We start from the raw sequence: 55671 nt of genomic DNA, 5'->3' as shown, positions 1-55671 counted from the left end.
CGACGTCACCAGCCCGGAGGAGGTCGAGGCCCTCTTCAGGACCGCCTTCGACACCTACGGCTCCGTCGACATCGCCTTCAACAACGCCGGCATCTCGCCCCCGGACGACGACTCGATCCTCACCACCGGCCTGGAGGCCTGGAAGCGGGTGCAGGACGTCAACCTCACCTCCGTCTACCTCTGCTGCAAGGCCGCGCTGCCCTACATGCAGCGCCAGGGCCGCGGCTCGATCATCAACACCGCGTCCTTCGTCGCCATCATGGGCGCCGCCACCTCCCAGATCTCCTACACCGCCTCCAAGGGCGGCGTCCTCGCCATGTCCCGCGAACTCGGCGTCCAGTTCGCCCGCGAGGGCATCCGCGTCAACGCGCTCTGCCCGGGGCCCGTCAACACCCCGCTGCTCCAGGAGCTGTTCGCCAAGGATCCGGAGCGCGCCGCCCGCCGGCTCGTGCACATCCCGCTGGGCCGCTTCGCCGAGCCCACCGAGATCGCCGCCGCCGTCGCCTTCCTCGCCAGCGACGACTCCTCCTTCATCAACGCCACCGACTTCCTCGTCGACGGCGGCATCTCCGGGGCGTACGTGACCCCGCTGTAGCCGGCGGCGCCCACGGGCACGGCCACGCTCACCCACGCTCCCCCCACCCGACAGCCGGGCGTCGCACGACGCCCGGCTGTCGTGCTCCACCGTCCGCGACGATCTACATCAGCAAGGAGCGTCCACCCCAGTGACCCCACGATCCGCCACGCGGCGCCTCCGGGCCCTCGCCGCCGCCGCGATGACCGCCGGCGTCCTCCTCGCCACCGCGCCCGCCGCCGAAGCGGCCCGCCCGGGCGCACCCTGCACGACCCCGCAGCTCAAGGCCGGCTGGTACGGGGACAACCAGGCCCGGCTCCAGGAGCTCATCGACCGGTACGGCAGCTGCGGCCCGTACCGGCCGAGCCGCACCATGCCCGTCGCCGTCTTCGACTGGGACAACACCGTTGTCAAGAACGACGTCGGCGACGCCACCATGTACTGGCTGCTGCGCAACGGCAGGATCCGCATGCCGCAGGGTGGCGACTGGTCCACCACCAGCCGCCACCTCACCCCGGCCGCCGCCCGGGCCCTGACCGACGCCTGCGGCACCCTCGCCCGCCCGGGCGCCCCGCTGCCCACCGGCACCCCCGAGGGCGCTGCCTGCGCCGACGAACTGGCCGCCGTCTACGGCACCGGCGCCACCCGGGCCGGCGCCGCGGCCTGGGCCGGCTGGGACCGCCGGACGACCGAGCCCGCGTACGCCTGGCTGCCCCAGCTGATGCAGGGCTGGACCGCCCGCGAGATACGCGGCTTCGCCGCCGCCGCCCGCACCGAGAACCTGGCCGCGCCCATCGGCGCCCGGCAGCAGGTGGGCACCGGCACCGCCACCGGCTGGGTGCGCTACTACGACCAGCAGAAGGACCTCATCGGCGCCCTGCGGAAGGCCGGCTTCGACGTGTGGATCAGCTCGGCCTCCCCGCAGCCGGTCGTCGAGGTCTGGGCGCAGGACGTGGGCATCCCGGCCGACCACGTGATCGGCATCCGCAACACCACGACCCGGGGCGGGACGTTCACCCCTCACCTCCAGGGCTGCGGATCCGTCGCGGACGGCGCCGACACGATGATCACGTACATCGACGGCAAGCGCTGCTGGATCAACAAGGAGGTCTTCGGCGTGCGCGGCGCGGCCGCCGAAAAGGTCCAGCCGGCCGGCCGCCGCCAGGTGTTCGCCGCCGGCGACTCCGACACCGACATCTCGTTCCTGCGCGACGCCACCGCCCTGCGGCTGGTGGTCAACCGCAACAAGAACGAGCTGATGTGCCGCGCCTACGACAACAGCGACGGCAAGTGGCTCGTGAACCCGATGTTCATCGAGCCGAAGAAGCAGAAGAGCGCCCCCTACCCGTGCTCCACGACGGGCTACGTCGACCACGACGGCACGACCGGTCCCGTCCGCCGGGGCGACACGAGCGTCATCCCGGACCAGACGGACACGGTCTTCTAGCCCCCGGACCTCCTAGAGGAAGGTGCGGCCCTCGCCCCGGTACGTCGGGGCGGAGGCTGTGACCCGGTCCCCCTCGACGAGGTGCAACGTGTCGAAACGCTCGCACAGTTCACCCGCCTTGGCGTGGCGGAACCAGACGCGGTCGCCGATCAGCAGATCGTCGGCCGGGCTGCCCAGCAGCGGGGTCTGCACCTCGCCGGCGCCCTCCTGGGGGTCGTAGCGCAGACCCTGCGGCAGGTACGGCACCGGAAGCCGGTCGGCGCCCGGGGCGCCCGAGGCCGGGTAGCCGCCACCGAGCACCGTGACCACGCCCACGCCGGGCCGCCGGACCACGGGCTGGGCGAAGAGCGCGGCCGGACGCCCGCGAAACGAGGTGTAGTTGTCGAACAGCCGGGGTACATAGAGCCCGGACCCGGCGGCGATCTCCGTGACCGCGTCCTCGGCGGCCGTCTCCCCCACGCTCCCGGTGCCGCCGCCGTTGACGAACTCCAGGTCCGGCACCACCGCCCGCACCGCCCGCACCACTTCGGCGCGGCGCACCGCCAGCTCCTTGCGGGCCGCGCCCTGCATGAGCCGGATCATCCGCGCCCGCACCGGCCGCCCGGCCGGCGCGTCCCCGACCCCGGCGACGTGGCCCTCGTACCCCATCAGCCCCACCACCCGGAATCCCGGCCGGGACGCCACCGTCCGGGCCAGCGCGGCCAGCTGGCCGGGCTCCCGCAGCGGCGAGCGCAGCGCCCCGACGCGTACCCGCCCGCCGAACAGGTGCAGGGCGGTGTCCAGTTCCAGGCAGACGCGGATCTCCTGGGTGCCACCTTCCCGGGAGCGGTCGATGAGTTCCAGCTGGGCCGGGTCGTCCACCATGACGGTGACGGCGGCGGCCAGCTTGGGATCGCCGGCGAGTTCGGCGAAGCCGGCACGGTCGGCGGACGGGTAGGCCAGCAGCACGTCGTCGAACCCGGAGCGGGCCAGCCACAGCGACTCGGCGAGGGTGTACGACATGATCCCGGCGAACCCGGGCCGGGCCAGGACCCGTTCGAGGAGCGCGCGGCACCGTACGGACTTGCTGGCCACCCGGATCGGCTTGCCGCCGGCGCGGCGCACGAGGTCGTCGGCGTTCGCGTCGAACGCGTCGAGGTCCACGATGGCCAGCGGCGCGTCCAGGTGCGCGGTCGCCCGGTCGTAGCGGGCGCGGTCGGCGGCGGGGGAGTTCATGGCGGGAGCTTGCCATGCCGGTCTACCGATGGGTAGGGGTCCGGTCCGAGCGCCGCCCCGGCAGCCCGCGGCCAAACCCGGGGCCCGGCCCCGGCAGCCCCGCGCCTCAAACGCCGGCGGGGCTCAAAGATCCGGGGCTCCGCCCCGTACCCCGCTCCTCAAACGCCGGAGGGGCTGGATTTGCCCGGCGTGGCCGGATGGGTGCGGCCCAGAGAGGGGAGGGCCCTCTCAGCCTCGCCGGCGTTTGAGGCGCGGGGTTCCGGGGCGGAGCGCCGGGGCGGCCGCCGGGCGCTGGATGGAGGCGAGCCCCCCGCAGGGACCCCGTAGAGTACGGACAGGCAGCCGTACGGAACGGGGGGCGGAGCCGCCGGATGACCACGACGACACCGCGGACCGCGGTCCCGGGTGAGCCAGGGACCCCGCCCCCGCCCCCGCCCGTCGGGACGAGGCGGCACCCCGGACGGGTCGTGGCCGCCGTGCTCAGCGGGCTCCTCGGGGCCGGTCTCCTCGGCGGAGCCGCCTTCGACACGTGGGTCGAACAGCGCGCCGCGCACCGGCCGTTGCCCGCCGACGCCGCCTACCGCAAGGCCGGTTCGCTGTGGCACTCCGCCCCGGTGGACAGCCTGTTCCCGCCCGTCCTCGCCGGCCAGGCGACCGGCCCCGGCGGATCGAACCGCGTCTGGACCCGGATCGCACTCGCCCCCGACGCCGACTGCCCGGCCGCGCTCGCCGCCGACTGGCAGGACCTGCTGGCCGCCACCGGCACCGGCTGTACCCGCGTGCTCCGCGCCACCTACACCGACGCCACCCGCAGCTCCCTGATCGCCGTGGGCATGGTCTTCACCCCCGTGGACGCCCCCGCGACGGCCGCCCTCACCGGCAGGCTCACCGCCCCGCCCGCCTACGGGTTCGCCGACGCCCAGCGCGCCGCCTGGACCGCCTCCGTACGCGCCGAGGCCCCCGTCGTCGTCTACACGGTCTCCGCCTTCGCCGACGGCCGACCCCTCGACGCGCCCCGCCCCGCCGAGGACGTGATGAAGAAGGAAGCCACCGGAGCCGTGGCCCAGGCGGGCCTCGGACACGAGGCCAAGGCGGTCGCCGACCGCATCGGCAACGGCCTGGCGCTCCTCGCCGCACCGCCCGTCACGCCCGCCCCGGAGACCACCCGATGACGCACCCGCCCCGCCTGCGGCGCGCGTTCGCGCGGGGCGCCGCCGCCCTGGCCGCCGGCGCCCTCCTCACGGTCGCCGCCGCACCCCCCGCGGCCGCCGACGCCATCCGCGACCGCCAGTGGGGCCTGCTGGCCCTGCGCGCGGAAGAGGCCTGGGGCACCACCCGCGGCGACGGAGTCACCGTCGCCGTCCTCGACACCGGCGTGGACGACGCCCACCCCGACCTCGCCGGACAGGTCCTCGACGGCACCGACCTCGTCGGCTTGGGCGCCGGCCGGGGCGACCGCGCCTGGGCCCGCCACGGCACCGCCATGGCCGGCATCATCGCCGGACACGGCCACGGCTCCAGCCGCGGCCAGGGCGTACTGGGAGTCGCCCCGCAGGCCCGGATCCTGCCGGTCCGCGTGATCCTCGAGGAAGGCGACCCGGGCCGCGCCCAGGCCCGCGACAGCAAGGGCGGCGCCCTCGCCGAGGGCATCCGCTGGGCCGCCGACCACGGGGCCGACGTCATCAACCTGTCCCTCGGCGACGACAGCGACTCCGCCCACCACGAGGCGGGAGAGGACGAGGCCGTCCAGTACGCCCTCGGCAAGGGCGTGGTCGTCGTCGCCTCCGCGGGCAACGGCGGCGAGAGCGGCGACCGCGTCTCCTACCCGGCGGCCTACCCCGGCGTCATCGCCGTGACCGCTGTCGACCGCAAGGGCAGGAAGGCGCGGTTCTCCACCCGCAACTGGTACGCCACCGTCAGCGCTCCCGGCGTCGACATCGTCATCGCCGACCCGGACCGCTCCTACTACGAAGGCTGGGGCACCAGCGCCGCCGCGGCCTTCGTCTCCGGCGCCGTGGCCCTCGTCAAGGCCGCCCACCCGGACCTGTCCCCGGCCCAGATCAAGAAGCTGCTGGAGGACACGGCCTCGGGAACCCCCGCCGGGGGCCGCGACGACGGCCGGGGCCACGGGCTGGTCGACCCGGTCGCCGCCCTCCAGGCCGCCGGTGCCGTGCAGCCGGAGGCGGCCGTGCCCGTACCCGCCGCAGCCGGGCGGCCCTACTTCGGGCCGGGCCCCGACCCGGTGCGCCCGCCCGAGCGCGACGCCCGGCTGGGCGCCCCGGAGGCCGCGGTCGCGGGGGCGGCGCTGCTCGTGCTGGCCGCCGTACTGGCCCGGCGGCCCCGCCGGGGCACCCGGGCCCGCGGCCGGCGACCGGGCCGCCCACCCCTCGCGGCACCGTCGCCCCCGGCACAGTAGGGTCGGGTAACTGTGGCGAACATGGCGAACAAGAACATTCCCGACCCCGGCTTCTCCGACGACGACGGCTCCGCCGATCCGCGGCTGAGCGCGGCCCTGGCCGCGTGGTCGCAGGACCGGGCGAACGAGCCGCAGGTGCTGGCCGCCCTCAGGGACGCCCGCCTGCTGGTCCCGGTCGTCGCCGTGCTCGGCGAGGTGGAGACCGATCCCCTGACCGGCCTCAAGCGCGAGAAGAGCAGTGACATGGCCGTCCCGACGCTGCGGGCGGGCGACCGGCGGGCCCTGCCCGCCTTCACCTCGATCGCCTCGCTGGCGCTCTGGGACCCGGCTGCCCGGCCGGTGGCGGTCCCGCTGCACCAGGCCCTGGCGGCCGCCGCGCACGAGAAGGCCGACACCGTGGTCCTGGACCTGGCCGGCCCCGTCACCTACCAGCTGACCGGCTCCGCACTGCTCGCCCTGGCCGAGGGCCGCACGGACGCGGACCCGCTCGCCGATCCCGCCGTACGGGAGGCCGTACGGGCCGTGGTGTCCGCGGAGCCGGCCGTGCTCCGTGCCCACCTGGGCCCGGGCGGCGCCGACGCCGACGGCACCCTCGCGATCGTGCCGGCCGCCGGCGAACAGGCCCCGGCGGCGGCCCGGCGGGTGGCCGAGGCCCTGGCGGCGGACGAGACCCTGCGCGCCCGGCTGGTGCGCGGGCTGGACCTGGCGCTGCTGCCGCCGGAGGCCCCGGCCCCGCCCGGCGAGGCCCTGTTCTCCCGCTGACCGGCCCTCGCGGCCCGGGCAAGACACGAAGAGGCCGCCGGGAGCGTTCCCGGCGGCCTCTCGCGCGTGCGGTGGGGGTCAGGCGAAGACGGGACCCGTGAACTTCTCGCCCGGTCCCTGGCCCGGCTCGTCCGGGACCACGGAGGCCTCGCGGAAGGCCAGCTGGAGCGACTTCAGGCCGTCCCGCAGCGGGGCGGCGTGGAAGGAGCTGATCTCGGTGGCGCTCGCGGTGACCAGGCCCGCCAGGGCGGTGATCAGCTTGCGGGCCTCGTCGAGGTCCTTGTACTCGGAGTCCGGCTTGTCCAGGCCCAGGTTGACCGCCGCGGCGCTCAGCAGGTGCACGGCCACCGTGGTGATCACCTCGACGGCGGGGACGTCCGCGATGTCGCGGGTCATGGCGTCGTAATCGGGGGCCTCGTCGGCGGCGGTGTCGGCAGGGAGGGTCGCGTCAGTCATGCTCCCCACGATAAGCCGGGCTCGCGGCGGCCCCGACCGAGGGCTGCCCGCGGCCCCGGGCAGCGGGTGGCACCGGGTGAGCGGCTCTGGCGCGGAATGCTATATTGGGCTACGACCGGCCGGAGACCTGTGTCCCCGGCCCACAAGTGGAGGCTCCGATCTCCCACCCGACCACCCTCCGGGGCGGCGGGTCACCCGGTCAGGCGGCATCCATCGTTCCGTACGGACGATGGAAAGCTGCCCGAGTCTGCGCCCCGCGGTTCGCACGCGGCGGTGCTCCGGTTGTATTGGAGCCCCTGCCTGTGCCCGGCGGGGCTTTTTCGTATCCCGCTGCGGTCGGTCTGACGGAAATACACGTCAGCGGCTGTCTGCCAGGCAGTCGTGTGGTGCTACCGAGGAGGATCCATCAGCACCGAGCCCCGCATCAACGACCGGATTCGCGTTCCCGAGGTACGACTCGTCGGTCCCAGCGGCGAGCAGGTCGGCATCGTGCCGCTTGCCAAGGCGCTTGAGCTCGCGCAGGAGTACGACCTCGACCTGGTCGAGGTCGCGGCGTCCGCACGCCCGCCGGTCTGCAAGCTCATGGACTACGGCAAGTTCAAGTACGAGTCGGCCATGAAGGCCCGTGAGGCGCGCAAGAACCAGGCGCACACGGTCATCAAGGAAATGAAGCTCCGGCCGAAGATCGACCCGCACGACTATGACACCAAGAAGGGTCACGTCGTTCGGTTCCTCAAGCAGGGCGACAAGGTCAAGATCACGATCATGTTCCGTGGTCGCGAGCAGTCCCGGCCGGAACTCGGCTACCGACTGCTGCAGCGTCTCGCTTCGGACGTCGAGGACCTCGGGTTCATCGAGTCGAACCCGAAGCAGGACGGCCGAAACATGATCATGGTCCTCGGTCCGCACAAGAAGAAGACCGAGGCGATGGCCGAAGCCCGCGAGGCGCAGGCCGCCCGCAAGGCGGAGCGCCAGGGTGTCGCCGCCACCGACGAGGAGGCTCCTTCCGAGGAGACCGCCGAGGCCGGGGCGACGGGCACCGAGGATGCCGACGTCACCGAGGCCGCCGCCGACGAGGCGAACGCCGAGGCCTGATTCCGAGGCAGCCTGTCTCGAATCACCGACACAACATGACGCTCCCGTCGCCGGTCCCCAACCGGACCGGTGGGAGCGCCACCGACGAGGAGATAACGGCGCTATGCCGAAGAACAAGACGCACAGCGGGACCAAGAAGCGCTTCAAGATCACCGGCTCCGGCAAGGTGCTCCGCGAGCGCGCCGGCAAGCGCCACCTGCTCGAGCACAAGTCGTCCCGGCTGACCCGCCGCCTCACCGGCAACGCGGAGATGGCCCCCGGCGACGCCGCGAAGATCAAGAAGCTTCTCGGCAAGTGACGTTCTCCGCTCCCGCGCCGGGAGCGGATGAGCGTCAAGACCGGGACCCCATCGAATTTCGGGCCGTGTGAAGACAACCACGGCCCCGCTACAAGGAGTTAAAAAGTGGCACGCGTCAAGCGGGCAGTAAACGCCCACAAGAAGCGCCGGGCGATCCTCGAGGCGGCCTCCGGCTACCGCGGTCAGCGTTCGCGCCTGTACCGCAAGGCCAAGGAGCAGGTCACCCACTCGCTGGTCTACAACTTCAACGACCGCAAGAAGCGCAAGGGCGACTTCCGTCAGCTGTGGATCCAGCGCATCAACGCCGCTGCCCGCCAGAACGGCATGACGTACAACCGCCTCATCCAGGGTCTGAAGGCCGCCAACATCGAGGTGGACCGCAAGATCCTCGCGGAGCTGGCCGTCAACGACGCCAACGCTTTCGCCGCCCTCGTCGAGGTCGCGCAGAAGGCCCTCCCGGCCGACGTCAACGCCCCCAAGGTCGCTGCCTAAGGGCTAGCCGGCCGTTCCGCACGGCCGGCCCCCACGGACCCGCAGGCATTCGCCTGCGGGTCCGTGTGCTTTCCCTCAGCGGGTCACCCGCTCGACCACACACCGCACCGCACCGCATCGCACCGCACCGGACCCGAGAGAGAACCGCAGACACCATGGGCACCCCCGCCGAGCTGATCTCCCCCCGATCCCCGCGGGTGGCCGCCGCCAGGCGACTGGCGCGGCGCAACTTCCGCACCAAGGAGCGCCGGTTCATCGCCGAGGGCCCGCAGGCGGTCCGCGAGGCCGTCGAGCACCGCGGGGCCGGCGGCGTGTCGACGCTGATCGAGCTGTTCGCCACGGTCGAGGCCGCCGAGCGCTACTCCGAGATCGTCGACGCCGCGCTGGACGCGGGCGCCCGCGTGCACTACGCCTCCGACGAGGTGCTGGCGGAGGTCTCGCAGACCGTCACCCCGCAGGGGCTCGTCGGCGTCTGCCACTTCCTGGACTCTCCCTTCGAGGACATCCTGGCGGCCGGACCCAGGCTCGTCGCCGTCCTCGCGCACGTCCGCGACCCCGGCAACGCCGGTACGGTGCTGCGGTGCGCAGACGCCGCCGGCGCGGACGCGGTCGTGCTGACCGACGCCTCGGTCGACCTCTACAACCCCAAGTCCGTACGGGCCTCCGTGGGCTCCCTCTTCCACCTCCCGGTCGCCGTCGGCGTCCCGGTGGAGCAGGCCGTCGAGGGACTGCGCGCGGCCGGCGTACGGATCCTCGCGGCCGACGGGGCCGGCAAGGACGACCTCGACGCCGAGCTCGACGCGGGCACCATGGGCGGCCCCTCGGCCTGGGTCTTCGGCAACGAGGCCTGGGGCCTGCCGGAGGAGACGCGGGCGCTGGCGGACGCCGTCGTACGCGTCCCGATCCACGGAAAGGCGGAGAGCCTGAACCTCGCGACGGCCGCCGCGGTGTGCCTCTACGCGTCCGCGCGTGCACAGCGGGCGCCCGGAGGGTGCCGCTCCGTGACCCCCAGCTAGTAATGTGGCGGCCCGGGGGCCCACTGCGCTACCCGGAGATGTGGGGTACGGGGAATGACCGTCGGTACGAACAGCTCGCCGGGGTCCGCGGGGGCCGCGGACGCGGCCGAGGAGCGGTTCCGGGGCGCCCCCGCAGGCCAGGCCGCCCCCGGAGCCCAGGCCGCCCCCGGAGCCCAGGCCGCCCCCGGAGCCCAGGCCGCCCCCGGAACCGAGGCCGCCGCAGCCCGGGCCGCCCGCCCCGGAGCCGAGGCAGCCGCCGGGCGGCTGGGCGGCGTACCGCCGCAGACGGCGCAGCCCGCCCCGGGCGGCGACCTGGCACCGGCTGCGCCGGCACCAGGCCACGGCTCCGGCCACAGTGACTCCGGCGAGGGCTTCGGCTTCGGGCTGGACCCCGACGATCTCCCCGACGGCCTCGTCGTCGCCGACCACACGGGGACGGTGATCTGTTTCAACGCCGCTGCCGCACGGATCACCGCACTCGCCGCCGGCCAGGCCCTCGGCACCCGCATCGACCGCGCGCTGCCGCTCGAAGACCTCGACGGCCGCCGCTGGTGGACGCTGACCGACCCGTACGGCGGCCTCGCCACCCGCCGCGGGCAGCCCGAGCGGAACCTGCTGCTCCCCGGCGGCCGGGAGGTGCTCGTCTCCGCCAGCTACGTGCGCACCCACCCCACCGGCCCGCTGCGCCGCCTCGTCGTCACCCTGCGCGGCACCGAGGCGCGCCGGCGCACCGAGCGCAGCCACGCCGAGCTGATCGCCACCGTCGCGCACGAGCTGCGCTCCCCGCTCACCTCCGTCAAGGGGTTCACCGCGACCCTCCTGGCCAAGTGGGAGCGGTTCACCGACGACCAGAAGCGGCTGATGCTGGAGACCGTCGACGCCGACGCCAACCGCGTCACCCGCCTGATCGCCGAGCTCCTCGACATCTCCCGCATCGACTCCGGCCGCCTCGAGGTGCGCCGCCAGCCCGTGGACATCGCCACCGCCGTCGGCCGCCACGTCCAGGCGCTCACCGCGAACGGACAGGCCCCCGAGCGGTTCCTCGTACGAGTGAGCCGCCCGCTGCCCGACCTGTGGGCCGATCCGGACAAGATCGACCAGATTCTCGGCAACCTCCTCGAAAATGCGGTGCGCCACGGAGAGGGAACGGTCACCATCGACGTATCGCCGCATGAGAAGGGAACCGCCGTCACCGTGACCGACGAAGGCCCCGGGATCCCCGAGGAGTCGATGGGCCGCGTCTTCACCCGCTTCTGGCGGGGGAGCAAGCGCGGCGGCACCGGCCTGGGCCTGTACATCGTCAAGGGCATCGTGGAGGCCCACGGCGGCACCATCACGGTCGGCCGCGGCCCCGGCGGCGGCGCCGAGTTCCGATTTATCCTGCCCGTGAGCGCCCCGGCCTACCTCACGCAGTAGCACTGCGGAGCGTCTCGCCAGGCGGCCCACGGGCTCCTTCACCCCCGACGACCTTTAGACTCGTCCTTTGGCACCTTTGTGTCTCTGTGTCGCCGGTCTGATCGCGCCGTACGGGGACCACCAGCCAGCCATCGGAAGTACGGGAAGAGATGTCGGCACCGAACAAGTCGTACGACCCTGTCGAGGTCGAGGCACTGAAACCGGAAGAGATCGAGCGCATGCGGGACGAGGCGCTCGCCGCCTTCGCCTCCGCCGGCGACCTCGACGCGCTGCGTGAGGCGAAGACCGCGCACATGGGCGACCGCTCGCCCCTGGCGCTCGCCAACCGCGAGATCGGCGCGCTGCCCCCGCAGGCTAAGGCCGAGGCGGGCAAGCGCGTGGGCCAGGCCCGGGGCGCCGTGAACAAGGCCTTCGGGGCCCGCACGGTCGAGCTCGAGGCGGAGCGCGACGAGCGGGTGCTGGTCGAGGAGGCGGTGGACGTCACGCTGCCCTACGACCGCGTCCCCGCCGGCGCCCGGCACCCGCTGACCACGCTGATGGACCGCATCGCGGACATCTTCGTGGCCATGGGCTACGAGGTGGCGGAGGGCCCCGAGGTCGAGGCGGAGTGGTTCAACTTCGACGCCCTCAACTTCACGCCCGACCACCCGGCGCGCCAGATGCAGGACACCTTTTTCGTCCGGGGGCCGGAAGGCACCGAGGGCGACGAGTCCGGCGTCGTGCTGCGCACCCACACCTCCCCGGTGCAGGCGCGCTCGCTGCTGGAGCGCAAGCCCCCCGTCTACATCGTCTGCCCGGGCCGCGTGTACCGCACCGACGAGCTCGACGCGACGCACACCCCGGTCTTCCACCAGGTCGAGCTGCTCGCCGTGGACGAGGGCCTGACCATGGCGGACCTCAAGGGCACGATGGACCACATGGTCCAGGAGCTCTTCGGCGAGGGCACCACCACCCGCCTGCGCCCGCACTTCTTCCCCTTCACCGAGCCGTCCGCCGAGATGGACATGCAGTGCTACGTGTGCCGCGGCGAGTCGGTGGGCAACCCCGACCGCCCGTGCCGTACCTGCTCCAGCGAGGGCTGGATCGAGCTGGGCGGCTGCGGCATGGTCAACCCCAAGGTGCTGACCGCCTGCGGCGTGGACCCGGAGAAGTACAGCGGGTTCGCCTTCGGCTTCGGCATCGAGCGGATGCTGATGTTCCGTCACAACGTTGAAGACATGCGAGACATGGTCGAGGGTGACGTGCGTTTCACCCGGCCGTTCGGGAGTGAGATCTGATGCGCGTCCCGCTTTCCTGGCTGCGGGAGTACGTCGACCTCCCCGCGGGTGAAACCGGCCGCGACGTGGCGGCCAAGCTCGTCGACGCCGGCCTCGAGGTCGAGACCGTCGAACAGCTCGGCGCCGGGCTCAAGGGCCCCCTCGTCGTCGGCCAGGTGCTGACCATCGAGGAGCTCGAGGGCTTCCGCAAGCCGATCCGCTTCTGCACGGTCGACGTCGGCCAGGCCAACGGCACCGGCGAACCGCAGGAGATCGTCTGCGGCGCACGGAACTTCTCCGTCGGCGACAAGGTCGTCGTGGTCCTGCCCGGCGCCGTCCTGCCCGGCGACTTCGCGATCGCCTCGCGCAAGACGTACGGCAAGACCTCCCACGGCATGATCTGCTCCGGTGAAGAGCTGGGCATGGGCGACGACGGCACGCACGGCATCATCGTGCTGCCGCCGGAGCACGAGGTCGGCACCGACGCGATCGAGCTGCTCCAGCTCGTCGACGAGGTCCTCGACATCGACATCACCCCGGACCGCGGCTACTGCATGTCCATGCGCGGTGTCGCCCGCGAGGCGGCGACCGCCTACGGCCTGCCGCTGCGCGACCCCGCGCTGCTCGACGTGCCCGCGCCGAACTCGTACGGCTACCCGGTCGAGATCGACGACCCGGCCGGCTGCGACCGCTTCACCGCCCGCACGGTGACCGGCCTCGACCCCGAGGCGCGCTCCCCGATCTGGCTCACCCGCCGCCTCCAGAAGGCGGGCATGCGCCCGATCTCGCTCGCCGTCGACATCACCAACTACGTGATGCTGGAGCTCGGCCAGCCGCTGCACGCCTACGACCGCTCCAGCATCGACGGCACCATCGGTGTCCGCCGCGCCGAGCAGGGCGAGAAGTTCACCACCCTCGACGGGGTCAAGCGCACGCTCGACGCCGAGGACCTGGTGATCACCGACAACAGCGGCCCGATCGGGCTCGCCGGTGTCATGGGCGGCGCCAACACCGAGATCGCCGACTCGGTGACCGACCCGGAGACGGGCGCCGTCACCGGGACCACCGAAGTGGTCATCGAGGCGGCGCACTTCGACTCCGTGTCGATCTCGCGCACCGCCCGCCGCATGAAGCTCTCCTCCGAGGCCTCCAAGCGCTTCGAGCGGGGCGTCGACCCGCAGGCCGCCGCCGCGGCCGCGCAGCGGACCGTCGACCTGCTCGTGCTCCTGGCCGGCGGCACCGCCGAGGCCGGGGTCACCGAGGTCGTCGCCCCGGGCGCCCCGCGCACCATCGCGATGGCCGCGGACCACCCCGACCGCGTGGCGGGCATGGACTACGGCCGCGAGACCGTCGTGCGCCGCCTGCAGGAGATCGGCTGCGACGTCTACGGCCAGGACGAGCTCGTCGTCACCGTCCCGTCGTGGCGGCCCGACCTCGCCGCGCCCAACGACCTCGCCGAGGAGGTCATCCGGCTGGAGGGCTACGGGAACCTCCCGTCGACCCTCCCGCAGGTGCCCTCCGGCCGCGGTCTCACCCCCCGGCAGCAGCTGCACCGCCGGGTCGGCCGCGCCCTCGCCGGCGCCGGCTACGTCGAGGCGCTGAACTACCCGTTCATCGGCGAGGGCGTCTTCGACCAGCTCCAGCTGCCCGCCCACGACGCGAGCCGCCAGGTCGTCAAGCTGGTCAACCCGATCTCCGACGAGGAGCCGGCGCTGCGCACCACGCTGCTGCCGGGCCTGCTCGGCGCGCTGCGGCGCAACGACAGCCGGGGCAGCCACGACCTCGCGCTCTTCGAGACCGGTTCGGTCTTCCGGGCCGCCGCGGAGCCGGGTGTCGCCGTACGGCTGCCCGTCGACCGGCGTCCCACGGACGAGGAGATCGCCACCCTGAACGCGGCCCTGCCCGCGCAGCCGCGGTACGCCGCGGTCGTGCTGGCCGGTGCCCGCGAGCAGGCCGGCTGGTGGGGCAAGGGCCGCCCGGCCGACTGGGCCGACGCGATCCAGGCCGCCCGCTCGCTGGCCGCCGAGGCCGGCACCGAGCTCGTGGTGCGCCAGGGCCAGTACGGCCCGTGGCACCCGGGCCGCTGCGCCGAACTGGTCGTCACCCTCGACGGCGTCGAGCAGGTCATCGGCCACGCCGGTGAGCTGCACCCGCGCGTCGTCAAGGCGCTGGGCCTGCCGGCCCGCACCAGCGCGATGGAGCTCGACCTGGACCGCCTCGCGGCGGCCGGCGGCGAGGCCGTGCAGGCGCCCCGGATCTCCTCCTTCCCGGTGGCGACCCAGGACGTCGCGCTGATCGTGGACGCGTCGGTCCCGGCGGCTTCCGTCGAGGCGGCGCTGCGCAAGGGCGCGGGCGAACTGCTGGAGTCCCTGCGGCTGTTCGACGTGTTCACCGGCGAGCAGGTCGGCGAGGGCAAGAAGTCCCTGGCGTACGCCCTGCGCTTCCGCGCGCCCGACCGCACGCTGACCGCCGAGGAGTCCACGGCCGCGCGCGACGCGGCGGTGGCCCTGGCGGGCGAGCGGACCGGGGCGGTGCTCCGGGGCGCGTAGCGCACCCGAGCAAGGCCAGTTGAGGGGCTGCACCCGGACCACCGGGTGCAGCCCCTCACTCATTCGGGTGAGAACGCCGGTCACCCGTGTCCGGGCTGCGAACCGGTCGCAACAATCGTGGGGGCCGGAGGGGAGTCCTACGGATGTTCACGCGAGGGGAGATGCCCCGGGTACGCCGGGTGTGCGTGCTGGCCTGGGGCGGCGCCGCGGTGTCCTGGGAACTGGCCACCCCCGGCCGGCTGGTGCCGAGCCTGGCGACCTGCGCGGCCTTCCTGCTCCTGGCCACCGGGTGCGCCCTGCACATCCGGCGCGGACTGCTGGGCGAGCTGCGGCGCTCGCAGGAGATCGCGGGCGCGGCGCAGCGGGCGCTGCTGCGGCCGCTGCCGGGCCGGATCGAGGGCCTGACGCTGGCTGCGGCCCAACTGTCCGCGAGCCGGGGCGCGGTGGTCGGCGGAGACCTGTACGAGGCCGTGCCGACGGTCTACGGGGTGCGGGCGGTCATCGGGGACGTACGGGGCCACGGACTGCCGGCGCTGGGCGCGGCGGCGGCCGTCCTGGGTGCGTTCCGCGAAGCGGCGTACGACGAGCCTTCGCTGGACGGCGTGCTGCGGCGGATGGAACGGGCGCTGGGCCGCCACGTCCGTGACCGGGCCCGGACGGAACATCCGTCGGCCTGCCCTTCCGAGCCGCAGTCGCCTGCGGCGGAGGAGTTCGTGACGGTGCTGCTCCTCCAGATCGCCCCGGACGGCACCCTGCTCGCGCTGAACTGCGGCCATCCCTGGCCCTACCTGCTGCGGCCGCCCGGGACCCCGGAGTCCTGCGCTGCGCGCAGCTGGGGCTCCGTCCCAGACCCCGCGCCTCAAACGCCGGCGAGGCTGGATGTGGCTGAGCCGGGCCGGAAGGTGCCGCCCGACGGGCTGGATTGCCGCGCAGCGGCAATTTCAGCCCCGCCGGCGTTTGAGGCGCGGGGGCTCGGGGGCGGAGCCCCCGCAACGGCGCCGCGGCCGACAGCCTCTCGGGTCCGGGCGGAGCCCGGTTTCGGGAAGGGGCGGGGTGGGGGAGGCCCCGCGCAGCGGCTCAGCGGCGTGTACGCCCTCGACGGCGACACCATGCCCCCACTCGGAGTGCTCCCGCTCCCGGCGGATCTCCACCCCCATCCCGTAGGGGAACTGCGGCCCGGGGAGACGCTGTTCCTGCACACCGACGGCGCCGAGGAGGCCCGCGACGCCGCCGGTGCGTTCTTCCCCCTGCCGAGCGTCCTCGCAGAGGCACCGCTCACGCCCGCGCGGCTGGTGGCGGGCGTGCACGCGGCGCTGCTCCGGCACACCGGGGGGCGGCTCACCGACGACGTGGCCCTTCTCGTGCTCCGCCGGGACCGGCTGCGCCCCGACCGGCTCCACGACGACCGGCCCTGAACGGCGCCCCACGCCCGGTGGGCGGACGCGGCGCGCGTCGCGAAGACCGGCTCCTGCCGGGGCCCGGCGACCAACCGGGCCCCGGCGGAGCCGGAACGCGCCGCCCGCCTGCCGTGGAGTGTCGGGCAGACAGCAGAACGGGCGGCGCGGTGACGGGTCGTCGCACTGTACGAGGGGGAGCCGACGACCCGAGCTGCCTCTTGGCGAGGCCCTTAAGTGAAGCGCTCGCGAGGCCCCCGGCGGCAGAGTGCGCAGCGCATTTATGCGCGTACTGGGTTCACACCCCGTGTGAACCGCGCACCCACTAGCCTGAGACCGACGAGCCCTTGGAGCGGCCCATGCAGCCCAATGTCCTGCTCGATGCCCTCCTCGCCGAGGCGGGCATGTCACACGCCGGACTCGCCGCCTACGTGAACCAGGCGGGCCGCAGCCGCGGACTCGCCCTGCGCTACGAACACACCGCCGTCGCCCGGTGGTTGAAGGGCCAGCGCCCCCGCGGCCAGGTCCCCGACCTGATCTGCGAGGTGCTCGGGGGCCGGCTGCGCCGGCCGCTGGGGCTGGACGACATCGGACTCGGCGTGCCCGGCCTGCCCGTGTCCCCGCATGCCTCGCCGCTCAGCGGTTTCGTCGACCGGGCCGCCGCCCTGTGGCGTTGTGACGGGCAGGCCCGGCCCCAGCTGCTCACCGCGCAGGCGGTCACCGGGACGCCCGCGGTCATCCCCGTCTGGGAGTGGGAGAACCCGCCCGAGGACGCGGACGTCTCCCGTGAGGGCCCCGACAGGATCGGGCCCGAGCACATCGAGATCCTGCGGGCGGCCAGGGCCCACTACGAGCTGATGTACCGCCGGGCCGGCGGGGTCGCCACCCGGGACCGGATCGTGCGCTTCCTCGGCAGCGAGACGGCCCCCATGCTGCGCGGGAGCTACTCGGACGCGCTCGGGCGCAAGCTGCACCGGGCCACCGGGTCCCTCGTGGCGGTGGCGGGGATCTGCGCGTACGACTCCGACGCCCACGGGCTGGCCCAGCGCTACTTCCACCAGGCCCTGCGGCTGGCCAAGGCGAGCGGGGACCGCGGGCTCGGGGCGTACGTCATCGCGCTGATCGTGAACCAGTCCCTGCACCTGCGCGAGTACCGCCAGGCCGTCGCCTTCGCCGAGGCCGCCCTGCGTGCCGCCGGCCGGCACACCACCCCGGCCCTGGCCGCCGACCTGTACGCCATGCAGGCCAAGGCGTACGCCCAACTAGGCGACGCGGGCGCCGCGCTGGCCTGCATCCGGCACGCCGAGGAGGCCGCCGAGCGGATCCATCCGGGCGCCGAACCGGACGAGACCGGCTACGTACAGCCAGGGCTCGTCAACGTGCAGGTCGCCGAGGCGCTGCTCAGCCTCGGGGACCTCGCGGCGGCCCACGAGCAGGCGACGGCCGCCGTCGGAACCCCCGCGCACGACCGCGGCCGGGTGCACCGCCTCGCGATGCTGTGCGAGATCCAGTTGCGCCAGGGCGAGGCGGACCGGGCGGTGGCGGCCGCGGCCGAAATGGCCGAGCGGGCCAAGGGGATGGAGTCGCTGCGTCTGCGCGACCGGCTGAGGGCGGTCCGCGAACAGTTGCTGACCAGCGGTTGTTCGGGCGCGGAGGAAACCGCCCGGCTCATCGACGGGGCTTTGCGCGTTCCCCTGTGACCCCTCCAACTGCTGCCATGTTGCCACCAATCCGATCGGAAGGTGGCACAGCCGTGCAGTGGATGAACCTGAGTGAGCAGACCGTGTACAAGAACCGCTGGTTCGACGTGAATCTCGCCGACGTGGAACTCCCCGACGGCCGGCACCTGGACCACTTCGTGATCCGGCTGCGCCCGGTCGCCGTCGCCACGGCCGTCAACGAGGCCAACGAGGTGCTGCTGCTGTGGCGGCACCGCTTCATCACCGGCAGCTGGGGCTGGGAACTGCCCGCCGGGGTCGTCGAGGACGGGGAGTCCGTCGAGGCGGCCGCCGCGCGGGAGATGGAGGAGGAGTCGGGCTGGCGGCCCGGCCCGCTCCACCACCTGATGACCGTGGAGCCGTCCAACGGGCTGACCGACGCCCGCCACCACCTCTACTGGGCGGAGGGAGCGACCTACACCGGTCACCCCGAGGACGACTTCGAGTCCTCACGCCGTGAATGGGTCCCGCTGAAACTCGTACCGGACATGATCGCGCGCGGGGAGATCCCGGCCGCCAACATGGCGGCCGGGCTGCTCCTGCTGCATCACCTGCGGCTCGGGTAGGCCGACGGCCCGCGCCGTCAGCCGTACGGGTAGAAGCCCGAGCCCGTCTTGCGGCCGAGGCGGCCCGCGTCGACCATCCGCTGGAGCAGCGGCGGGGCGGCGTACAGCGGCTCCTTGTACTCGGCGTACATCGAATCGGCGATCGAGACGATCGTGTCGAGGCCGATCAGGTCGGACAGCTTGAGCGGGCCCATCGGGTGGGCGCAGCCCAGCTCCATCCCGTTGTCGATGTCCTCGCGGCTCGCGATGCCGGACTCGAACATCCGGATCGCCGAGAGCAGGTACGGGACCAGGAGGGCGTTGACCACGAAGCCGGAACGGTCCTGGGCGCGGACCGCGTGCTTGCCCAGCACGTCCCGCACCAGGGCCTCGGCCCGCTTGACCGTCTCGTCGCCCGTGGTCAGCGCCGGGATCAGCTCGACCAGCTTCTGCACCGGCGCGGGGTTGAAGAAGTGGATGCCGATGACCTGGTCCGGGCGTGAGGTCGCGACGGCCAGCTTGACCAGCGGGATCGAGGAGGTGTTGGAGGCGAGGATCGCGTCCGGGCGGGTGATCACCTGGTCGAGGACCTGGAAGATCTCCGTCTTGACCTGCTCGTTCTCGACGACCGCCTCGATGACGAGGTCGCGGTCGGCGAACTCGCCGAGGTCGGTGGTGAAGCTGAGGCGGGCCAGGGTGGCGTCCCGCTCCTCCTCCGTGATCTTGCCGCGTTCGGCGGCCTTCGTCAGGGAGTTGTGCAGCCGGGTGCGACCGATCTCCAGGGCCTCGCCCGTGGTCTCGGCGACCTTCACCTCAAGGCCGCTGCGGGCGCACACCTCCGCGATGCCCGCGCCCATCTGGCCGCAGCCCACTACGCCGACGCGGGCGATGTCGGTCGGGAGGGTAGAGAGGTCCGTCACTTCGTGCCTTTCGCTGCTCATCCATCGCGGGTCCCCCGGGCCTGTTCAGTGGTAACTGCGTTCCGGCGCCCGCCACGCCCCCCGACGTTACCCCCGACCTTGACCTCGGTGGCGGGCCGGGGCGGGCATGCTGGGCGCATCGAGAGCAATGTCACGCAACGGAACGGAGGCGTCACATGGCGCAGATCGGACGACGGGGCCTGCTGGCGGGCGCGGCGGGGGCGCTGGCCGCGTTCACGGCGGGCGGAGCGGGCCCGGCGCGGGCGGCGCAGCGGCCCGGGCCGGCCGGGGACGGGGACGCGCCCGGGCCCTTCCGGGGGGCGGCCGCCCCCGAGTTCCGCGGCATGTGGATCGCCACTGTCTCCAACGTCGACTGGCCCTCCGAGAGCGGACTGTCCGCGCAGGCGCAGCGCGCGGAACTGATCGGCCTCCTCGACAGCGCGGTACGGCGCCGGCTCAACGTGGTGATCCTCCAGGTCCGGCCGGCGGCCGACGCGCTGTGGCCCTCGCGGCTGGAGCCCTGGTCGCAGTGGCTGACGGGGGAGCAGGGGGTGGATCCCGGCTGGGACCCGCTCGGTACGGCCGTCGCCGAAGCGCACGCCCGCGGGCTGGAACTGCACGCCTGGTTCAACCCGTACCGGGTGGCCAACCACACCGATCCCGACCTGCTGGCGCCCGAGCACCCGGTCCGGCGCAACCCCGACTGGGCGGTCGAGTACGGCGGGAAGCTCTTCTACAACCCCGGCCTGCCCGAGGTGCGGCTCTTCGTCCAGGAGGCCATGCTCGACGCCGTCTCGCGCTACCCGGTGGACGGGGTGCACTGGGACGACTACTTCTACCCGTACCCGGTGGAGGGCGAGGACTTCGACGACGACGAGGCCTTCGAGGAGTACGGGGCCGATTTCCCGTCACGCGCCGACTGGCGGCGCCACAACACCGACACCCTGGTCCGCGAGATGTCGGAACGGCTGCGCACGGTCCGGCCCGCGGCCCGGTTCGGGGTCAGCCCGTTCGCCGTCTGGCGCAACTCCGACCGCGACCCGAGCGGCTCGCCCACGCGGGCGGGCCTCGGAACGTACGACGACCTGTACGCGGACACCCGCAAGTGGGTGACCGAGGGCTGGATCGACTACATCGTGCCGCAGGCCTACTGGCACATCGGGCACCCGACCGCCGACTACGCCGACGTCGTCCCGTGGTGGGCGCGGACCGTCGCCGGCACGGGCGTGGACCTGTACGTGGGGGAGGCGCTGTACCGCTGCGACGCGGACAGCCCGACCGCGGCCTGGCGCGATCCGGCGGAGCTGTCGCGGCACGTGCGGTTCGCCCGCCAGTACCGGGAGGTCCGCGGCCATTCCTACTTCTCCGCGAAGCAGGTGGCCGCGGACCCCAACGGGGCGATGGCCAGGGTCGTCGCCGACCACTACGGCTCGGTCGTTGCCCCGCGCTGAGTCAGTGCTCCTGTCCGGGCTCACCGGGGTGGCGGACCGTGCAGTCGGGTCCCGGAGCCATCAGGGCCTCGTGGCCGTCCTGGAAGCGGACCCGGTACGGGGGAGTCCCGTTTTCGCCCAGCACCTGGGTGATCTCACCCACCTTGTCGTGCTGTCCGACGATCCTGCCGTGCTGCACCAGCTGGTCGCCTTCGGTCGCGCGCATAACTGACCTCCTCGGTGGCGGTCCGATCCGGTGCTAGCAGTTTAGGTCGTTCTACCGCTATTTGACCCGTTGGGTCACGGCGATGCAGATGAGGACGGCGCAGGCGGCCGCCGGTGCGGCGGGGGACAGGTGCTCGCCGAGCAGGGCCACCGACCACACCAGGGTCAGCAGCGGCTGGGCGAGCTGGAGCTGGCTGGCCCGAGGGGCGCCGATCTCGGCCATGCCGCGGTACCAGACGTACAGGCCGAGGAAGGTGGAGCCGGCCGCCGCCCACACCAGGCCGGCCAGCCCGTGGCCGGTCAGGTGCACCGGCTCGTACGCGAGCCCGAGCGCGGAGCCCGTGAGGCTGAGCGGCAGGCACAGCACCAGCGCCCAGCCGATCACCTGCCAGCCCGGCAGCACCCGGGCCAGGCGTCCGCCCTCGGTGTAGCCGGCGGCGCACACCAGCAGGGCGGCGAAGAGGTAGGCGTCCCCCGCCGAGAGGGAGCCGCCGCTCTGCGCGACGGTGAAGGCGAGGACCACGGCCGCCCCGGCGAGGGCCGCGGCCCAGAACCGGCGCGAGGGCCGGGCTCCCGTGCGCAGGGCGGACAGCGCGGCCGTGGTCAGCGGGAGCAGGCCGACCACGACGGCGGCGTGCGAGGTGGTGGAGGTCGTCAGCGCGAGGGTGGTGAGCAGCGGGAAGCCGACGACCACGCCGGCGGCGACGACAGCCAGACCCGCCCAGTGCTCGCGGGCCGGCAGCGGCACCCGCAGGGCCAGCAGGAAGCCGCCGGCGATCAGGGCCGCGAGGACGCTGCGCAGCGCGACGAGCGACCAGGGACCGAAGCTCTCCAGGCCCCAGGCGGTGGAGGGGAAGGTCAGCGAGAACGCGACGACGCCGAGGGCGGCGAGGAGGGTGCCCCGGGTCCGGGGCGCGGTTCCCGTGCCGGTGCCGGTTGCGGTGCCGGTCGTGGAACCGCCAACCGCTAGCGAGGTGGGGAGAGTAGCGCTATTCTGTGCTGTCATGTACGAGCGTAGCAGTGTGGCCGAGCTGGCAGAATCCCTGAGGTCCGAACTCAACCGCTACTCAGTGGGTGGAAAGCTCCCCTCGAGCAGGGCCCTGGTCGAGCGCTACCGCGTCAGCCCCGTCACCGTCTCCCGGGCCCTCGCGCAGCTCGCCGCCGAAGGCCTCGTGGTCACCCGGCCCGGCGCCGGGGTGTTCCGCGCCCGGCCCCGGACCTCCGCCCCCGCCTCCGGCGACACCTCCTGGCAGGAGGTCGCCCTCAGCGCGGAGGGCGCCGGCGAGGTGGTCCCGCGGTCCGTGGACGCCTCCGGGGTCCTCGTCTGCCTCGCAGCACCGCCGGCCGGGGTGATCGGGCTCAACAGCGGCTACCTGCACCCCTCCATCCAGCCCGAGCGGGCCATGGCCGCCGCCCTGGCCCGCGCCGGGCGGCGCCCCGGAGCCTGGGACCGGCCGCCCATGGAGGGGCTGCCCGAGCTGCGCGACTGGTTCGCGCGGGAGATCGGCGGCGCCGTCGCGGCCGCCGACGTGCTGATCACCGCGGGCGGACAGAGCGCCCTGGCCACCGCCCTGCGGGCGCTCGCGCCGCCCGGGGCGCCGATCCTGGTGGAGTCGCCGACCTACCCCGGGCTGCTGGCCATCGCCCGCGCCTCCGGATGCCGGCCCGTGCCGGTCCCGGTGGATGCCGAGGGCGTCCGGCCGGAGCTGCTCGCCGCCGCCTTCGAAGCGACCGGGGCACGGGTCTTTGTCTGCCAGCCCTTGTTCCAGAACCCGACCGGGGCGGTGCTGGCTCCCGCGCGGCGGGCCGAGGTGCTGCGGATCGCCCGGGCCGCCGGGGCCTTCGTGGTCGAGGACGACTACGCCCGGTCGCTGGCCCACGAGGACGCCGGGCCGCTGCCCGCGACCCTGGCCGCCGAGGACCCCGACGGAGTCGTGGTGCACGTCCGCTCGCTCACCAAGGCCACCTCGCCCAGCCTGCGGGTGGGCGCCCTGGCCGCCCGCGGCCCGGTGCTGGACCGGCTGCGCGCCATCCAGGTCGTGGACACCTTCTTCGTGTCCCGGCCGCTCCAGGAGGCTGCCCTGGAACTGGTCGGCGCACCCTCCTGGCCGCGCCACCTGCGCACCGTGGCCGCCGAACTGCGCCACCGGCGCGACGTGCTCGCGGGGGCCCTGCGGCGCGAGCTGCCCGCCCTGGAACTGCCCCACCTGCCGTCCGGCAGCTACCAGTTGTGGGTGCGGCCGGCCGCCGGGGTGGACGACACCGCCTTCGCGGCCGAGGCCCTGCGCGCCGGGGTCGCCGTCGCAGCCGGCCGGCCCTACTTCTGCGCGGAACCGCCGGGGCCGTACGTCCGGATGAGCTTCGCCGGGGTGTCGGGCCCGGGCGAGCTGGTCGAGGCGGTCCAGCGGCTGCGGGCCGGCCTGGCGGGCGGGGTCGGTCCAGACGCTTGACCCCGTGCGCCCTGCGGCTCACCATCGCCGCATGCACGTTCGGGTTTCGCTCGTCGCCGCCGCCCGTAGTTCCTCGCTGCTCGCCGAGCGCTTCGACGACGACCGGCCGCTCGACGGCGCGGGGTGGCGGGCGGTGGAGTCCGCCGCGCGCGGACTCGTACCGCTCGGCGCGGCCGAGCTGCGCTACTGCTCGCCCACCCCGCGCAGCCGGGCCACCGGCCAGGCCCTCGGGTACGCGCCCCTGGCCCAGCCCGCGCTCCGCGACTGCGACATGGGCCGCTGGCGGGGGCTGACCCTGGCCGAGGTCACGGCGCACGAGCCGGGCGCGGTCGACCTGTGGCTCACCGATCCGCGCGCCGCCCCGCACGGCGGCGAGTCCCTGCTCGCCTTCATCTCCCGGATCGGTGCCTGGCTCGACACCCGGCCCGCCGACGACGGGGGCGCGATCGTGGCGGTGGCGGAACCCTCCGTGGTCCGGGCGGCCCTGGTCTACGCCCTGCAGGCACCACCGCTCACCTACTGGAACGTCGACGTCCGGCCGCTGTCGACGATGACCCTGACGGGCTGGTCCGGGCGCTGGCACCTCTCCCTGCAGGCCCCGGTGTAAAAACGGCTGGTTCGCGGGCAACACCACACCTAGCCTGCGATCATGACCGGCATTCTCATCACCACCCTCGCAGAGCGGCCCGAACTGGCGGGCCGGCTCTGGGACATGAAGGACTCGTGGCCGGCGTTCGCCGAGCACGACGCGCTGGCCTGGCTGCTCTATCCGCGGATGGTGGCCGAGCTGCCGGAGTACGTGCTGATCGCCACGGACGGGGACACGGTGGTCGCGCGGGGCTTCAGCGTTCCCTTCGCGCAGCACGCGCCGGGTCGCGCCGGGGTGCTGCCCGCGCAGGGCTGGGACCGGGTCCTGATGTGGGCCTTCTCCGACCTGCGGCGCGGGGTGCGGCCCGACACGGTGAGCGCGATCGAGATCAGCGTCGCCACCGACCGGCAGGGCGAGGGCCTGTCCGGGCGGATGCTCGCCGCCCTGCGGGACAACGCCCGGGCCCGCGGCTTCACCGAGGTCGTGGCGCCGGTCCGCCCCAGCGGAAAACCGGCCGAGCCGGACGCCTCCATCCACGAGTACGCGTACCGCACCCGCGGGGACGGCCTCCCGCACGACCCGTGGCTGCGCGTCCACGTCCGCGCCGGCGGGGTGATCGACTCGGTGGCGCCGCTCTCGATGACGATCACCGCCTCGCTCGCCGAATGGCGCGAATGGACCGGCCTCCCGTTCGCCGCCCCGGGCCCGGTCCGCGTCCCGGGCGCCCTGACCCCGGTCCACTGCGACCCGGAACAGGGCTACGCGGTCTACGTCGAACCCAACGTATGGGTCCGCCACCCGCTCTGAGGAGCCGAGCCGGGGAGGGGCGGCAGCACCGTTCGACCTGACGCTGTGGCGCGCGGACGGCGCGGTACCGGACGACGCGGTCGTGCTCCGCGTCGCGCAGCCTGCAGCGTCACGGTCCCCGGCGCATTGACCCGGGTGGCCGAACGCCGTGGTCCGCGCATCCGCCGCTGCCGGCGAACGCACCGGGCGCGGGCCCCCGGGCGGCGCCGACACACCCGCCCGGATGCGGTGGATCGCCCGCCCGGTCGAGGAGGATCGCACTGCGGCCACCGCCCCGCGTCCCGGAGAAGACGGCCGCCCGCGACGGGCGCACCCGGCTCCGGCGGGCCGCGCCGCGCGGGCGCGAGATCCGCTCCGGGCGCCGGGCCGGACGAGTCGCTGCCCTTCCACCGAGTCGGAGTCACCATGGCCCCACCCTGGACCCCGCCCCGCCCGCGCCGCTCCGGGGCGTCGATCCTGCCGGTCCTGCTTCCCATCGCGGTCCTGATCGTGGTGGCGGTGACCGTGGGGTCGTGGCTGCAGTGGAAGGAACGGCAGACGATCGACACGGTCCACACGGTCGGATCGGCGGCCGCCGACCGGGTGGACGTGGAGGCCCACGTCCAGAGCGTCGACGCCGCGGCCAGAGAGCTGGTCCTGCGGGTCCGGGTCACGCCGCGCGGGGCCCTCGGCGAGGAGGACGGGACCGCCCCGGTGGCCGATCTCAGCCTCCTGACCTCATCGGCGACCCTCGGGGATCTGGCGTTCAAGGCGCACGAGCGGCTCGCGACCAAGGACGTGCAGGTCGCGCTCACGGGCGGATCCATCAGCGACTACCCGTTCGACACCTACGAGACGGACATCGGGTTCGGGGCGGTGGTGGGGGGCAAGGAGGTGCCGGTGCGGGTGCTGTTCTCCAACCACGACGTGCTCTTCTCGGTCTCCGCCACCCCCACGCCCTCCCGGCAGGGGACCGTCGTCATGGCGCTGGGGCTGCACCGCTCGGGCAGCCTGCTCGTCTTCGCCGTCTTCATGATGGTCGTGATGTGGGCGCTGGCGGCGTCCGTGCTCATGGGGGCCTGGTACCTGACGACCCGCGGCGAGGGGCTGGTCTGGCCCGCCCTCGCCTGGATGGCCGCCACCCTCTTCGCTCTCTCGGCGTTCCGCAACACCGCCCCCGGCACACCGCCGATCGGCTGCGCCATGGACTGGATCGCCTTCCTGTGGGCCGAGACCGTCATCGCCCTCTGCCTGATCGCCGTGGTCATCACCGGCGTCCGCTCCGCCCTCCACCGGGACGACACCTCCTGACCGGCCCCCCGGCCCCCGTCCCCGCCCTGCTGACGTGGCGCTCGCTTGCGGGCTTTCACGGGAGCAGCGGCGGGAGCACGCCCGTGGGGTCGTAGCGGTGTCGAAGCGCCTGGAGGCGAGCCAGGCCGCCACCGTAGGCAGCCCGCACCTCGGCCTCGTACTCGGGGAAGCCCGGTCGCAGTTCGACGTTGTAGACCCCGACGGTGTGCGGGGCCAGTGCCCGCAGCGTGTCGCGGGCCCACGTCCGGCAGGCCTCCTCGTCGTCCCCGTCCCCCCAGATCGCGTTCACCGGGACGCTCCATTCGGCGGTTCTGCCCCAGAACGCGGTGGCGTTGTCGTCGACGTCGGCCAGGGCCCCGCCGGTGTGCTGGAAGTCGATCCGGCACGCCCGCGTGGGTGCGGTGCGGATCCGGTCCGCGATGGCGCCGGCGACCGCGGCGTCGAGAGTGGGACCGGTGAAGACCGCCTTGCCGAAGAACGAACCACGCGGACCGTCCCCCGGCCGGGGCATCCGGATCGGTTCGGGTTCGGCGCCGTCGGCACCGGGGATGGCGAACTCGGGCAGCTCGGCCGGATAACGACCGGAGGTCTCCGAACGATGGAGCGGCGACGAGCCCGCGCCCGCGACCACGGCGGAGACCGCCGACCTGGCCCGCCCGATGGCGCTGTCGTCCCCGCTCGCGCACGCGGTGTAGAGGAACAGGACCGGCTCGTCGGGCGAGAGGGGCGTGTGGCCGAGGACCGCGCTCATGGTGGTGTCTCGCGCGAGCTCGGGAGCAACCCGAAAATAGGAGGCGAGAGCATCCAGTCCCACCACCGCCCGGTCGACCCAGACCGGGCCGGTCTCGTGGGTCCGGAACACCGCGGAGGTGACCACCCCGAGGGCCGGCGCGCTGCCCCGCACCGCCCACCACAGGTCGGCTTCCTCGCCCGAACTCCTGTCCGAGAGGTGGACGACGTCGCCGGAGGGGAGCACGAGCTCGACTCCGACGAGGTGATCGAGGGTGAGCCCCAGGGACCTCGTCAGATGGCCGATGCCCCCTCGGGTGGCCATCCCCAGGCCGGCGTGGCCGACGACGCCGACCGGCACCGCCCGACGTGCCGGGGAGAGGACTTCGAGCATGGTGGCCATGGTTGCCCCACCGCCGACGACCACGTGGTCCGCGTCGCGACGGGCGGCGTTCAGGTTTTCCGAGAGGTCCAGCATGACGGCCCCCTCGGCGACACAGTTCGAGCTCAGGCCGCCGCCACGCACCGTCACCTGCACTCCGGCAGCCGTCGCGACCCTCATCACGGCCGCAACATCGTCGACCGTGCGGGGCGCCACGACACACGCAGGTCGTCGACGGGCCGCCTCGGGGAAGAAGACCTTCGCCAGGGCATCGCGGTACCCCGCGGCTCCGGGCGCATGCACCGCCGAACCGAGCGCAGATCGCAAGGCCCCGACGATGTCGCGTGAGGGACGGACCGGCACGCTCGCGGCAGTGTTCGGAGCTTCGGGGCGCCCCGTGGACGGGCTGGCGGGCGTCAGGGCATCGTTGCTGGTCACGGTGGCTCCGGTTCCCGGTGATGGGGTTTCGGGCGGAGCGCCTTCGGTTGTCCCGGTGAATGGAGAAGCGACCCCGGGAGGTTAGATGAGCCGGAAACCGAACACAAGATCCCCGGGGCGACTCGGCCGGCCCCGCTCGACCGGGGCCCCGTCAAGCGCAACGCTCGGCTCCGTCCACTCCAGCACTCATCCCCATGGAGCGCCACGTCCCGGCCATCCCGTGATCAATGGCCGGACAAGTGCTTTGCATAAACGTGCGCGCCTACGTATAGTCATGCCATCGAGGAGGAGGGTCCGATGGTGGTACGTGTAGCGGTGGCCGGAGCGAGCGGATACGCGGGCGGTGAAGTCCTGCGCCTGCTGCTCTCCCACCCCGAGGTCGAGATCGGCGCGCTGACCGGCCACTCCAACGCCGGAGAGCTCTTCGGCAACCTGCAGCCGCACCTCGGGCCGCTCGCGGGACGGACCCTGGAGGCGACCACGCCCGAGGTCCTCGCCGGTCATGATGTCGTCTTCCTCGCGCTCCCGCACGGCCAGTCCGCCGCCGTGGCCGCCCAGCTCGGCGAGGACGTCCTCGTCATCGACATGGGCGCCGACCACCGGCTCAAGGACTCGGCCGACTGGGACAAGTTCTACGGCGGCGTTCACGCCGGCACCTGGCCCTACGGCCTTCCCGAGCTCCCCGGCGGCCGCGCCGCCCTCGCGGGAGCCAAGCGCGTCGCCGTACCCGGCTGCTTCCCCACCGCCGTTTCGCTCGCGCTGTTCCCCGCCTACCAGGCACGGCTCGCCGAGCCCGAGGCCGTGATCGTCGCCGCCACCGGCACCTCCGGCGCCGGCAAGGCGATGAAGACGCACCTGCTCGGCTCCGAGGTGATGGGCACGGTCACTCCGTACGGCGTGGGCGGCGTGCACCGGCACACCCCCGAGATGGTGCAGAACCTGACCCCCCTGGCCGGGGAGCGGGTGTCCGTCTCCTTCACCGCCAACCTCGTGCCCATGGCGCGCGGCATCCTCGCCACCTGCTCCGCCAAGGCCCTCCCCGGCACCACCGCGGAATCCCTCCGCGCCGCCTACGAGAAGGCCTACGCCGAGGAGCCCTTCGTCCAGCTCCTCCCCGAGGGCCGGTGGCCGACCACGAAGTCCGTGCAGGGTTCCAACGCCGTCCAGGTCCAGGTCGCCCACGACGAGTCCGCCCAGCGGATCATCGCCATCAGCGCCATCGACAACCTGACCAAGGGCACCGCCGGCGGCGCGGTGCAGAGCATGAACATCGCCCTCGGGCTCCCCGAGCAGCTCGGGCTTTCCACGATCGGAGTGGCACCGTGAGCGTCACGGCAGCACAGGGATTCACGGCGGCGGGCATCGCCGCCGGAATCAAGGCAAACGGCAACCCCGACCTGGCCCTCGTGGTCAACAACGGGCCGCGTCTGGCCGCCGCGGGCGTCTTCACCTCCAACCGCGTCAAGGCCGCCCCCGTGCACTGGTCCGAGCAGGTCCTGCGCGGCGGCACCGTCAGCGCGGTCGTCCTGAACTCCGGCGGTGCCAACGCCTGCACCGGCCCCAAGGGCTTCCAGGACACCCACGCCACCGCCGAGAAGGTCGCCGCCACCCTCGGCGGCGAGTTCAACGCCGGTGAGATCGCGGTCGCCTCCACCGGCCTGATCGGCGTCCTGCTCCCCATGGACAAGCTGCTGCCCGGCATCGAGACCGCCGCAGCCGCCCTGTCCGCGGACGGCGGCGAGGCCGCCGCCATCGCCATCAAGACCACCGACACCGTGCACAAGACGGCCACCGTCTCGCAGGGCGGCTGGACCGTCGGCGGCATGGCCAAGGGCGCGGGCATGCTCGCCCCCGGCCTGGCCACCATGCTCGTCGTCCTCACCACGGACGCCGACCTGGACAGCTCCACCCTCGACCGGGCGCTGCGCGCCGCCACCCGCACCACCTTCGACCGGGTGGACTCCGACGGCTGCATGTCCACCAACGACACGGTGCTGCTGCTGGCCTCCGGGGCCTCCGGCCAGGTGCCGGCGTACGAGGAGTTCGCGCAGGCCGTACGGACCGTCTGCGACGACCTGGCCCGCCAGCTGATCGGCGATGCCGAGGGCGCCAGCAAGGACATCCGCATCGAGGTGATCGGCGCGGCCAGCGAGGACGACGCCGTCGAGGTCGGCCGGTCCATCGCCCGCAACAACCTGCTCAAGTGCGCCATCCACGGCGAGGACCCGAACTGGGGCCGGGTGCTCTCCGCGATCGGCACCACCAAGGCCGCCTTCGACCCGGACCGCCTCAACGTCGCCATCAACGGCGTCTGGGTCTGCAAGAACGGTTCGGTCGGCGAGGACCGCGACCTGGTGAGCATGAAGGACCGCGAGGTCCGCATCACCGCCGACCTGGCCACCGGCAGCGAATCCGCGGTCATCTGGGCCAACGACCTCACCGCCGAGTACGTCCACGAGAACAGCGCCTACAGCTCATGAGCACCGCACGGAAGCACACCGCGCTGCCCAAGGCCGAGATCCTCATCGAGGCCCTGCCCTGGCTCACCCGCCACAACGGCAAGATCATCGTCATCAAGTTCGGCGGCAACGCCATGATCGACGAGGACCTGAAGGCCGCCTTCGCCCAGGACGTGGCCTTCCTGCGCCAGGCCGGCCTCAAGCCCGTCGTCGTGCACGGCGGCGGACCCCAGATCAACGCCCAGCTCGACAAGCAGGGCCTGGTCAGCGAGTTCAAGGCCGGCCTGCGCGTCACCACCCCGGAGGCCATGGACGTCGTACGGATGGTGCTGGCGGGCCAGGTCCAGCGCGAGCTGGTCGGCCTGCTCAACCGGCACGGGCCCCTGGCCGTCGGCATGACCGGCGAGGACGCGCACACCATCACCGCCATCCGGCACGTCCCCGAGATCGACGGCGAGCTCGTCGACATCGGGCGGGTCGGCGAGATCACCGCCATAGACACCGGCGCGATCGAGGCGCTGCTGGCGGACGGCCGGATCCCGGTCATCTCCTCCATCGCGCGCAGCGCCGACGACCACCACGTCTACAACGTCAACGCCGACACGGCGGCCGCGGCGCTCGCCGCCGCGCTCGGCGCCGAGACGCTGATGGTCCTCACCGACGTCGAGGGCCTCTACGCGGACTGGCCCAACAGTGACGAGGTCATCAGCCGGCTCACCGTCAGCGAGCTGGAGAAGCTGCTGCCGGAGCTGTCCAGCGGCATGGTGCCCAAGATGCAGGGCTGCCTGCACGCCGTGCGCGGCGGCGTCAGCACCGCCCGCGTGATCGACGGGCGGGTCCAGCACTCGATCCTGCTGGAGATCTTCACGGACGAGGGAATCGGCACGATGGTCGTGCCCGACGCACAGGGAGGGGACCCCCGGTGACCACCGGCAACGAGGAGTACCGCGCCCGCTGGCAGGGCGCGCTCACCAACAATTACGGGACCCCGGCGCTGGCCCTCGTGCGCGGCGACGGCGCCCAGGTCTGGGACGCCGACGGCAGGCAGTACACCGACTTCGTCGGCGGCATCGCGGTCAACGCCCTCGGCCACGCCCACCCGGCGATCGTCGAGGCCGTGTCCGGCCAGATCGCCCGGCTCGGCCACGTCTCCAACCTCTTCGCCTCCGAGCCGGTCGTCGCGCTCGGCGAGCGGCTGCTCCAGCTCTTCGGCCGCCCCGGCAAGGTCTTCTTCTGCAACTCCGGCGCCGAGGCCGTCGAAGCCGCCTTCAAGATCGGCCGGCTGACGGGACGGAGCCACATGGTGTCCACCGCCGGCGGTTTCCACGGCCGGACGATGGGCGCCCTCGCGCTCACCGGCCAGCCGAAGAAGCAGGACCCCTTCCTGCCCCTGCCCGGTGCCGTCACCCACGTCCCGTACGGAGACGTCGAGGCCCTGCGGGCCGCCGTCACCGAGGAGACGGCGTTCGTGATCATCGAGCCGATCCAGGGCGAGAACGGCGTCGTCGTCCCGCCCGCCGGATACCTGACGGCCGCCCGCGAGATCACCCGGGCCAAGGGCGCGCTGCTCGTCCTCGACGAGGTACAGACCGGCATCGGGCGCTGCGGCCAGTGGTTCGAGCACCAGGCCCACGAGGGCGTGGAGCCCGACCTCGTCACCCTCGCCAAGGGGCTCGGCGGTGGCCTGCCGATCGGTGCCGTCGCCGCCTTCGGACCGGCCGCCGACCTGCTCCAGCCCGGCCAGCACGGCACCACCTTCGGCGGGAACCCGGTCGCCTGCGCGGCCGGCCTGGCCGTCATCGACACCATCGCCACCGACGGCCTGCTCGACCGGGTCAAGGCGCGCGGCGAGCGGCTGCGCGCCGGAATCGAAGGTTCCGGCCATCGGCTGGTCTCCCACGTCCGCGGCGCCGGTCTGCTGCTGGGTATCGTGCTGACCGAGCCCCTCGCGCCCCAGGTGCAGCAGGCGGCTCAGGAAGCCGGCTTCCTGGTCAACGCGCCCGCCCCCGACGTCGTACGGCTCATGCCGCCTTACGTACTGTCCGAGGACGAGGTGGACGCGTTCCTCCGGGCCCTGCCCGGCATCCTCGACGCAGCCAACGGGGACCGATCCGGAGAATGAGACGACGATGAGCCAGGCGCAGGACAACGAGCACTGGGGGTCCTCCCAGACGGAGTCTGGAGGAGGACAGGCCGTCCCGCAGACCCGCACCGCCCGCCACCGCCGGATCGTGGACATCCTCAACCGGCAGCCGGTCCGTTCCCAGAGCCAGCTGGCCAAGCTGCTCGCCGACGACGGGCTGAGCGTCACCCAGGCGACGCTCTCGCGCGACCTCGACGAGCTGGGCGCGGTGAAGATCCGCAACACCGGCGGCGAGCTGATCTACGCGGTCCCCAGCGAGGGCGGCTTCCGCACCCCGCAGGCGCCGCTCGGCGAGTCGGCGAAGGAGGAGCGCATGCGGCGCCTCTCCGGGGAACTGCTGATCTCGGCGGAAGCCTCCGCGAACCTCGTCGTCCTGCGCACCCCGCCCGGCGCGGCGCAGTTCCTCGCCTCCGCCATCGACCAGGCCGAACTCCGGGAGATCCTGGGCACGATCGCGGGCGACGACACGCTGATGCTGATCAGCCGCGACCCGGCGGGCGGCCAGGCCCTGGCCGACCACATGCTGCGGCTGGCCCAGAAGGAGGGCTAGCCACGGTCGGGGGCTTCAATACCGGGTGACGGCCAGGGCCCCGGACTCGGTGCCGATGGCGATGTGGGGGTGGCGGCGCGGGTTCGCCCAGCGCAGGATCTCCCGCATGGCCCGCTTCGGGACGGACACGCAACCGGCCGTCGCCCCCCTGCCGTTGACGTGCAGGAAGATGCCCGCGCCCCGGCCGCGTACCGGCTCGGCGTAGTTGAAGCCGATGACCAGCGCATGGGCGTACTGGGACGCGTACGCCACCAGGTGCTCCGCCTCGCCCGGCGCGCAGTCCGCCGGCAGCGGCTCCACCCAGCGGTTGTAGGCGGCGGAGGCGTTGTCCTGGCACCACCACGAGCCGTCGGTCACCCGCCGGTAGCGGTACTCCGTCCCCGCCGGCGCGCTGCGGATCCCGAAGGCGTACGGGAGTTCGTACAGGCCCGTCGGCGTGGTGCTGGTGCCCTGCGTGCGGGTCGCGCCCTCGGTGAGGCCGTTCGACCCGAAGCGGGCGTCCGCGCTCCCGGCCTCGAACCACCGCCCCGCCCGCCGGTCCCACCAGGTCAGGCGTCCGGTCGTGGAGCCGGGCCCGGGGGCGACGGCGGTGATGAGCTGGCTGCCGCCGCCGGTGTCGGCCAGGCGGGCGGGCAGCGGATCGGGACTCCAGGGCCCCTGGGCGAGCAGGGTGGTGACGATCGTCACGCCGGTGACGAGAGCGGTACGCAGCACATGTCAGACGGTACGGGGCGGAAGGGGCAGAGGCAGCGCAGGCAGGCCGTCGAGGCTCGTCCCGATGAACTCCTTCTTCTCGCAGTACTCCCCGAACTCGTCGTCCGTCTTGCGGCCGAAGTACTCCGCGTGGAGGGTGCGTTCCCCCTGGTACTCCATGAGGGGGACGGCGTACCCGCACACATCGGCGATGCGCCGGGCGCGCACGAGGATGATGGCCCGGGCGGCCGGCCCGTCGGCCTCGCCGAAGTGGCCGATCAGCTCTCCCCAGCGGGGATCGTCACGGAAAACGGCCTCGCCCTCGCCGTGGATGCGCACGATGTTCGGCGGGCCGCTGAACGCACACCACATGAGCGTGATCCGGCCGTTCTCGCGGACGTGGGCGATGGTCTCGGCGCCGCTGCCGCCGAAGTCCAGGTAGGCGAGCCGCTGCTCGTCGAGGACGACGAGGGTGCCGGCGCGGCCCTTGGGGGACAGGTTGACGTGGCCGTCGTCCGCGAGCGGGGCGGTGGCCGTGAAGAAGACCGGCTGCTCCTCGATGAACCTGCGCAGCCGGCCGTCTATGCGTTCGTAGAGCTTTCCCATGCGGATCATTATCCGGCCGGCCGGGAGGGGCCGAGGGGAATTCCGAGACGGGAACGCATCCGCCGCATGACGTGGTCGCTGAACAGTCCGGTGCAGCGGTCCAGCAGGGCGCCGACCTCGGGGTCCCGGACGGGCAGGTCCGGGGGCCGCTCGGGGGACCACAGGCTCTGCACGCGCTGCGCGGCCACCCGGCGCAGCACCGGGTCACTGTCCGTCAGGAGCTCGACGGAGGCCCGCAGCCCGTCGACGCCGCCCCGGGCGTGCAGCACGCGATAGGCGGCCCGGCGGGTGTGCGGGGGGCGGTCCGGGGAGATCCGGGCCGCCAGCCAGTCGCCCGGCAGCCCTCCCGCGTCCGGGAGCAGCCCCCGCGCGGCCTCCCGCGCCACGGCGGGCGACGGGTCGTCGAGCAGCGTCCGCAGCAGGGCCGTCTCGGAGGTGCCCACAGCGCGCAGCCCGGCAACGGCGGCGGCCCGTACCGCGTCACCACCCGGCCCGGGCCGCTCCAGCAGGGCGCGTAGCAGCGGCGCGTCCGCGGGCTTCGCGCACTCGGCGAAACCGGCGACGGCGTACGGGGTGACCCGGGCCGGATCCTCGACCAGCGCCCGGCAGTGCGCGTACGGGTCCCCACCGTGCTGCCGGACCAGCCACCGGGCGCAGGCCCGGACCAGCGAGGAGCGGTCGGCCAGGTGGCCGGCGGCCTCGGCGGCGCGGCCGGCCCGGCGCAGCGCGGTGACCCCGCCCGCCCGGACCATCGGGAGGTGTCCGCCCAGCAGCGCGTCGACCGCCTCGTCGTCCGGCCCTTCGGCGGCCATGGCGGCCAGGGCGGCATCCGCCCAGAGCCGGGCCGTGGCCGGGTCCCGCTCCTCGGCGGCCCGCCGGGCGAGCTCCCGTACGCCGAACAGCCCGGCGTCGAGGGTGAGGCCGGCGGCGAACCGCCGGGTCGGCAGGTCGCCGCTGCGCCGCAGCCAGGCCAGGACGGTGTCGGGCTCCTCGCCGGTCATGGTGCGGGCGGCCCTGGCCGGGCGCCACCACCGGGCGGGACGTGCGGGGCGCCACCACGGAGCGGTGACCGGGTCCCCGGCGCGCAGCGCGGCCGCGAAGAGATCGCGCGCCCAGACGCCCCGCTCGCGCCCGGCGAGCCGCAGCACGAGCGGGGTGAGCTCGATCAGGGTGTCTGCGGGTCGGGTGGCCAGGGCGTCGGCGAGCACCGCCCGGGCGCGGTCGCGGACGGCCGGGACCCAGTCGGCGCACCGGATCGCGACAAGCGGGAGCGGCGGGCGCGGAGCGTCCAGCGCCGCCTCGCGGATCCGGCCGTCGGGGTGGCAGAGACGGACCTCGATCCGGTCGAAACCCCGTGACCCCGGGGAGGGGGAGGGGCCGCGCCGGATCTCCGAGTCGAGGGCGAGCCACGAGACGGGCAGCACGGGGCGGCGGACGCCGCCGATCCCCAGGCGCTCGCCGCGCAGCAGGCCCGCGGCCGCGGCCCGGCCCTCCTCGATCTGTTGCTGCAGCGCGGCGCCCATGACCCCTCCCCCTCCGGTACGGACCGCCGATCGTAGCTCTGGCCGGGGTGTGGCGCTCCTGATATCCGCCCTGGTCAGACGGCGCAGCGCGGGCGGCGATTGACGAAACATACGGAGTAGCGCATAGTTATGCCTACCGGGACACGCCCCGCCGCGACCTCGCCGGTCCCGCCGGGGCCGCCCCGAGCCGTCCGGCCACCCACTGACCAGGCGACCTCCCCGCTACCTCCGCGGCGGGGAGGTCGTTGCACACCCGAAGCCATGCAGTCTTGAGGAGCAGTAGCTGTGAGCAGCAACAACGGTGACGTCCGGCTCTGGGGCGGCCGCTTCGCCGACGGCCCCGCCGAGGCCCTTGCGAAGTTGTCCGCGTCGGTCCACTTCGACTGGCGCCTCGCGCCGTACGACATCGCCGGCTCGCGCGCCCACGCCCGCGTGCTGAACAAGGCGGGTCTGCTCACGGCCGAGGAGCTGGAGCGCATGATCGCCGGCCTCGACCGGCTCGAAGCCGATGTCGCCGACGGCTCCTTCACCGGCACCATCGCCGACGAGGACGTGCACACCGCCCTGGAACGCGGCCTGCTGGAGCGCCTCGGCGCCGAGCTCGGCGGGAAGCTGCGCGCCGGCCGGTCCCGCAACGACCAGGTCGCCACCCTCTTCCGGATGTACCTGCGCGATCACGCCCGGACCATCGGCGGGTTGCTCGCGGACCTCCAGGACGCGCTGGTCGGCCTCGCCGAGAGCCACGCGGACGTGGCGATGCCCGGCCGCACCCACCTCCAGCACGCGCAGCCGGTGCTCTTCGCCCACCACGTGCTCGCCCACGTGCAGTCCCTGTCCCGGGACGCCGAGCGGCTCCGCCAGTGGGACACCCGGACCGCGGTCTCCCCGTACGGCTCGGGCGCGCTGGCCGGATCCTCGCTGGGCCTGGACCCGGAGGCGGTCGCCGCCGACCTGGGCTTCGAGCGGGGCTCGGTCGGCAACTCGATCGACGGCACGGCCTCGCGCGACTTCGTGGCCGAGTTCGCCTTCATCACCGCGATGATCGGGATCAACCTGTCCCGGATCGCGGAGGAGATCATCATCTGGAACACGAAGGAGTTCTCCTTCGTGACCCTGCACGACGCCTTCTCGACCGGGTCGTCGATCATGCCGCAGAAGAAGAACCCGGACATCGCCGAGCTGGCGCGCGGCAAGTCGGGCCGCCTCATCGGCAACCTGACGGGGCTCATGGCCACCCTCAAGGCCCTGCCGCTCGCCTACAACCGGGACCTCCAGGAGGACAAGGAGCCGGTCTTCGACTCCTGCGACACCCTCGAGGTCCTGCTGCCGGCCTTCACCGGCATGATGGCCACCCTCACGGTCAACCGGGAGCGGATGGAGGAACTGGCTCCGGCGGGCTTCTCGCTGGCCACCGACATCGCGGAATGGCTGGTCAAGCAGGGCGTGCCCTTCCGGGTGGCGCACGAGGTGGCCGGCGAGTGCGTCAAGGTCTGCGAGGTGCTCGGGATCGAGCTCGACGAGCTGACGGACGAGCAGTTCGCGAAGATCTCGGAGCACCTGACCCCCGCGGTCCGGACCGTCCTGAACGTCAAGGGCGCCCTCGCCTCGCGCAACGGCCGCGGCGGCACCGCCCCCTCGGCGGTCGCGCTCCAGCTGACCGAACTCAAGGCCGACCTGGTCATCCAGCACGCCTGGGCGGCCCACAAGCAGTAGCCACAAGCAGTGGTCCCACCTCGCGGAGGGGCGGCCGGAGCCCGTGCTCCGGCCGCCCCTCCGGCGTCTACGAGGCCCAGTCCGCCAGTGCGTCGAAGTCCGCCCGGACCAGCCCGATCCGTTCGTCGATCCGCATCAGCAGGGCCCGTGCCGGGTGGCGCTGCTCGACGTACTCCCGGTCCATGGCCGTGATGTCGTCGTCGATCCACGCGAAGGGCCGCGTCCCCGCGTACTCCAGGACGTACTGCGTCTTCCAGAACGTGCCGCGCGGCGCCCGGCCGTGCATCACCGGCCAGTCGATGAAGGGCAGCCGGGGCAGGCCGAGGTGCGGGGCTATCCAGTCGTTGGCCTCGTCCTTCCAGGTGGTGGCCCAGACCAGTTCGTACGCCTCCGCCAGTGCGAGGAGTTCCGCGCCGTGGCCGTGGTTCAGCCACACCCGGAGCGGCTTCGCACGCTCGGACTCCCTCCAGCCCGTGGGCCGCATGCGGTGGGTGGTGTAGCCGTCGGGGCGGCGCTGGGGCTTGGCCGCGTAGGGATTGAGCGGTCCGTCGACGTCGATCAGCAGCAGGGGCTTCGTCGGCTTCATCTCGGAAGGATTCCTCTCTTCTGCCTCTTCGGCAGCTCATTTACCACCCGAATGAGACTCTGACGTCTCATTCGGGTTATGCTTGTCTCATGGCCATGGATCGTGACCAGGTGCTCCGCGACGCGGCGGCCCTGCTCTCCCGCAAGTCGACCGCCACGATGGACGAGGTCGCCCGCGCCGCCGGAATCGGGCGCGCGACCCTCCACCGGCACTTCGCCGGGCGCGACGCCCTCGTACGGGCCCTCGAAGAACTGGGCATCCGGGAATTCGAGGTGGCCTTCGACAACGCCCGCCTCGACGAGGGCAGCGCGGTCGACGCGCTGCGCAGGCTCGTCGCGGAGACGGAGCCGAACGCCGAGCTGCTGGCCTTCCTCGTCACCGAGAACCAGCTCTTCGAGGGCGACCAGATCAACGAGGGCTGGGCCCGCCTCGACGCCCGCGTCGGGGCCCTCTTCCGGCGCGGCCAGCAGGAGGGCGACATCCGGATCGACCTGAGCCCCGCCTGGCTCACCGAGGCCCTCTACGGCCTCATCGGCACCTGCGCCTGGGCCGTCATGGACGGCCGGGTCGCGGCCAAGGACTTCCAGTACATGATCATCGAGCTGCTGCTCGGTGGCGCACGACGGAGCGTGGAGTGATGAGCGGTACCAAGCAGTCGAGCCCGACCGCGGGGACGGGGGTCGCGAGCCGCGCGCGCTGGCTTGCCCTCTCCGTACTCGTGCTGGCCGTCCTGCTGGTCGCGGTGGACGCGACGGTACTCGGTCTCGCCACCCCCTCCCTCTCCGAGGACCTGGGGCCGTCCGGCACCCAGCTGCTGTGGATCGGCGACATTTACTCCTTCGTCATCGCCGGACTGCTCGTCTCGATGGGTTCCCTCGGCGACCGCATCGGCCGCAAGAAGCTGCTCCTCGCCGGCGCCACCGCCTTCGGCGCCGTCTCGGTCCTGGGCGCCTACGCGACGAGCCCCGAGATGATGATCGTCGCGCGGGCCCTGCTCGGCGTGGCCGGCGCGACCCTGATGCCCTCCACCCTCGCGCTGATCCGCAACATCTTCCACGACCCCAAGGAGCGCAGCCTCGCCATCGGCATCTGGGGTGCCACCGCCTCCGCCGGCGCGGCCGTCGGCCCGGTCGTCGGCGGCGCCCTGCTCCAGCACTTCTGGTGGGGCTCGGTCTTCCTCATCAACCTGCCCGTCATGGCCGCCCTGGTCATCGTCGGCATCAAGCTGCTGCCCGAGTCCAAGAACCCGGTCGCCGGTCCCTGGGACCTGGTCAGCGTCGGCCTCTCCCTCGTCGGTGTCATCAGCGTCGTCTACGCCGTCAAGGAAGCCGCCACCCACGGCCTGACCCCGGAAGTCGCGGGGACCGCGGCGCTCGGCGCGGCCGCGCTGTACGCCTTCGTCCGCCGCCAGTTCACCCTGCCGTCCCCGCTGCTCGACATGCGGCTCTTCCGGCACCGCGGCTTCTCCGGCGCGGTCCTCGCCGACCTCCTCACCGTCTTCGGCCTGTCCGGGCTCGTCTTCTTCCTCTCCCAGTTCCTCCAGCTCGTCCAGGGCCGCGAGCCGCTGGAAGCCGGTCTCGCCGAACTGCCCGCCGCCGTGGGCGCCGTGGTCACCGGTCTCGTCGCGGGCCGGTACGCCCGCAGGTACTCGGTCCGGTCGATCGTCGCCGGCGGCCTCGGCGCCATCGGCCTGGCCCTCGGCGCGCTGACCCTGCTCCACAAGGAGAGCGGCTACCCGCTGCTCGGCGCGGCCCTGCTCGTCGTCGGACTCGGCGCCGGCTTCTCCTTCACCGTCACCGCCGACGTGATCCTCTCCAGCGTGCCCAAGGAGCAGGCCGGTTCGGCCTCCGCCGTCTCCGAGACGGCGTACGAACTCGGCGCCGCCCTCGGCATCGCCCTGCTCGGCTCCATCGTCACCGGCGTCTACCAGGGCTTCACCGCCCCGGCCACCGTCACGGGCCCCGTGGCCGACGCCGCGCACGAATCGCTCGGTGGCGCCGTCGAAGCCGCCAAGGCGGTGGACCCGGCCACCGCCACACAGATGGTGGGCGCCGCCCAGGACGCCTTCGTGGACGGGCTGCGGCTCGCCTCGGGCGTCGGCGCGGCCGTGCTGCTGGCCACCGCCGTGGCCGCCTGGTTCCTGCTGAAGGGGCAGGAGCTCCAGGAGGGCGCCGGGCACTGAGGCGGCCGCAAACGATCGGATCCGGCCAGGAGTTGACAGTCCGTCGGACCCCGGGACACCATCCCCGCGATGGAGATCAACGAGCTCACCCCGGCGGAGCGCCGCGTCTGGGACGCCTTCCCGCGCGGCGAACGCGTCGACTTCCGGCAGGGCCCCGACGAGGACGCCTCCGATGGCCAGGGCTGGGGCCCCGAGCGGACCGTACGGGCCGAGGTGCTCACGAGTCTGCTGCTGAACGGGACCAGCGCCCGCGGCCAGGTCGCCGGGCTCAACATCAGGGGCGCCCGGATCACCGGCAAGCTCAACCTCAAGTACGCCGTCGTCGAGCACGCGATCCGGCTGCGCGGCTGCTGGTTCGAGCGCAAACCGCTCGTCTACGGGGCCCAGTTGCGGGCCCTCGTACTGACCGACTCGACCCTGCCCGGCCTGACCGCCACCTCCGTCAGCATCGACGTCGTCCTGCGGATGCCCTGCTGCCGCATCACCGGGCCGGTGCGGCTCGCCGGGGCCCGGATCGCGGGCGGCCTCTTCCTCCAGAAGGCGGTCATCGGAATGCCGGGCGCCGCCGAGGAGGCCGAGGAGGCGCCGCTCCAGTTCAACCACGCCCACATCGGTACCGACGTGATCGCGTTCGGACTCACCGTCCACGGCCAGATGCGGGCCAACGGCGCCACCGTCGGCGGCCAGATCAACCTGGACGACGCCCGCCTGCTCGCCCCCGGCGGTACCGCCCTGCACGGTGAGACGCTGACGGTGGGCACCGACCTGCGGGCCATGCGGCTGGAGGCACAGGGCCGGATCAACATCAGCGGCTCCCGCATACCGGGCCAGCTCAACCTCGCCTATGCCCGCCTCGCCAACCCCGGCGGCGTCGCCCTGCGCGCATCCAGCTGCCTGATCGGAGAGGTCTGGCTCAGGTCATGCGCAACCATCCAGGGCGGGGTGAACCTGCGCCGCTCCCAGTTCGACCTGCTGCACATGCCGCCCGAGACCTGGCCACGGCAGATCCGCATCGACGGCCTGACCTACCGCACCCTCGCCCCGCACCTTCCCGCGGAGGAGCGGCTGCCCGCGCTGGAGCGTGAGGAGTCGGGCTACCTCCCGTACGCCTACGAACAGCTCGCCGCCGCCTACCGTACGGCCGGGGACGAAGCGGCCGCCCGCACCGTGCAGCTCGCCAAGCTGCGCCGGCACCGGCGCACCCTGCCCCGGGCGGCCCGGGTCTGGGGGCTGCTCCAGGACGGCACCGTCGGCTACGGCTTCCGGCCGCTGCGGGCGGCGGGCTGGCTGCTGGCGCTGCTGGTGACCGGGACGATCGCATACGGGATCCATTCGCCCCGGCCACTGAAGGAAGGGGAGGCCCCCGACTTCAACGCGGTGTTCTACACGATCGACCTGATGCTGCCGATCATCGGCTTCGGCCAGGAGTCCGCCTACGCGCCGAGCGGCTGGTACCAGTGGCTGTCGTACCTGCTGATCGTGACCGGCTGGGTCCTCGCCACCACCACGGCGGCGGGCGTCAGCCGGTCACTGCGGCGGCAGTGAAACGGTCTCAGGCGGCCTTGGCCTTGGTGGCGTACATGTCCACGTACTCCTGGCCCGACAGCCGCATGACCTCGGCCATCACCGAGTCGGTGACGGCGCGCAGCACGTACCGGTCGCGGTCCATGCCCTCGTAGCGGGAGAACTCCATCGGCTCGCCGAAGCGGATGGTGACCCGGCCAGGGCGCGGCATGCCGGCGCCGCCCGGCTGGAGCTTGTCGGTGCCGATCATCGCGAAGGGGACCACCGGCGCGCCGGTCATCAGGGTCAGGCGGGCGATGCCGGTGCGGCCGCGGTAGAGCCGGCCGTCGGGGGAGCGGGTGCCCTCCGGGTAGATGCCGAAGATCTTGCCCTCTTCGAGGATCCGGCGGCCGGTCATCAGGGCGGCGACGCCGCCGTTGGCCCCGTCGCGGTCGACGGGGATCATGCCGGAGGCGGTGAAGAACCACGCCATCGCGCGACCCTTGATGCCCTTGCCCGTGACGTACTCGTCCTTGCCGATGAAGTGGACGATGCGGTCACACACCAGCGGCAGGAGCATCGAGTCGATGAAGGTGAGGTGATTGCCCGCCAGGATCACCGGCCCCGTGCCCGGAATGTTCTCGATGCCTTCCACACGGGTGCGGATGATCAGACGAATGACCGGTCCGACAGTGGCTTTGAGGAGCCTGGTACGGAACAACGTGAGCCCTCCGGCATCGGCAAGCGGATGCGCACCACACGGCGGTAGTGCAGGTGAGGACGATACTCGCGCGTCACCACTGATCGCACATCGGGTTCACGAGTCGATACACAGTGTTGACGTACGTTTCCGCCATGTTCCGCAACGGCACCCCCGTTCGACACCGCCCCTTGCCTACGATCGGCACGCCGATTCGGGCGTTCCGGCAGCGAGGAGTGGCACTCATGACGCAGGGTGGGGCAGCACGGCGCACGGTCCTGGGGGCGGCGGCCGTCCTGGCAGCCGGAAGCGGGATCACGGCGCTCTCGGCGGCCCAGGCCGCCGCGGCCGGGGCGGACACGGCCGTACCGGACCCGGCGGCGGCCGGGTCGCCGGACGCGGGCCGGCGCGGCGGCTACCGGGACCTGCCCTGCCCGACGGTGATCGGCCACCGCGGCGCCAGCGGCTACCGGCCGGAACACACGCTCGGCTCCTACCAGCTCGCCCTCGACCTGGGCGCCGACGTCATCGAGCAGGACCTGGTCCCGACCAAGGACGGGCACCTGGTGTGCCGCCACGAGAACGAGATCGGCGGCACCACCGATGTCGCGGACCACCCCGAGTTCGCCCCGCGCCGTACCACCAAGTCCGTCGACGGGGTCTCCGTCACGGGCTGGTTCACCGAGGACTTCACGCTCGCCGAGCTGAAGACCCTGCGGGCGAAGGAACGCATCCCCGCCGTCCGCCAGCGCAACACGCTCTACGACGGCCAGTGGGCCGTCCCCACCTTCGAAGAGGTGCTGCGCTGGGCCGACCGCGAGGGCAAGCGGCGCGGCAGGGCCGTCTGGCTGCACGTCGAGACCAAGCACCCCAGCTACTTCCGCGCCCTCGGCCTGCCCCTGGAGGAGCCCCTCGCGAAGCTGCTGCGCCGCTACCGGCGCGACGGCCAGGGCGCCGCCCTCTTCCTCCAGTCCTTCGAGCCCTCCAGCATCCAGCGGCTCTCGCGGCTGGTTTCGGCGCCCCGCGTGGTGCTGCTCTCCGCGGCGAACACCCGTCCGTGGGACTTCGAACTGGCCGGGGACCCGCGTACGGTCGCGGACCTCGTCAAGCCCGAAGGCCTGCGGTGGATCGCCGGCTTCGCCCAGGGCATCGGCCCGACCATGGACCTGATCCTCCCGCGCGACGCGTCCGGCGGGCTCGGCACTCCCACCACGCTCGTCGCGGACGCCCACGCCCAGGGGCTGATCCTGCACCCCTACACCGCGCGCAACGAGAACACCTTCCTGCCGGCCGGCCACCGCAAGGGCTCGGACCCCGCCGCGTACGGGGACGCCTTCGGCGCCTTCCGGACGTACTTCGAACAGGGCATCGACGGCATCTTCACGGACAACCCGGACACCGGACTGCTCGCGGCGGAGGCCTTCCGCCCGGGCCGCCGGCCCGTCAACCACTGAGCGGGCCTTCCCGAACGAGTGGGCCGGGCCCGGCCGGGAAACCGCCGGACCCGGCCCACTCGTCCCGCCCGGCATGGACCTGCTGAAGGCTGACGTCTTTGAGAAGCTCGGCCCGCTGCTCTCCGCCGAGGCGGCCGCGGAAGCCCCGGGCGCCGGAGTCGAGGCGGCCGACCTGGAACAAGCCGTCTGGGTCAGGCTGCTGGAGAGCGGCCCCCGCGACCCGGACCCCACCGGCCGAGCCCGCTGGCTGCGCCGGGCGGTGCGCGCGGAGGCCCGGCGGGCCCGGCGCCGCGCCCGGCGCGAGATCCCCTACGGCATGACGCCCGCTCAGGTGGGCTCCGCACCCGAAGACGCCCTCCTGCACGGGGAGGAGACCCGTGCCCTCCGATCGGCGGTCGCCCGATTGCCCGGACGCTGTCCCGAGCTGATGAAGGCACTTCTTTCGCCCAGAGACCTCACTTACCGTGAAATCGCAGGAGAGTTGGGTATCTCACAAGGAAGTTTGGGGCCCGTCCGTTCCCGTTGCCTGGGATGTCTGCGCAGAATGCTGGCTGCAGAGGTTGCGGCTCCTGGCCTGCGGGGAAAGGAGCGGTAGACCAACGGGCTACCAGGTGAGCGGGAGGCATGCGCACATGGGCATGAGCGTGACCATTTCGGCGGCGGCTGCCGAGGACGCTGAGCAGATCTTCAAACTGCAGTACCTGGCCTTCCAGCGCGAGGCCGAGCTGTACGGCAACTACTCCATCCAGCCGCTCACCCAGTCCCTGGACTCCCTCAAGGGGGAACTGGCGACCGACACCGTCCTGGTGGCCCGGCTCGGCGACGAGGTCGTCGGCACCGTGCGCGGCAGCGTCGACGAGGACGGCACCGGAAAGATCGCCAAACTGTGCGTGCACCCCCGCCTCCAGGGCCACGGCCTCGGCGCGCGCCTGCTGCGCGCCGTCGAGGAAGCCCTCGCGGGCGGCGGCGGCACGACCCGGTTCCGCCTGCACACCGGGCACAAGAGCGAGTCCAACCTGCGGCTCTACCGCAAGGCGGGCTACACCAAGGTCGGCGGCCGCACGGCCTCCGACGGCGTCCAGCTGGTCATCCTGGAGAAGGACGCCAAGGACGCCAGCGATTTCGCGGTCAGCGCGTAGGCCCCGGCGGTGACGGCCGGCACCCGGGACCTGGCGGTCGTCGCCGGTTCCCGGGGGCCCGCCGTCGCGTTGCCCCGGCCGCCCGCGGTCGGCGCTACCGCTTGCGGCGCAGCCAGATCATCCCGGTGATCGGCAGGATCACCGGGATGAACAGGTAGCCCATCCCGAACTGCCCCCACACGGTCGCGTCGGGGAAGGACTCGGGGCGCACCAGCGTCCACGTGCCCACGGCCAGCACCCCCGCCAGCTCCACGCCGCAGCAAACCAGCGCCGCCTTGCGGGCCGCCTCCCCGCCGCGCACCAGCGAGTACGTGATGAAGGCGTAGGCCAGCGCCGCCGCCGCGGACAGCGAGTACGCCAGCGGCGCCCGGTCGAACTCGGTGGAGATCTGGAAGGCCGAGCGCGAGACCGCGCCGACCACCATCACCCCGTACAGCCACACCAGGAGCAGCCCGGGCCCGGAAACCAGCCGCTTTCGCCCGGCGGGAGTGGCGGTCGTCGCGTCAGGCACCGGTGGTTCCCCAGATGTCGTAGAGCCGTACTTCGAGGACGGCCAGGACGACCGCGCCCGCGGACACCGTCACCGAACCCCACTTCGTGCGCTCGCTCAGCGAGAGCATCCCGGCCGCCGGCACCGCCGCGAAGGCGCCCAGCAGGTAGGCGACGAACAGCACCGTGCCCTGCCCGGGCTTCTCGCCGCGGCCGAGCTGGACCAGGCCGATTGCCAGCTGCGCGAGGACCAGTACGGTCACCACGGCCATGCCGATGAAGTGCCAGTCCTTGGTCGGCTGGTCGCGCCACGCGGCGTTACCGCACCAGGCGGCGAGGGCGAGTGCGGCCACGCCGATGGCGACCGTCAGGGCGTCGAGCATGCAGCGAGGGTATTACGGGCCGAAAGACCCGATGCGCGCACCCCTGGCCCCGGGCTTTGCTGGAGGGTATGAAGCTGCACGCCGAAGCCCTCCTGTTCGACAACGACGGCACGCTCGTCTCCTCCAGCGAGTCCGTCCAGCGCTGCTGGACCCTCTGGGCCCGGGAGTACGGGATCGGGGAGGAGGACTTCGCCCGCGTCGAGCTGCACGGCCGGCCCGCCGTGGAGATCGTCGCCGAGCTGCTGCCCGCCGCCGTGCGTGCCGGGGCCCTCGCCCGGATCGAGACCCTGGAGATCGAGGACGTGGCGGGCGGTGTCGTGCTGCTCCCCGGCACCAAGGACCTGCTGTCCGCTCTGCCCGCCGGGCGCTGGGCGGTGGTCACCTCCGCCACCCGCGCGCTCGCCGAGGCCCGGCTGCGCGAGGCCGGCATCGATGTCCCCGAGCTGGTGGCCGCCGACGACGTCACCCGCGGCAAGCCCGACCCGGAGCCCTTCCTGCTCGCCGCGCGGCGCCTGGGCGTGGACCCGGCCCGGTGCGTCGTCTTCGAGGACGCCCCCGCGGGCCTGGCGGCCGGGCGCGCGGCCGGCATGCGGACCGTGGCCTTGACCACAACGCACGGCGCCGCCGAACTCGACGCGGACGTGGTCGTACGGGACCTCTCGGCCGTGACGGTGCAGGTCACCCGGGAGGGTCTGACCCTCGGGACGGACGGCTGAGGCCGACCGGTGTTGTCCGGTATGCGGCCGCTTTCCGTCCGCTATGCGGACGTCATTGATCGGTGAAGGGATACGTCTGCTTTACTGGGGCCCATGACCACGACGAGCAGCCGCACCCTTGCGACCGAGGCGACGATGACGCCCGGTGCTCGTTGTATGTGTCGAATGTGCGCCTTCTGAGGGCCCCTTCCCTGCAGTCTCGCGCCCCGAAGCGAGACCGGCCGAGCCGCTCCGCGCCCGCTGTCGAACAGCACGCCGGACCGCTCCTGCCCCGCGCACGCGTCCCCACCGCCGTTTCACGCCTTTTCGGCGGGTTGACCGTATCGCGTCCCAGATGTTTGCCCCGTGCCCGGCACCCGCTGCGCCGAGCACTCGACAGCGACGGAAATCCTGTGATCACCACATCGGGCCTCACGAAGGTCTACCAGTCCCGTGGCCGCGAGGTCACCGCCCTGGACGGCGTGGACCTCCACGTCCGCGAGGGCGAGGTCTACGGAGTCATCGGCCAGAGCGGCGCCGGCAAGTCCTCCCTGATCCGCTGCGTGAACCTGCTGGAACGCCCCACCACCGGCACCGTGACCGTCGACGGAGTCGACCTCACCGCGCTGGCCGGCCGCGGCCGCCGCGCCGGCAAGGAGCTCCGCGAGGCCCGCAGCCGCATCGGCATGGTCTTCCAGCACTTCAACCTGCTGTCCTCGCGCACCGTCCAGTCCAATGTCGAGCTGCCCCTGGAGATCCTCGGCGTCTCCGGCCGCGAGCGCTCCCGCAAGGCGCTGGAACTCCTCGACCTGGTCGGCCTCGCCGACAAGGCCAAGGCCTACCCCGCCCAGCTCTCCGGCGGCCAGAAGCAGCGCGTCGGCATCGCCCGCGCCCTCGCCGGCGACCCCAAGGTGCTCCTGTCCGACGAGGCCACCAGCGCCCTGGACCCCGAGACCACCCGCTCCATCCTCCAGCTGCTGCGCGACCTCAACCAGGCCCTCGGCCTCACCGTGCTGCTCATCACCCACGAGATGGACGTCGTGAAGTCCGTCTGCGACTCCGCAGCCCTGATGAAGCGGGGCCGGATCATCGAGTCCGGCACCGTCGCCGAACTGCTCGCCACGCCCGGCTCCGAGCTCGCCGCCGAACTCTTCCCCGTCACCGGCGCCGCCACCGGCCCCGACCGCACGGTCGTCGACGTCACCTTCCACGGCGAAACCACCGCGCAGCCGGTCATCTCCCAGCTCTCGCGCACGTACAACATCGACATCTCGATCCTCGGCGCCGCGATGGACACCGTCGCCGGCCGCCAGATCGGCCGCATGCGCATCGAACTGCCCGGCCGCTACGAGGACAACGTCGTCCCGGTCGGCTTCCTGCGCGAGCAGGGGCTCCAGGTCGACGTCGTCGACGAGGCAGACACGACCGACGAGGCAGACACGACCGACGCGGCAGACACGACCGACGCGGCAGACACGACCGACGCGGCCGGCACGGCCGGCGAGCTCGACGAAGAACTGGCCGCACTGGTCAAGGATGGTGCCAAGTGACCTGGTCCGAGATGCAGCCCCTGCTCACCCAGGGCACCTACGACACCCTCTACATGGTGCTGTGGTCCACCCTGGTGACCGTCCTCGGCGGACTGCCCATCGGCATCCTGCTCGTCCTCACCGACAAGGGCGGCCTCCTGCAGAACCGGCCGCTCAACAAGGTCCTCGGCGTGATCGTGAACATCGGCCGCTCACTGCCGTTCATCATCCTGCTGATCTTCCTGATCCCGGTCACCACCGCGGTCGTCGGCACCTTCATCGGCCCCACCGCCATGATCGTCCCGCTCGCCATCGGCGCCGTCCCCTTCTTCGCCCGGCTCGTCGAGACCGCCGTCCGCGAGGTCGACCACGGCCTGATCGAGGCCGTCGAATCCATGGGCGGCGGCATCCCCACCCTCGTGGGCAAGGTGCTCCTCCCGCAGGCCCTGCCCTCCCTGGTCGCCGGCGTCACCACCACCGTCATCACCCTGGTCGGCTACTCCGCCATGGCCGGCGCCGTCGGCGGCGAGGGACTCGGCTCCAAAGCCATCACCTACGGCTTCCAGCGGTTCGAAACCGGCTTCATGGTCGCCACCGTCGTCGTCCTGATCGCCATCGTCACGGTGATCCAGCTGATCGGCGACGGCGTGGTCCGTCTCCTGGCCCGCCGCGGCCGGACAGCCTGAACCGGGCCGACAGGACTTCTCCTCCCAGAAGGCCCGCACTTGTCGTGCTTGGGCCACCACCCCCGAAAAAAGCAAGAAAGGCACTCTTCGTGCGCAAGAACATCAAGGTCACCGCCCTCGCCGCCACGGCCACCGCGCTCGCCCTCGGCCTCACCGCCTGCGGCAGCTCCTCGGACCCGTCCTCCGCCAAGACCGCGGGCGGCAAGACCGACGAGAGCAAGCCGCTCGTCATCGCGGCCTCCCCGAGCCCCCACGCCGACATCCTGAACTTCGTCAAGGACAAGCTCGCGGCGAAGGAAGGCCTCAAGCTCGAGGTCAAGGAGTTCACGGACTACGTCCTGCCGAACACCGCCACCGAGCAGGGACAGGTCGACGGGAACTACTTCCAGCACAAGCCGTACCTCGACGACTTCAACAAGAAGAACAACACGCACGTCGTCCCCGTCGTCAACGTGCATCTGGAACCCCTCGGCCTCTACTCCAAGAAGCTCAAGGCCCTCACCGACATCAAGGCCGGCCAGACCATCGCCGTCCCCAACGACACCACCAACGAGGGCCGCGCGCTCCAGCTGCTCGCCGCGAACCACCTCATCACCCTCAAGGAGGGTGTCGGCACCGCCGCCAAGCTGTCCGACATCACCGACAAGAAGGGCCTGGAGTTCAAGGAGCTGGAGGCCGCCACCGTCCCGCGCGCCCTCAACGACGTCGACGCCGCCGTCATCAACGGCAACTACGCCATCGAGGCCAAGCTCTCGCCCGCCAAGGACGCGCTGATCCTGGAGGAGGCCGAGGGCAACCCGTACGCCAACTTCCTCGCCGTCAAGGACGGCAACCAGGACGACCCGCGGATCCAGAAGCTCGCCAAGCTGCTGAACTCCGACGACGTGAAGAAGTTCATCGAGGAGAAGTACCAGGGCTCGGTCGTCCCGGCCTTCGGCACCCCCGCCTCCTGAACCACCCGGCCATGACCTCCGGCCCCGTACGCCCCTGTCGGCGTACGGGGCCGAGGTCTGCCCGCATCCGGGCAACCCGGCCCTGCACATCCCCCGGCCCATGCTGCATGCTGTGGCCTACGACCCGCACAAACGGTCCAAACGGTCCCGCACCACGGTCTCAGGCATGGAGCTGCGCATGACTACCACCTTCCCGGACGTCACCATCAGCACGGACCGGCTGGTGCTGCGCCCCTTCGAGGAAGAGGACGTCACCGCACTCACCGAGATGATGAACGACGAGCACGTCACCGCCTGGACCTCCGTACCGCACCCCTACACCCACGCCGACGCCCGCGCCTGGGCCACCAGGGACTCCCACGCCGAACGCACCGAGGGCCGCGGCATCGTCTTCGCCGTCACCGAGTTCCTCACCCACCGCCTCGTCGGCATCGTCCACCTCCAGAACACCAACTGGCGCACCCGCGCCACCGAGGTCGGTTACGTCACCGCCCCCTGGGCCCGCGGCGAGGGCTACGCCAGCGAGTCCGTGCTCGCCGTCACCCAATGGCTCTTCCGCGACCAGGGCTTCGAACGCCTCGAACTGCGCACCGCCGCCGACAACACCGCCTCCCAGCAGGTGGCCCAGAAGATCGGCTGCATCAGCGAAGGGGTCCTGCGCAACGCGGGAATGGTGCGCACGCAGACGGCCGACGGCACCTGGACCGACACCCGCACCGACCTCATCGTCTGGAGCCTCGTCCCCGAGGACCTCGACGACGCGGACGACTACGGCGACTACGACAGATACGACGGCTACGACGCCTACACCGGCTACGAGCAGCGGGCCGACGCGAACGGACACCCCGTCGGCGCCGACTGGAAATGAACCGATGACCAGGTAGTCTCACCGTCCCGGACCCCCGCCCCCACCCCAGGAGACTGACGACGATGGCCGACCGGGTCACGGTGATCGGCTGGGACGGCTCGCCCCTCACCGCGGCCGCCCGGTCCGCGCTCTCCGCCGCCACCCTCGTGGCCGGCGCCGCCCACCACCTCGCACTCCCCGAGGTCCCCCCCACCGCCGAACGCATCCGCCTCGGCAGCCTCGGTCTCGCCGCGCGCCGCATCGCCGGCCACCGCGGCACCGCCGTCGTCTTCGCCGACGGGGACCCCGGCTTCTTCGGGGTCGTACGCACCCTGCGCGCCCCGGAGCACGGCCTGGAGGTCGAGGTCGTCCCGGCCGTCTCCTCCGTCGCCGCCGCCTTCGCCCGCGCCGGCATGCCCTGGGACGACGCCCAGGTCGTCGTCGCCCACCCGCGCACCCTGCGCCGCGCCGTCAACGTCTGCCGCGCCCACGCCAAGGTCGCCGTCCTCACCTCTCCCGGCGCCGGCCCCGCCGAACTCGCCCTGCTGCTCGAAGGAGTCCACCGCACCTTCGTCGTCTGCGAGGAACTGGGCACCGACAAGGAGCAGGTGAGCGTCCTCACCTCCGACAAGGCCGCCGACCACACCTGGCGCGCCCCCAACGTCGTCATCGTCATCGGCGGCGCCGGACAGGTCTCCACCGCCGAGTCCGGCTGGCTGCTCGGGCAGAGCGCCGCCCAGGCCCCCGGACCCGCCGGCCGCGGCTGGGCCAAGCCCCAGGCCGACGCGGCAGAAGGCGAGTCCGCGCAGCTGCGGGCCGCACAGCTCGCCCGGCTCGGCCCCCGCACCGGCGACCTCGTCTGGGACATCGGCACCGGCTCCGGCGCGGTCGCCGTGGACGCCGCCGCACTCGGCGCCGCCGTCATCGCCGTCGACAGCGACCCGGACGCCTGCGAACGCGCAACGGCCGCCGCCCGCAAGCGGGGCGTGCAGCTCCAGGTCGTCCCCGGGCGCGCACCGCACGTACTGGAGAACCTTCCCGAGCCGGATGTCGTCCGCGTCGGCGGCGGGGGAGCGGCCGTCGTCGCGGCCGTCGCCGACCGCCGCCCCGAACGGATCGTCAGCCACGCCTCCACGCGCGACGAGGCGGAGGCCATCGGCCGCACGCTCACCGAACACGGGTACGCCGTCGAGTGCGCACTGCTCCAGTCCGTGGACCTGGACACCCGTACCTGGACCGAACAGGACCGTTCCGTCGTCTTCCTGCTGTCCGCCGAACGCCCCGTGACCCGCTGAGCCGAGGGCCGGGGTAGGCTGGCCGATCGTCGTACTGCCCCGGACGATTCGGGCATCACGGCACCGCAGGACGCGCGACGTGGCGCAGTCCACAGTGGACCACGGCGGTTATGGCCGCCACGGTCGCCAACGGGCGCGACAATGCTTACTGGTTGCCGCGGCTGCGCAGGCGCACGCGAGGTGAACGCGTCGCACGGCAAACCCGCACGGCAACTCCGCGCGGCGGCCCTGTGGGCGTCCGGGCGATCGAAGAGGCAACACCGATGGGCGAGGGGTACGCATGACTGACACCGGCCAGGTCCCGGGCGAGGGTCACCCGGACAACGCGGGCATGGTGGACCAGCAGGGCATGCCCGCTCCGCTCCAGATGCCGCCGCCGCTGCCCCCCGGCTACGCCTTCCACGACCTCGTGGACAACCCGGCCGAGCCGGAGGACGAGGAACTCCTGCTCATGCCGAGCGGCCAGGGCGCGTGGAGCGACCCCCAGGTCGTCCCGCAGGCCCCCGCCTTCCCCGTCGAGCCCCCCGCCTACGCGGAGGCGCCCTACGGCGCCGAGCCGTCGTACCCCGAGGCGCCGGCGGCGTACGCCGAGCCCGCCGCGTATCCCGACTTCCCCTCCTACGGCGCGGGCGCGCACGAGACGGGCGGCCGTGACTCCGGCGCGCTCGACCTCGGCGGGCTCGTCGTCCCGCCGCCCGCGGCTCCCGTGGCGCAGCCCGCACAGGCCGCGCCGGTCCGGCGGCCGCTGCACATGGGGCCGCCCGTGCCCGAGGCCACCGGTGGGGTCGTACGGTCCCTCGCGGACCGGGGGCCCGCCGCGGCCCCGATGCCGGTCCGGCAGCCCGGTCCGCCGACCACCGGCCCCGAGTACCTGGACGTCCCGCGCGGTGAGGCCGGGCCGGCCCCCGTACCGCAGCTGAGCGAGATCCCGCCGCAGGCGGGCGCACCGTGGGCGCCGGAGCCGGCTCCTGCCGCGACCGCCGAGCCCGTCGCGGCCCCTGCCCCGGCCGCCGAGGCCGTCCCGGTCGCCGAGCCGGTCGCGGAGGCCGCACCGGAGCCGGTGGCGCAGGCCGCCGCCGAGCCGGAGCCGGTCGCCGTGCCGGAGCCGCTGATGGAGGCCGCTCCGGAGCCCCTCGCGCCCGCCGAGGCCCCGGCCGAGCCGGCCGTACCCGCCGCACACGAGCCCCTCGCGGCCGAGGCCGCCCCGGTGGAGGCCGCCCCGGTGGAGGCCGTCCAGGCCCCCGAGCCGGTCGCGCAGGCCGCCCCCGCAGAAACGGTGGTGCAGCCCGCCGCCCCCGCCCCGGCCGCCCCGGAGGCCGTTGCCGAGCCCGTTCAGGCCCCGGCCGCGCCGGAAGCCGTCGTACCCGCCGAGCAGGCCCTGCCCGAGGCGCCGGCGGAGCAGCCCTCCCAGGAGGCGCTCGCCGAGCCCGTTCAGGTCCCGGCCGAGCCGCAGGCCGCCGTACCCGCGGAGCAGCCCTCCCCGGAGGCGCTCGCCGCACCCGTCGAGTCCCCGGCCGTACCGGAAGCCCCCGCACCGGCGGCGGCCGAGCCGGTTCCGGCGGAACTGCCCGCCGCGGCCGGGCCCGCGACCCCGGCGGAGCCCGCGCCGGCGGCCGCCGAGGCCACCCCGGCGGACACCGAGCCCGTGGCCGCCGAGCCCGTACCCGCCGAGCCGGCCGGCGAGGCCGCCCCGGCGTACGACGACGCCGAGCGCGAGGCCGTCCTGCGCGTCATGCGCGAGCGCCGCGACATCCGCAAGGGCTTCCGTACCGACCCCATCCCGCACGAGGTGCTGCTCCGCGTCCTGGAGGCGGCCCACACCGCGCCCAGCGTCGGCCACTCCCAGCCCTGGGACTTCGTCGTCATCCGCTCGGCCGAGACCCGCCGGACGATGCACGAGCTCGCCCAGCGCCAGCGCGAGGCCTACGCGAACTCGCTGCCCAAGGCCCGGGCGAAGCAGTTCAAGGAACTCAAGATCGAGGCCATCCTCGACACCCCGGTGAACATCGTCGTCACCGCCGACCCCACCCGCGGCGGCCGCCACACCCTCGGCCGGCACACCCAGCCGCAGATGGCCCCGTACTCCTCGGCCCTCGCCGTCGAGAACCTCTGGCTCGCGGCGCGCGCCGAAGGCCTCGGCGTCGGCTGGGTCAGCTTCTTCGACGAGCGCGAGATGGTCCGCACGCTCGGCCTGCCGGAGCACCTGGAGGTCGTCGCCTACCTCTGCGTCGGATACGTGGACGAGTTCCCCGAGGAGCCCGAACTGGCGCAGGCCGGCTGGTCGAAGCGCCGCCCGCTCTCCTGGGTCGTGCACGAGGAGACGTACGGACGCCGCGCGCTGCCCGGCGAGGAGCCGCACGATCTGCTCTCCGAGACGGTCGCCGGCATCCGCCCGCTCGACGCGAAGGCGCTCGGCGAGGCGTGGGAGCGGCAGAAGCGCATGACCAAGCCCGCCGGGGCGCTGGGCATGCTCGAGATCATCTCCGCGCAGCTCGCCGGCCTCTCCCGGGTCTGCCCGCCGCCGATCCCCGAGCCGGCCGCGGTCGCGATCTTCGCCGGTGACCACGGGGTCCACGCCCAGGGCGTCACGCCGTGGCCGCAGGAGGTCACCACCCAGATGGTGGCGAACTTCCTCGGCGGGGGCGCGGTCTGCAACGCCTTCGCGAACCAGGTCGGCGCGGAGGTCTGCGTCATCGACGTGGGCGTCGCGGGCGACCTCCCGGCCACGCCGGGCCTGCTCCCGCGCAAGGTCCGCCCGGGCACGGCGGACCTCTCCACCGGCCCGGCGATGACCCGCGAGGAAGCGGTCGCGGCCATCGAGGTCGGCATCGAGACGGCCCGCGACCTGGTCGCGGCGGGCAACAAGGCCCTGCTCACGGGCGAGATGGGCATCGCGAACACCACGGTCTCCGCGGCCCTCATCTCGGTCTTCACCGGCGTCGACCCGGCCGAGGTCACCGGCCGCGGCACGGGCATCAACGACGAGACGCACGCCCGCAAGGTGGAGGTCGTACGCCGCGCCCTGGAACTCCACCAGCCGGATCCGGCGGACCCGATCGGCGTCCTCGCGGCCATCGGCGGCCTGGAGCACGCGGCGATCGTCGGCCTGCTCCTCGGCGGGGCCTCCCTGCGCACCCCGGTGATCCTGGACGGCGTCAGCGCCGGCGCCGCCGCCCTGGTGGCCCGCGCGATCGCCCCCGAAGCGCTCTCCGCGTGCATCGCGGGCCACCGCAGCGCGGAACCGGGCCATGTCGCGGCGCTGAACAAGCTCGGCCTGCGTCCGCTGGTCGACCTGGACCTCCGCCTCGGCGAAGGCACGGGCGCCCTGCTGGCCCTTCCGCTGGTCCAGAGCGCGGCCCGCGCGATGCACGAGGTCGCCACGTTCGACTCGGCGGGCGTCACCGAAAAATAGCCCGCGCGGTCCCCCCGGGGCCGGCCCCGGTTCGCCTCAATCGCCGGCGGGGCTGGGGGGTGCCCGTGGGGCGGGGCCCCGTTCCCCGGGCGGGGTGTGGTTCGCCTCAAACGCCGGCGGGGCTGGGGGTGTCCTCCGGGTGGGTCCGGAGCGGGGCTTGGGGCGGTGCCCCGCCGGAGTGTCTCCTCGGCTCGCGCACGAAGCCCCCGCTTCGACATGTTC

At 73.2% G+C, this 55671-nt stretch carries 52 protein-coding genes (1 of these 52 only partly in view); 39 read left to right on the top strand and 13 right to left on the bottom strand.

Features of this window, described 5'->3' with window-relative positions:
• Both ACIP5M_RS34295 and ACIP5M_RS34290 read left to right on the top strand, forming a co-directional pair.
• On the top strand, nt 1–595 hold the 3' portion of the coding sequence (locus ACIP5M_RS34295; RefSeq protein WP_401204507.1) for a 3-oxoacyl-ACP reductase. The gene continues 218 nt to the left of window position 1, outside the view; the window shows 595 of its 813 coding nt (coding positions 219–813); its start codon lies off the left edge, out of view; it ends in the stop codon at nt 593–595.
• Between the two features lie 181 nt (nt 596–776).
• On the top strand, nt 777–2021 hold the full coding sequence (locus tag ACIP5M_RS34290) for a haloacid dehalogenase-like hydrolase (protein WP_401204623.1): 1245 nt from the start codon (nt 777–779) through the stop codon (nt 2019–2021).
• Between the two features lie 12 nt (nt 2022–2033).
• On the opposite strand, the gene ACIP5M_RS34285 is transcribed toward ACIP5M_RS34290, so the two are convergent.
• Entirely contained in the window at nt 2034–3236 is a 1203-nt protein-coding gene (locus ACIP5M_RS34285) for an amino acid deaminase/aldolase (protein WP_401204504.1), read from the bottom strand.
• A 467-nt stretch (nt 3237–3703) separates the two neighbouring features.
• Here ACIP5M_RS34285 and ACIP5M_RS34280 point away from each other — a divergent pair, with 467 nt between their 5' ends.
• Genes ACIP5M_RS34280 through ACIP5M_RS34270 form a run of 3 tightly spaced genes read left to right on the top strand, consistent with a single transcriptional unit; the run spans nt 3704 to nt 6414 of the window.
• Nucleotides 3704–4408, top strand: coding sequence for a hypothetical protein (locus tag ACIP5M_RS34280; RefSeq protein WP_401204501.1), 705 nt, complete (start codon nt 3704–3706; stop codon nt 4406–4408).
• Nucleotides 4405–5652 (top strand): type VII secretion-associated serine protease mycosin, encoded by a 1248-nt coding sequence (gene mycP / locus ACIP5M_RS34275; protein ID WP_401204498.1) that lies wholly within the window; start codon nt 4405–4407, stop codon nt 5650–5652. The genes ACIP5M_RS34280 and mycP overlap by 4 nt, the downstream gene beginning before the upstream one ends.
• 21 nt (nt 5653–5673) lie before the next feature.
• Nucleotides 5674–6414, top strand: coding sequence for an SseB family protein (locus ACIP5M_RS34270; protein ID WP_401204495.1), 741 nt, complete (start codon nt 5674–5676; stop codon nt 6412–6414).
• Nucleotides 6415–6492: 78 nt separating this feature from the next.
• Here the strand turns inward: ACIP5M_RS34270 and ACIP5M_RS34265 are convergent, their stop codons facing one another.
• Nucleotides 6493–6870, bottom strand: a complete 378-nt coding sequence (locus tag ACIP5M_RS34265; protein ID WP_215019361.1) for a DUF1844 domain-containing protein — start codon at nt 6868–6870, stop codon at nt 6493–6495.
• Nucleotides 6871–7251: 381 nt separating this feature from the next.
• Between ACIP5M_RS34265 and infC the strand changes: the two genes are divergently transcribed.
• From infC to ACIP5M_RS34215, 10 genes are all read left to right on the top strand, one after another.
• The gene (gene infC, locus ACIP5M_RS34260) at nt 7252–7965 is read left to right on the top strand and encodes a translation initiation factor IF-3 (protein ID WP_401204491.1); all 714 of its coding nucleotides are present in this window, start codon (nt 7252–7254) and stop codon (nt 7963–7965) included.
• Between the two features lie 103 nt (nt 7966–8068).
• On the top strand, nt 8069–8263 hold the full coding sequence (gene rpmI, locus ACIP5M_RS34255; RefSeq protein ID WP_327282603.1) for a 50S ribosomal protein L35: 195 nt from the start codon (nt 8069–8071) through the stop codon (nt 8261–8263).
• 105 nt (nt 8264–8368) lie between these two features.
• Nucleotides 8369–8755 carry a 50S ribosomal protein L20 gene (rplT, locus tag ACIP5M_RS34250; RefSeq protein WP_030157251.1) on the top strand — a complete coding sequence of 129 codons (387 nt, stop codon included), beginning with the start codon at nt 8369–8371 and terminating at the stop codon, nt 8753–8755.
• Nucleotides 8756–8910: 155 nt separating this feature from the next.
• Nucleotides 8911–9771 carry a TrmH family RNA methyltransferase gene (locus tag ACIP5M_RS34245; protein ID WP_401204487.1) on the top strand — a complete coding sequence of 287 codons (861 nt, stop codon included), beginning with the start codon at nt 8911–8913 and terminating at the stop codon, nt 9769–9771.
• A 54-nt stretch (nt 9772–9825) separates the two neighbouring features.
• Complete coding sequence (locus ACIP5M_RS34240; RefSeq protein ID WP_401204484.1) at nt 9826–11187, top strand: sensor histidine kinase; 1362 nt, start codon at nt 9826–9828, stop codon at nt 11185–11187.
• A 149-nt stretch (nt 11188–11336) separates the two neighbouring features.
• Nucleotides 11337–12464 carry a phenylalanine--tRNA ligase subunit alpha gene (gene pheS, locus ACIP5M_RS34235; protein WP_401204481.1) on the top strand — a complete coding sequence of 376 codons (1128 nt, stop codon included), beginning with the start codon at nt 11337–11339 and terminating at the stop codon, nt 12462–12464.
• Complete coding sequence (gene pheT / locus ACIP5M_RS34230; RefSeq protein ID WP_401204479.1) at nt 12464–14992, top strand: phenylalanine--tRNA ligase subunit beta; 2529 nt, start codon at nt 12464–12466, stop codon at nt 14990–14992. The genes pheS and pheT overlap by 1 nt, the downstream gene beginning before the upstream one ends.
• Nucleotides 14993–15135: 143 nt before the next feature.
• A complete protein-coding gene (locus ACIP5M_RS34225) occupies nt 15136–16407 on the top strand; it encodes a PP2C family protein-serine/threonine phosphatase (protein ID WP_401204477.1) in 1272 nt (423 codons plus the stop codon).
• 338 nt (nt 16408–16745) lie between these two features.
• Complete coding sequence (locus ACIP5M_RS34220; RefSeq protein ID WP_401204474.1) at nt 16746–18086, top strand: transcriptional regulator; 1341 nt, start codon at nt 16746–16748, stop codon at nt 18084–18086.
• 62 nt (nt 18087–18148) lie between these two features.
• Entirely contained in the window at nt 18149–18670 is a 522-nt protein-coding gene (locus ACIP5M_RS34215) for an NUDIX hydrolase (protein ID WP_401204621.1), read from the top strand.
• A gap of 17 nt (nt 18671–18687) precedes the next feature.
• Here ACIP5M_RS34215 and ACIP5M_RS34210 read toward each other — a convergent pair whose 3' ends face one another.
• Nucleotides 18688–19590 (bottom strand): 3-hydroxybutyryl-CoA dehydrogenase, encoded by a 903-nt coding sequence (locus ACIP5M_RS34210; protein WP_401204472.1) that lies wholly within the window; start codon nt 19588–19590, stop codon nt 18688–18690.
• Nucleotides 19591–19745: 155 nt separating this feature from the next.
• On the opposite strand from ACIP5M_RS34210, the gene ACIP5M_RS34205 reads away from it, so the two are divergent.
• Entirely contained in the window at nt 19746–21020 is a 1275-nt protein-coding gene (locus tag ACIP5M_RS34205; protein ID WP_401204469.1) for a glycoside hydrolase family 10 protein, read from the top strand.
• A 1-nt stretch (nt 21021) separates the two neighbouring features.
• On the opposite strand, the gene ACIP5M_RS34200 is transcribed toward ACIP5M_RS34205, so the two are convergent.
• Both ACIP5M_RS34200 and ACIP5M_RS34195 read right to left on the bottom strand, forming a co-directional pair.
• A complete protein-coding gene (locus tag ACIP5M_RS34200) occupies nt 21022–21225 on the bottom strand; it encodes a DUF1918 domain-containing protein (RefSeq protein ID WP_401204467.1) in 204 nt (67 codons plus the stop codon).
• A 57-nt stretch (nt 21226–21282) separates the two neighbouring features.
• Nucleotides 21283–22230, bottom strand: coding sequence for a DMT family transporter (locus ACIP5M_RS34195; protein WP_401204465.1), 948 nt, complete (start codon nt 22228–22230; stop codon nt 21283–21285).
• On the opposite strand from ACIP5M_RS34195, the gene ACIP5M_RS34190 reads away from it, so the two are divergent.
• From ACIP5M_RS34190 to ACIP5M_RS34175, 4 genes are all read left to right on the top strand, one after another.
• Nucleotides 22229–23674 (top strand): PLP-dependent aminotransferase family protein, encoded by a 1446-nt coding sequence (locus ACIP5M_RS34190; protein ID WP_401204462.1) that lies wholly within the window; start codon nt 22229–22231, stop codon nt 23672–23674. The genes ACIP5M_RS34195 and ACIP5M_RS34190 overlap by 2 nt on opposite strands.
• A 31-nt stretch (nt 23675–23705) precedes the next feature.
• Nucleotides 23706–24281 carry a histidine phosphatase family protein gene (locus tag ACIP5M_RS34185; protein WP_401204459.1) on the top strand — a complete coding sequence of 192 codons (576 nt, stop codon included), beginning with the start codon at nt 23706–23708 and terminating at the stop codon, nt 24279–24281.
• A 42-nt stretch (nt 24282–24323) separates the two neighbouring features.
• Nucleotides 24324–25070 carry an N-acetyltransferase gene (locus ACIP5M_RS34180; RefSeq protein WP_401204456.1) on the top strand — a complete coding sequence of 249 codons (747 nt, stop codon included), beginning with the start codon at nt 24324–24326 and terminating at the stop codon, nt 25068–25070.
• 405 nt (nt 25071–25475) lie between these two features.
• Nucleotides 25476–26360 carry a DUF4436 family protein gene (locus tag ACIP5M_RS34175; protein ID WP_401204453.1) on the top strand — a complete coding sequence of 295 codons (885 nt, stop codon included), beginning with the start codon at nt 25476–25478 and terminating at the stop codon, nt 26358–26360.
• Nucleotides 26361–26415: 55 nt separating this feature from the next.
• Here the strand turns inward: ACIP5M_RS34175 and ACIP5M_RS34170 are convergent, their stop codons facing one another.
• The gene (locus tag ACIP5M_RS34170; protein WP_401204618.1) at nt 26416–27687 is read right to left on the bottom strand and encodes an FAD-binding oxidoreductase; all 1272 of its coding nucleotides are present in this window, start codon (nt 27685–27687) and stop codon (nt 26416–26418) included.
• Between the two features lie 519 nt (nt 27688–28206).
• Between ACIP5M_RS34170 and argC the strand changes: the two genes are divergently transcribed.
• Genes argC through ACIP5M_RS34145 form a run of 5 tightly spaced genes read left to right on the top strand, consistent with a single transcriptional unit; the run spans nt 28207 to nt 33061 of the window.
• The gene (gene argC, locus ACIP5M_RS34165) at nt 28207–29235 is read left to right on the top strand and encodes an N-acetyl-gamma-glutamyl-phosphate reductase (RefSeq protein ID WP_401204450.1); all 1029 of its coding nucleotides are present in this window, start codon (nt 28207–28209) and stop codon (nt 29233–29235) included.
• On the top strand, nt 29232–30389 hold the full coding sequence (argJ, locus tag ACIP5M_RS34160; RefSeq protein WP_401204446.1) for a bifunctional glutamate N-acetyltransferase/amino-acid acetyltransferase ArgJ: 1158 nt from the start codon (nt 29232–29234) through the stop codon (nt 30387–30389). Before argC ends, argJ begins: the two co-directional genes overlap by 4 nt.
• Nucleotides 30386–31294 (top strand): acetylglutamate kinase, encoded by a 909-nt coding sequence (argB, locus tag ACIP5M_RS34155; RefSeq protein WP_401204443.1) that lies wholly within the window; start codon nt 30386–30388, stop codon nt 31292–31294. The genes argJ and argB overlap by 4 nt, the downstream gene beginning before the upstream one ends.
• Nucleotides 31291–32490 carry an acetylornithine transaminase gene (locus ACIP5M_RS34150; RefSeq protein ID WP_401204442.1) on the top strand — a complete coding sequence of 400 codons (1200 nt, stop codon included), beginning with the start codon at nt 31291–31293 and terminating at the stop codon, nt 32488–32490. Before argB ends, ACIP5M_RS34150 begins: the two co-directional genes overlap by 4 nt.
• 7 nt (nt 32491–32497) lie before the next feature.
• A complete protein-coding gene (locus ACIP5M_RS34145) occupies nt 32498–33061 on the top strand; it encodes an arginine repressor (protein WP_401204439.1) in 564 nt (187 codons plus the stop codon).
• Nucleotides 33062–33076: 15 nt separating this feature from the next.
• On the opposite strand, the gene ACIP5M_RS34140 is transcribed toward ACIP5M_RS34145, so the two are convergent.
• The 3 genes from ACIP5M_RS34140 to ACIP5M_RS34130 are packed head-to-tail and all read right to left on the bottom strand — an operon-like array spanning nt 33077 to nt 35883.
• Nucleotides 33077–33772: a L,D-transpeptidase gene (locus tag ACIP5M_RS34140; protein ID WP_401204615.1), complete on the bottom strand. Its 696-nt coding sequence runs from the start codon at nt 33770–33772 to the stop codon at nt 33077–33079.
• Nucleotides 33773–33778: 6 nt separating this feature from the next.
• Entirely contained in the window at nt 33779–34360 is a 582-nt protein-coding gene (locus ACIP5M_RS34135; RefSeq protein WP_401204437.1) for a pyridoxamine 5'-phosphate oxidase family protein, read from the bottom strand.
• An 8-nt stretch (nt 34361–34368) separates the two neighbouring features.
• Nucleotides 34369–35883, bottom strand: coding sequence for a HEAT repeat domain-containing protein (locus ACIP5M_RS34130; protein ID WP_401204434.1), 1515 nt, complete (start codon nt 35881–35883; stop codon nt 34369–34371).
• Between the two features lie 285 nt (nt 35884–36168).
• Here ACIP5M_RS34130 and argH point away from each other — a divergent pair, with 285 nt between their 5' ends.
• Nucleotides 36169–37596: an argininosuccinate lyase gene (argH, locus tag ACIP5M_RS34125; protein WP_401204431.1), complete on the top strand. Its 1428-nt coding sequence runs from the start codon at nt 36169–36171 to the stop codon at nt 37594–37596.
• A 67-nt stretch (nt 37597–37663) separates the two neighbouring features.
• Here argH and ACIP5M_RS34120 read toward each other — a convergent pair whose 3' ends face one another.
• Nucleotides 37664–38182 (bottom strand): HAD domain-containing protein, encoded by a 519-nt coding sequence (locus tag ACIP5M_RS34120; RefSeq protein ID WP_401204428.1) that lies wholly within the window; start codon nt 38180–38182, stop codon nt 37664–37666.
• A gap of 89 nt (nt 38183–38271) precedes the next feature.
• On the opposite strand from ACIP5M_RS34120, the gene ACIP5M_RS34115 reads away from it, so the two are divergent.
• The 3 genes from ACIP5M_RS34115 (at nt 38272) to ACIP5M_RS34105 (ending at nt 41909) form a co-directional block, all read left to right on the top strand.
• A complete protein-coding gene (locus tag ACIP5M_RS34115) occupies nt 38272–38820 on the top strand; it encodes a TetR/AcrR family transcriptional regulator (RefSeq protein WP_401204425.1) in 549 nt (182 codons plus the stop codon).
• The gene (locus ACIP5M_RS34110) at nt 38820–40364 is read left to right on the top strand and encodes an MFS transporter (RefSeq protein ID WP_401204423.1); all 1545 of its coding nucleotides are present in this window, start codon (nt 38820–38822) and stop codon (nt 40362–40364) included. The genes ACIP5M_RS34115 and ACIP5M_RS34110 overlap by 1 nt, the downstream gene beginning before the upstream one ends.
• 69 nt (nt 40365–40433) lie before the next feature.
• Complete coding sequence (locus tag ACIP5M_RS34105; protein ID WP_401204420.1) at nt 40434–41909, top strand: membrane-associated oxidoreductase; 1476 nt, start codon at nt 40434–40436, stop codon at nt 41907–41909.
• A gap of 7 nt (nt 41910–41916) precedes the next feature.
• Here the strand turns inward: ACIP5M_RS34105 and ACIP5M_RS34100 are convergent, their stop codons facing one another.
• Nucleotides 41917–42588, bottom strand: coding sequence for a lysophospholipid acyltransferase family protein (locus ACIP5M_RS34100; RefSeq protein WP_401204417.1), 672 nt, complete (start codon nt 42586–42588; stop codon nt 41917–41919).
• A 224-nt stretch (nt 42589–42812) separates the two neighbouring features.
• Between ACIP5M_RS34100 and ACIP5M_RS34095 the strand changes: the two genes are divergently transcribed.
• The 3 genes from ACIP5M_RS34095 (at nt 42813) to ACIP5M_RS34085 (ending at nt 45160) form a co-directional block, all read left to right on the top strand.
• Nucleotides 42813–44021, top strand: coding sequence for a glycerophosphodiester phosphodiesterase (locus tag ACIP5M_RS34095; protein WP_401204414.1), 1209 nt, complete (start codon nt 42813–42815; stop codon nt 44019–44021).
• 73 nt (nt 44022–44094) lie between these two features.
• Entirely contained in the window at nt 44095–44616 is a 522-nt protein-coding gene (locus ACIP5M_RS34090; protein WP_401204412.1) for an RNA polymerase sigma factor, read from the top strand.
• A 37-nt stretch (nt 44617–44653) separates the two neighbouring features.
• On the top strand, nt 44654–45160 hold the full coding sequence (locus ACIP5M_RS34085) for a GNAT family N-acetyltransferase (protein WP_401204409.1): 507 nt from the start codon (nt 44654–44656) through the stop codon (nt 45158–45160).
• A 94-nt stretch (nt 45161–45254) separates the two neighbouring features.
• Here ACIP5M_RS34085 and ACIP5M_RS34080 read toward each other — a convergent pair whose 3' ends face one another.
• Entirely contained in the window at nt 45255–45671 is a 417-nt protein-coding gene (locus ACIP5M_RS34080) for a hypothetical protein (protein WP_401204406.1), read from the bottom strand.
• On the bottom strand, nt 45664–46032 hold the full coding sequence (locus ACIP5M_RS34075; protein WP_401204403.1) for a hypothetical protein: 369 nt from the start codon (nt 46030–46032) through the stop codon (nt 45664–45666). Before ACIP5M_RS34075 ends, ACIP5M_RS34080 begins: the two co-directional genes overlap by 8 nt.
• 68 nt (nt 46033–46100) lie before the next feature.
• Between ACIP5M_RS34075 and ACIP5M_RS34070 the strand changes: the two genes are divergently transcribed.
• The 7 genes from ACIP5M_RS34070 (at nt 46101) to cobT (ending at nt 55449) form a co-directional block, all read left to right on the top strand.
• A complete protein-coding gene (locus ACIP5M_RS34070; RefSeq protein WP_401204401.1) occupies nt 46101–46748 on the top strand; it encodes an HAD-IA family hydrolase in 648 nt (215 codons plus the stop codon).
• Between the two features lie 392 nt (nt 46749–47140).
• Nucleotides 47141–48277 (top strand): methionine ABC transporter ATP-binding protein, encoded by a 1137-nt coding sequence (locus ACIP5M_RS34065; protein WP_401204398.1) that lies wholly within the window; start codon nt 47141–47143, stop codon nt 48275–48277.
• Complete coding sequence (locus tag ACIP5M_RS34060; protein WP_215018761.1) at nt 48274–48942, top strand: methionine ABC transporter permease; 669 nt, start codon at nt 48274–48276, stop codon at nt 48940–48942. Before ACIP5M_RS34065 ends, ACIP5M_RS34060 begins: the two co-directional genes overlap by 4 nt.
• Before the next feature lie 89 nt (nt 48943–49031).
• Nucleotides 49032–49895, top strand: coding sequence for a MetQ/NlpA family ABC transporter substrate-binding protein (locus ACIP5M_RS34055; RefSeq protein WP_401204396.1), 864 nt, complete (start codon nt 49032–49034; stop codon nt 49893–49895).
• A gap of 178 nt (nt 49896–50073) precedes the next feature.
• Complete coding sequence (locus tag ACIP5M_RS34050) at nt 50074–50763, top strand: GNAT family N-acetyltransferase (protein ID WP_401204393.1); 690 nt, start codon at nt 50074–50076, stop codon at nt 50761–50763.
• A gap of 62 nt (nt 50764–50825) precedes the next feature.
• Complete coding sequence (cbiE, locus tag ACIP5M_RS34045; RefSeq protein WP_401204390.1) at nt 50826–52037, top strand: precorrin-6y C5,15-methyltransferase (decarboxylating) subunit CbiE; 1212 nt, start codon at nt 50826–50828, stop codon at nt 52035–52037.
• A gap of 280 nt (nt 52038–52317) precedes the next feature.
• Nucleotides 52318–55449 carry a nicotinate-nucleotide--dimethylbenzimidazole phosphoribosyltransferase gene (gene cobT / locus ACIP5M_RS34040; RefSeq protein WP_401204387.1) on the top strand — a complete coding sequence of 1044 codons (3132 nt, stop codon included), beginning with the start codon at nt 52318–52320 and terminating at the stop codon, nt 55447–55449.
• Nucleotides 55450–55671: the final 222 nt, after the last annotated feature.

Source organism: Streptomyces sp. NPDC088762, from assembly GCF_044750905.1.
GTDB lineage: Bacteria > Actinomycetota > Actinomycetes > Streptomycetales > Streptomycetaceae > Streptomyces.
Note: the sequence above shows the minus strand (reverse complement) of the source record. Positions and strands in the feature narration are given on the sequence as shown.

Excerpts from the sequence above, each read along its gene's own strand:
- mycP (WP_401204498.1), top strand. The coding sequence starts at position 4,405 with ATGACGCACCCGCCCCGCCTGCGGCGCGCGTTCGCGCGGGGCGCCGCC.
- ACIP5M_RS34290 (WP_401204623.1), top strand. The coding sequence starts at position 777 with ATGACCGCCGGCGTCCTCCTCGCCACCGCGCCCGCCGCCGAAGCGGCC.
- ACIP5M_RS34145 (WP_401204439.1), top strand. The coding sequence starts at position 32,498 with ATGAGCCAGGCGCAGGACAACGAGCACTGGGGGTCCTCCCAGACGGAG.
- ACIP5M_RS34175 (WP_401204453.1), top strand. The coding sequence starts at position 25,476 with ATGGCCCCACCCTGGACCCCGCCCCGCCCGCGCCGCTCCGGGGCGTCG.
- ACIP5M_RS34195 (WP_401204465.1), bottom strand. The coding sequence starts at position 22,230 with ATGACAGCACAGAATAGCGCTACTCTCCCCACCTCGCTAGCGGTTGGC.
- ACIP5M_RS34135 (WP_401204437.1), bottom strand. The coding sequence starts at position 34,360 with ATGGGAAAGCTCTACGAACGCATAGACGGCCGGCTGCGCAGGTTCATC.
- ACIP5M_RS34240 (WP_401204484.1), top strand. The coding sequence starts at position 9,826 with ATGACCGTCGGTACGAACAGCTCGCCGGGGTCCGCGGGGGCCGCGGAC.
- ACIP5M_RS34225 (WP_401204477.1), top strand. The coding sequence starts at position 15,136 with ATGTTCACGCGAGGGGAGATGCCCCGGGTACGCCGGGTGTGCGTGCTG.
- ACIP5M_RS34075 (WP_401204403.1), bottom strand. The coding sequence starts at position 46,032 with ATGCTCGACGCCCTGACGGTCGCCATCGGCGTGGCCGCACTCGCCCTC.
- ACIP5M_RS34285 (WP_401204504.1), bottom strand. The coding sequence starts at position 3,236 with ATGAACTCCCCCGCCGCCGACCGCGCCCGCTACGACCGGGCGACCGCG.
- ACIP5M_RS34265 (WP_215019361.1), bottom strand. The coding sequence starts at position 6,870 with ATGACTGACGCGACCCTCCCTGCCGACACCGCCGCCGACGAGGCCCCC.
- ACIP5M_RS34120 (WP_401204428.1), bottom strand. The coding sequence starts at position 38,182 with ATGAAGCCGACGAAGCCCCTGCTGCTGATCGACGTCGACGGACCGCTC.
- ACIP5M_RS34270 (WP_401204495.1), top strand. The coding sequence starts at position 5,674 with ATGGCGAACAAGAACATTCCCGACCCCGGCTTCTCCGACGACGACGGC.
- ACIP5M_RS34215 (WP_401204621.1), top strand. The coding sequence starts at position 18,149 with ATGAACCTGAGTGAGCAGACCGTGTACAAGAACCGCTGGTTCGACGTG.
- ACIP5M_RS34090 (WP_401204412.1), top strand. The coding sequence starts at position 44,095 with ATGGACCTGCTGAAGGCTGACGTCTTTGAGAAGCTCGGCCCGCTGCTC.
- ACIP5M_RS34130 (WP_401204434.1), bottom strand. The coding sequence starts at position 35,883 with ATGGGCGCCGCGCTGCAGCAACAGATCGAGGAGGGCCGGGCCGCGGCC.
- ACIP5M_RS34095 (WP_401204414.1), top strand. The coding sequence starts at position 42,813 with ATGACGCAGGGTGGGGCAGCACGGCGCACGGTCCTGGGGGCGGCGGCC.
- argC (WP_401204450.1), top strand. The coding sequence starts at position 28,207 with ATGGTGGTACGTGTAGCGGTGGCCGGAGCGAGCGGATACGCGGGCGGT.
- ACIP5M_RS34245 (WP_401204487.1), top strand. The coding sequence starts at position 8,911 with ATGGGCACCCCCGCCGAGCTGATCTCCCCCCGATCCCCGCGGGTGGCC.
- pheT (WP_401204479.1), top strand. The coding sequence starts at position 12,464 with ATGCGCGTCCCGCTTTCCTGGCTGCGGGAGTACGTCGACCTCCCCGCG.
- ACIP5M_RS34190 (WP_401204462.1), top strand. The coding sequence starts at position 22,229 with ATGTACGAGCGTAGCAGTGTGGCCGAGCTGGCAGAATCCCTGAGGTCC.
- cbiE (WP_401204390.1), top strand. The coding sequence starts at position 50,826 with ATGGCCGACCGGGTCACGGTGATCGGCTGGGACGGCTCGCCCCTCACC.
- ACIP5M_RS34180 (WP_401204456.1), top strand. The coding sequence starts at position 24,324 with ATGACCGGCATTCTCATCACCACCCTCGCAGAGCGGCCCGAACTGGCG.
- ACIP5M_RS34085 (WP_401204409.1), top strand. The coding sequence starts at position 44,654 with ATGGGCATGAGCGTGACCATTTCGGCGGCGGCTGCCGAGGACGCTGAG.
- ACIP5M_RS34070 (WP_401204401.1), top strand. The coding sequence starts at position 46,101 with ATGAAGCTGCACGCCGAAGCCCTCCTGTTCGACAACGACGGCACGCTC.
- ACIP5M_RS34185 (WP_401204459.1), top strand. The coding sequence starts at position 23,706 with ATGCACGTTCGGGTTTCGCTCGTCGCCGCCGCCCGTAGTTCCTCGCTG.
- rpmI (WP_327282603.1), top strand. The coding sequence starts at position 8,069 with ATGCCGAAGAACAAGACGCACAGCGGGACCAAGAAGCGCTTCAAGATC.
- ACIP5M_RS34105 (WP_401204420.1), top strand. The coding sequence starts at position 40,434 with ATGGAGATCAACGAGCTCACCCCGGCGGAGCGCCGCGTCTGGGACGCC.
- pheS (WP_401204481.1), top strand. The coding sequence starts at position 11,337 with ATGTCGGCACCGAACAAGTCGTACGACCCTGTCGAGGTCGAGGCACTG.
- ACIP5M_RS34205 (WP_401204469.1), top strand. The coding sequence starts at position 19,746 with ATGGCGCAGATCGGACGACGGGGCCTGCTGGCGGGCGCGGCGGGGGCG.
- ACIP5M_RS34220 (WP_401204474.1), top strand. The coding sequence starts at position 16,746 with ATGCAGCCCAATGTCCTGCTCGATGCCCTCCTCGCCGAGGCGGGCATG.
- cobT (WP_401204387.1), top strand. The coding sequence starts at position 52,318 with ATGACTGACACCGGCCAGGTCCCGGGCGAGGGTCACCCGGACAACGCG.
- ACIP5M_RS34110 (WP_401204423.1), top strand. The coding sequence starts at position 38,820 with ATGAGCGGTACCAAGCAGTCGAGCCCGACCGCGGGGACGGGGGTCGCG.
- ACIP5M_RS34050 (WP_401204393.1), top strand. The coding sequence starts at position 50,074 with ATGACTACCACCTTCCCGGACGTCACCATCAGCACGGACCGGCTGGTG.
- ACIP5M_RS34200 (WP_401204467.1), bottom strand. The coding sequence starts at position 21,225 with ATGCGCGCGACCGAAGGCGACCAGCTGGTGCAGCACGGCAGGATCGTC.
- ACIP5M_RS34115 (WP_401204425.1), top strand. The coding sequence starts at position 38,272 with ATGGCCATGGATCGTGACCAGGTGCTCCGCGACGCGGCGGCCCTGCTC.
- argB (WP_401204443.1), top strand. The coding sequence starts at position 30,386 with ATGAGCACCGCACGGAAGCACACCGCGCTGCCCAAGGCCGAGATCCTC.
- ACIP5M_RS34210 (WP_401204472.1), bottom strand. The coding sequence starts at position 19,590 with ATGAGCAGCGAAAGGCACGAAGTGACGGACCTCTCTACCCTCCCGACC.